48 protein-coding genes and 2 pseudogenes (2 of these 50 only partly in view) are annotated in these 57,671 nt (G+C 46.4%); 16 read left to right on the top strand and 34 right to left on the bottom strand.

Annotation, left to right across the window (positions count from 1 at the left end; genetic code table 11):
- The 5 genes from H3S83_RS02810 to H3S83_RS02790 all read left to right on the top strand — a co-directional run.
- Positions 1-1,308 carry the 3' portion of a DNA polymerase III subunit gamma/tau gene (locus H3S83_RS02810; protein ID WP_198238845.1) on the top strand. Its footprint begins 693 nt before the window's first position, so only the last 1,308 of its 2,001 coding nucleotides appear in the window; the start codon falls outside the window, past its left edge; its stop codon occupies positions 1,306-1,308.
- A gap of 5 nt (positions 1,309-1,313) precedes the next feature.
- The gene (locus H3S83_RS02805; RefSeq protein WP_077970174.1) at positions 1,314-1,637 is read left to right on the top strand and encodes a YbaB/EbfC family nucleoid-associated protein; all 324 of its coding nucleotides are present in this window, start codon (positions 1,314-1,316) and stop codon (positions 1,635-1,637) included.
- 449 nt (positions 1,638-2,086) lie between these two features.
- Positions 2,087-2,692 carry a recombination mediator RecR gene (gene recR, locus H3S83_RS02800; protein WP_077970172.1) on the top strand — a complete coding sequence of 202 codons (606 nt, stop codon included), beginning with the start codon at positions 2,087-2,089 and terminating at the stop codon, positions 2,690-2,692.
- 3 nt (positions 2,693-2,695) lie between these two features.
- A complete protein-coding gene (locus H3S83_RS02795; RefSeq protein WP_198238844.1) occupies positions 2,696-3,940 on the top strand; it encodes a lytic murein transglycosylase in 1,245 nt (414 codons plus the stop codon).
- Positions 3,941-4,918, top strand: coding sequence for a cation diffusion facilitator family transporter (locus H3S83_RS02790; protein WP_198238843.1), 978 nt, complete (start codon positions 3,941-3,943; stop codon positions 4,916-4,918).
- A 335-nt stretch (positions 4,919-5,253) separates the two neighbouring features.
- Here the strand turns inward: H3S83_RS02790 and irrA are convergent, their stop codons facing one another.
- Positions 5,254-5,679: an iron response transcriptional regulator IrrA gene (gene irrA / locus H3S83_RS02785; RefSeq protein WP_198225356.1), complete on the bottom strand. Its 426-nt coding sequence runs from the start codon at positions 5,677-5,679 to the stop codon at positions 5,254-5,256.
- A gap of 284 nt (positions 5,680-5,963) precedes the next feature.
- Between irrA and fabA the strand changes: the two genes are divergently transcribed.
- The 3 genes from fabA (at position 5,964) to fabI (ending at position 8,621) form a co-directional block, all read left to right on the top strand.
- On the top strand, positions 5,964-6,473 hold the full coding sequence (gene fabA, locus H3S83_RS02780) for a 3-hydroxyacyl-[acyl-carrier-protein] dehydratase FabA (protein WP_077970160.1): 510 nt from the start codon (positions 5,964-5,966) through the stop codon (positions 6,471-6,473).
- Positions 6,474-6,534: 61 nt separating this feature from the next.
- Positions 6,535-7,755 (top strand): beta-ketoacyl-ACP synthase I, encoded by a 1,221-nt coding sequence (gene fabB, locus H3S83_RS02775; protein ID WP_077970159.1) that lies wholly within the window; start codon positions 6,535-6,537, stop codon positions 7,753-7,755.
- A 47-nt stretch (positions 7,756-7,802) separates the two neighbouring features.
- Positions 7,803-8,621 (top strand): enoyl-ACP reductase FabI, encoded by an 819-nt coding sequence (gene fabI / locus H3S83_RS02770; protein WP_077970157.1) that lies wholly within the window; start codon positions 7,803-7,805, stop codon positions 8,619-8,621.
- Between the two features lie 288 nt (positions 8,622-8,909).
- On the opposite strand, the gene H3S83_RS02765 is transcribed toward fabI, so the two are convergent.
- The 4 genes and pseudogenes from H3S83_RS02765 to rpsO all read right to left on the bottom strand — a co-directional run bounded on the left by H3S83_RS02765 (position 8,910) and on the right by rpsO (position 13,320).
- Positions 8,910-9,065 carry a hypothetical protein gene (locus H3S83_RS02765; protein WP_198238842.1) on the bottom strand — a complete coding sequence of 52 codons (156 nt, stop codon included), beginning with the start codon at positions 9,063-9,065 and terminating at the stop codon, positions 8,910-8,912.
- 85 nt (positions 9,066-9,150) lie between these two features.
- Positions 9,151-10,152, bottom strand: a complete 1,002-nt coding sequence (locus tag H3S83_RS02760) for a class I SAM-dependent methyltransferase (RefSeq protein WP_198238841.1) — start codon at positions 10,150-10,152, stop codon at positions 9,151-9,153.
- 555 nt (positions 10,153-10,707) lie between these two features.
- Positions 10,708-12,843, bottom strand: a pseudogene (pnp, locus tag H3S83_RS02755) (polyribonucleotide nucleotidyltransferase); the annotation flags it as partial.
- Between the two features lie 207 nt (positions 12,844-13,050).
- Positions 13,051-13,320: a 30S ribosomal protein S15 gene (rpsO, locus tag H3S83_RS02750; protein ID WP_077970147.1), complete on the bottom strand. Its 270-nt coding sequence runs from the start codon at positions 13,318-13,320 to the stop codon at positions 13,051-13,053.
- A gap of 531 nt (positions 13,321-13,851) precedes the next feature.
- Here rpsO and H3S83_RS02745 point away from each other — a divergent pair.
- Complete coding sequence (locus tag H3S83_RS02745) at positions 13,852-15,483, top strand: MFS transporter (protein WP_078038953.1); 1,632 nt, start codon at positions 13,852-13,854, stop codon at positions 15,481-15,483.
- Positions 15,484-16,050: 567 nt separating this feature from the next.
- Here the strand turns inward: H3S83_RS02745 and truB are convergent.
- The 16 genes and pseudogenes from truB to tsaB form a co-directional block, all read right to left on the bottom strand.
- Positions 16,051-17,013, bottom strand: coding sequence for a tRNA pseudouridine(55) synthase TruB (gene truB / locus H3S83_RS02740; protein ID WP_198225360.1), 963 nt, complete (start codon positions 17,011-17,013; stop codon positions 16,051-16,053).
- A gap of 6 nt (positions 17,014-17,019) precedes the next feature.
- Positions 17,020-17,418 carry a 30S ribosome-binding factor RbfA gene (rbfA, locus tag H3S83_RS02735; RefSeq protein ID WP_077973407.1) on the bottom strand — a complete coding sequence of 133 codons (399 nt, stop codon included), beginning with the start codon at positions 17,416-17,418 and terminating at the stop codon, positions 17,020-17,022.
- 185 nt (positions 17,419-17,603) lie between these two features.
- On the bottom strand, positions 17,604-20,237 hold the full coding sequence (infB, locus tag H3S83_RS02730; protein ID WP_198238840.1) for a translation initiation factor IF-2: 2,634 nt from the start codon (positions 20,235-20,237) through the stop codon (positions 17,604-17,606).
- A pseudogene (locus H3S83_RS02725) lies at positions 20,234-20,867 on the bottom strand (RNA-binding protein). The gene infB and the pseudogene H3S83_RS02725 overlap by 4 nt, the downstream one beginning before the upstream one ends.
- Positions 20,868-20,884: 17 nt before the next feature.
- On the bottom strand, positions 20,885-22,528 hold the full coding sequence (nusA, locus tag H3S83_RS02720; protein WP_198225362.1) for a transcription termination factor NusA: 1,644 nt from the start codon (positions 22,526-22,528) through the stop codon (positions 20,885-20,887).
- Between the two features lie 42 nt (positions 22,529-22,570).
- Positions 22,571-23,263, bottom strand: a complete 693-nt coding sequence (rimP, locus tag H3S83_RS02715) for a ribosome maturation factor RimP (protein WP_078038948.1) — start codon at positions 23,261-23,263, stop codon at positions 22,571-22,573.
- A gap of 194 nt (positions 23,264-23,457) precedes the next feature.
- A complete protein-coding gene (locus H3S83_RS02710) occupies positions 23,458-24,177 on the bottom strand; it encodes a tRNA (guanosine(46)-N(7))-methyltransferase TrmB (protein WP_198238220.1) in 720 nt (239 codons plus the stop codon).
- Positions 24,177-25,442: a methionine adenosyltransferase gene (metK, locus tag H3S83_RS02705; protein WP_077973406.1), complete on the bottom strand. Its 1,266-nt coding sequence runs from the start codon at positions 25,440-25,442 to the stop codon at positions 24,177-24,179. Before metK ends, H3S83_RS02710 begins: the two co-directional genes overlap by 1 nt.
- Positions 25,443-25,729: 287 nt before the next feature.
- Positions 25,730-26,143: a helix-turn-helix domain-containing protein gene (locus tag H3S83_RS02700; RefSeq protein WP_077970127.1), complete on the bottom strand. Its 414-nt coding sequence runs from the start codon at positions 26,141-26,143 to the stop codon at positions 25,730-25,732.
- A gap of 116 nt (positions 26,144-26,259) precedes the next feature.
- On the bottom strand, positions 26,260-27,882 hold the full coding sequence (gene lnt / locus H3S83_RS02695; protein WP_198238839.1) for an apolipoprotein N-acyltransferase: 1,623 nt from the start codon (positions 27,880-27,882) through the stop codon (positions 26,260-26,262).
- Between the two features lie 132 nt (positions 27,883-28,014).
- Entirely contained in the window at positions 28,015-29,022 is a 1,008-nt protein-coding gene (locus tag H3S83_RS02690; protein ID WP_198232609.1) for a hemolysin family protein, read from the bottom strand.
- Positions 29,023-29,141: 119 nt separating this feature from the next.
- Positions 29,142-29,612, bottom strand: a complete 471-nt coding sequence (gene ybeY / locus H3S83_RS02685) for an rRNA maturation RNase YbeY (protein ID WP_198238838.1) — start codon at positions 29,610-29,612, stop codon at positions 29,142-29,144.
- The gene (locus H3S83_RS02680; protein ID WP_210327909.1) at positions 29,609-30,745 is read right to left on the bottom strand and encodes a PhoH family protein; all 1,137 of its coding nucleotides are present in this window, start codon (positions 30,743-30,745) and stop codon (positions 29,609-29,611) included. Before H3S83_RS02680 ends, ybeY begins: the two co-directional genes overlap by 4 nt.
- A gap of 131 nt (positions 30,746-30,876) precedes the next feature.
- Positions 30,877-32,241: a tRNA (N6-isopentenyl adenosine(37)-C2)-methylthiotransferase MiaB gene (gene miaB, locus H3S83_RS02675; protein WP_198238837.1), complete on the bottom strand. Its 1,365-nt coding sequence runs from the start codon at positions 32,239-32,241 to the stop codon at positions 30,877-30,879.
- A gap of 31 nt (positions 32,242-32,272) precedes the next feature.
- The gene (rimI, locus tag H3S83_RS02670; protein ID WP_198238836.1) at positions 32,273-32,764 is read right to left on the bottom strand and encodes a ribosomal protein S18-alanine N-acetyltransferase; all 492 of its coding nucleotides are present in this window, start codon (positions 32,762-32,764) and stop codon (positions 32,273-32,275) included.
- The gene (gene tsaB, locus H3S83_RS02665; protein ID WP_198238835.1) at positions 32,761-33,429 is read right to left on the bottom strand and encodes a tRNA (adenosine(37)-N6)-threonylcarbamoyltransferase complex dimerization subunit type 1 TsaB; all 669 of its coding nucleotides are present in this window, start codon (positions 33,427-33,429) and stop codon (positions 32,761-32,763) included. Before tsaB ends, rimI begins: the two co-directional genes overlap by 4 nt.
- A 900-nt stretch (positions 33,430-34,329) precedes the next feature.
- Here tsaB and dps point away from each other — a divergent pair.
- A complete protein-coding gene (gene dps, locus H3S83_RS02660; RefSeq protein WP_077970111.1) occupies positions 34,330-34,818 on the top strand; it encodes a DNA starvation/stationary phase protection protein Dps in 489 nt (162 codons plus the stop codon).
- A 1,323-nt stretch (positions 34,819-36,141) separates the two neighbouring features.
- Here dps and cyoD read toward each other — a convergent pair.
- The 10 genes from cyoD to acnA all read right to left on the bottom strand — a co-directional run bounded on the left by cyoD (position 36,142) and on the right by acnA (position 49,293).
- The gene (gene cyoD, locus H3S83_RS02655) at positions 36,142-36,597 is read right to left on the bottom strand and encodes a cytochrome o ubiquinol oxidase subunit IV (RefSeq protein WP_077970107.1); all 456 of its coding nucleotides are present in this window, start codon (positions 36,595-36,597) and stop codon (positions 36,142-36,144) included.
- Positions 36,597-37,271: a cytochrome (ubi)quinol oxidase subunit III gene (locus H3S83_RS02650; RefSeq protein WP_198225371.1), complete on the bottom strand. Its 675-nt coding sequence runs from the start codon at positions 37,269-37,271 to the stop codon at positions 36,597-36,599. Before H3S83_RS02650 ends, cyoD begins: the two co-directional genes overlap by 1 nt.
- Positions 37,268-39,286: a cytochrome o ubiquinol oxidase subunit I gene (gene cyoB / locus H3S83_RS02645; protein WP_078038939.1), complete on the bottom strand. Its 2,019-nt coding sequence runs from the start codon at positions 39,284-39,286 to the stop codon at positions 37,268-37,270. The genes H3S83_RS02650 and cyoB overlap by 4 nt, the downstream gene beginning before the upstream one ends.
- An 80-nt stretch (positions 39,287-39,366) precedes the next feature.
- On the bottom strand, positions 39,367-40,347 hold the full coding sequence (cyoA, locus tag H3S83_RS02640; RefSeq protein WP_198237936.1) for a ubiquinol oxidase subunit II: 981 nt from the start codon (positions 40,345-40,347) through the stop codon (positions 39,367-39,369).
- A gap of 271 nt (positions 40,348-40,618) precedes the next feature.
- A complete protein-coding gene (gene aroQ / locus H3S83_RS02635; RefSeq protein WP_198237937.1) occupies positions 40,619-41,056 on the bottom strand; it encodes a type II 3-dehydroquinate dehydratase in 438 nt (145 codons plus the stop codon).
- Positions 41,057-41,110: 54 nt separating this feature from the next.
- Positions 41,111-42,394, bottom strand: coding sequence for a DNA replication/repair protein RecF (recF, locus tag H3S83_RS02630; RefSeq protein WP_198237938.1), 1,284 nt, complete (start codon positions 42,392-42,394; stop codon positions 41,111-41,113).
- Positions 42,395-42,401: 7 nt separating this feature from the next.
- Positions 42,402-43,520: a DNA polymerase III subunit beta gene (gene dnaN / locus H3S83_RS02625; protein ID WP_077970092.1), complete on the bottom strand. Its 1,119-nt coding sequence runs from the start codon at positions 43,518-43,520 to the stop codon at positions 42,402-42,404.
- A gap of 197 nt (positions 43,521-43,717) precedes the next feature.
- The gene (dnaA, locus tag H3S83_RS02620; RefSeq protein WP_198238834.1) at positions 43,718-45,217 is read right to left on the bottom strand and encodes a chromosomal replication initiator protein DnaA; all 1,500 of its coding nucleotides are present in this window, start codon (positions 45,215-45,217) and stop codon (positions 43,718-43,720) included.
- Between the two features lie 905 nt (positions 45,218-46,122).
- Positions 46,123-46,389: a 30S ribosomal protein S20 gene (rpsT, locus tag H3S83_RS02615; protein WP_077970082.1), complete on the bottom strand. Its 267-nt coding sequence runs from the start codon at positions 46,387-46,389 to the stop codon at positions 46,123-46,125.
- Positions 46,390-46,599: 210 nt separating this feature from the next.
- Positions 46,600-49,293 (bottom strand): aconitate hydratase AcnA, encoded by a 2,694-nt coding sequence (gene acnA, locus H3S83_RS02610; RefSeq protein WP_077970081.1) that lies wholly within the window; start codon positions 49,291-49,293, stop codon positions 46,600-46,602.
- A 298-nt stretch (positions 49,294-49,591) separates the two neighbouring features.
- On the opposite strand from acnA, the gene ccmA reads away from it, so the two are divergent.
- From ccmA to H3S83_RS02585, 5 genes are all read left to right on the top strand, one after another.
- Complete coding sequence (ccmA, locus tag H3S83_RS02605) at positions 49,592-50,215, top strand: heme ABC exporter ATP-binding protein CcmA (protein ID WP_198225375.1); 624 nt, start codon at positions 49,592-49,594, stop codon at positions 50,213-50,215.
- On the top strand, positions 50,215-50,880 hold the full coding sequence (ccmB, locus tag H3S83_RS02600) for a heme exporter protein CcmB (RefSeq protein ID WP_077970074.1): 666 nt from the start codon (positions 50,215-50,217) through the stop codon (positions 50,878-50,880). Before ccmA ends, ccmB begins: the two co-directional genes overlap by 1 nt.
- 91 nt (positions 50,881-50,971) lie before the next feature.
- On the top strand, positions 50,972-51,742 hold the full coding sequence (locus tag H3S83_RS02595) for a heme ABC transporter permease (protein ID WP_078038934.1): 771 nt from the start codon (positions 50,972-50,974) through the stop codon (positions 51,740-51,742).
- Complete coding sequence (ccmD, locus tag H3S83_RS02590) at positions 51,739-51,954, top strand: heme exporter protein CcmD (RefSeq protein ID WP_077970070.1); 216 nt, start codon at positions 51,739-51,741, stop codon at positions 51,952-51,954. Before H3S83_RS02595 ends, ccmD begins: the two co-directional genes overlap by 4 nt.
- A gap of 26 nt (positions 51,955-51,980) precedes the next feature.
- Entirely contained in the window at positions 51,981-52,571 is a 591-nt protein-coding gene (locus H3S83_RS02585) for a DsbE family thiol:disulfide interchange protein (RefSeq protein ID WP_246741703.1), read from the top strand.
- 288 nt (positions 52,572-52,859) lie between these two features.
- Here H3S83_RS02585 and H3S83_RS02580 read toward each other — a convergent pair whose 3' ends face one another.
- Together H3S83_RS02580 and H3S83_RS02575 are read right to left on the bottom strand one after the other, a co-directional pair.
- Complete coding sequence (locus H3S83_RS02580) at positions 52,860-54,335, bottom strand: RimK family protein (protein WP_198238833.1); 1,476 nt, start codon at positions 54,333-54,335, stop codon at positions 52,860-52,862.
- 6 nt (positions 54,336-54,341) lie between these two features.
- Positions 54,342-55,442, bottom strand: coding sequence for a GNAT family N-acetyltransferase/peptidase C39 family protein (locus H3S83_RS02575; RefSeq protein ID WP_198238832.1), 1,101 nt, complete (start codon positions 55,440-55,442; stop codon positions 54,342-54,344).
- Between the two features lie 341 nt (positions 55,443-55,783).
- On the opposite strand from H3S83_RS02575, the gene H3S83_RS02570 reads away from it, so the two are divergent.
- Positions 55,784-56,395, top strand: a complete 612-nt coding sequence (locus tag H3S83_RS02570; protein WP_198239639.1) for a transglutaminase-like cysteine peptidase — start codon at positions 55,784-55,786, stop codon at positions 56,393-56,395.
- 505 nt (positions 56,396-56,900) lie between these two features.
- Here H3S83_RS02570 and H3S83_RS02565 read toward each other — a convergent pair.
- A protein-coding gene (locus tag H3S83_RS02565) for a PLP-dependent cysteine synthase family protein (RefSeq protein ID WP_369459004.1) crosses the window boundary here: on the bottom strand, positions 56,901-57,671 show its 3' portion. It continues 336 nt past the right edge of the window; the window shows 771 of its 1,107 coding nt (coding positions 337-1,107); its start codon lies off the right edge, out of view; it ends in the stop codon at positions 56,901-56,903.

Here is a 57,671-nt window from a genome sequence, read left to right as displayed (position 1 = left end):
CTTGATCAGGCCATTGCCCATGGTGGTGGCAAGGTTGATGCCGAATCTGTCCGCACTATGTTGGGGCTTGCCGATCGCACCCGCATTATCGACCTTTTTGAAATGATTATGAAAGGCGATGTTGCCGGCGCTTTGAAAGAATTTCGTGATCAATATGACGGTGGTGCCGACCCGCTTGTCATTTTGAACGAGCTTGCCGATTTCAACCATCTGGTGACGAGACTGCGTTTTACACCCGAAATTGCCGATGATATTTCGCTTGTCGAGGAAGAGCGGGAACGCGGACTTGATTTTTCCAAAAAACTGTCCGTGCGCGTTCTCTCGAGCACTTGGCAAATGCTTCTCAAAGGCACACAAGAGGTCGATTCGGCTGCAAGCCCGATTGACGCTGCAGAAATGCTTCTGATCCGCCTCACACATGCTGCCGATTTGCCAACGCTTGACGAGGCGCTGAAAGCCCTTGGCGAGGGAAAGCCTGCCATCAAGCTTCCGCAAAGTTCCGATGTAGGAAAAGCTGCAGATGATTCGCATGGTGTGAATGTTGATTCTGGAAAAAGTAGTGCCAATTCTGGAAAAAACATTTCTGAACAAAAATCCGCACAAGAAAATACCTTGGCGGATAATTCAACTAGCCATAGCAATGCCAACCAAACCGAAAGTCATGAAACTGCCCGTGCAGAGAGTGACAATAGCGCTCACAATAATACGCGGACGGAACAGGGGAATTTGCAAAGTTCTTCCCCGCAAAAAGCGCCAACCATGCAATTGGTGAGCACGTCTTCGGCCGCTTTGGAGCCGGACGAACAGGCTTTACAAGACACCGCAAAAAATAACGAAACAGCCGAAAAGAACAGCGAGCCGGAAGTAAACAAGGTTATTCTTCATTCCTTGCAGGATGTTGTCGATCTTGCCGACAAACATAATGACATGCAGTTCAAACTGCTGGTCAAGGAATTTGTGCGTCCAGTTTCGTTCCGCCAAGGCCGTATCGAGTTTGAACCTGCCGAAGGTATGCCACGTTTTTTTGCTCATGACATAGCAAAAATGCTCCGAGAATGGACAGGCGAACGCTGGACAGTAACGGTCGTCAACGAAGGCGGCGGATTAACTTTGCGTGAAGAGGACGAGAAAGCCCATCAGGCACTTCTATCCGATGCCGAAGCCGACCCCGATATTGCCAAGATTTTGAGATATTTCCCCGGTTCAAAAATTGTCGATGTGCGTGTCAACAAATCCGACGATGGCCTTGATTTGACCAATAATGACGATATGACTGGTGAAGACGACGAAAATGACCAAGGAGAGTAAATCCCATGCGTGACATGATGGGTATGATGAAAAAAGCCAAAGAAATGCAGGCAAAAATGCAGGCCATGCAGGATGAAATGGCAAATATTCAGGAAACGGGAACATCCGGCGGTGGTCTGGTCAGCGTGACTTTGACCGGTCAGGGAACCATTTCTGCAATCAAGATTGATCCTTCACTGGTAAAAGCTGATGAGGTTGAAATTCTCGAAGACCTGATTATGGCTGCCCATAATGAAGCCAAAGCAAAAATTGAAAATACAATGGCTGAAAAAACCAAAGAAATTACTGCCGGCCTACCAATCCCTCCCGGTTTCAAACTGCCGTTCTGATATATTTGCGTCGATTCTCGCCGAGAGATGAAGACAAATAGAAGCCATCACAAAAGCTTTGTTTTATTAAAAGAACAACGGCTTTTGTTTTCGGTGAACCAACCATAGCCGGTAAACGGCCTGTCAAATAGCTGCCAGACTTCAATTCTTCCGTTACAACCCTGTACTTCATGTCTTGCGGCTTGATATGTGAATGAGTGTATCTTGCATGAAAATGCTTTTGCGTTTTTCACAAAGGGGGGAATTGAAGTAGATAATCATGCTGTCGAAACGTAATCAAGAAATGGCGTGAAGAAAAATTGCTTGAAGCAATTACTTTAATTAAACGTTCCTTGTTTTCCGCCATTCCTTCCCGCTCTTCCTATCAAAAAAGAGCCCGATTTACCGGTTTCACTCAACAACTGGTATTTTCCGGAAGTTTGCATATATATTTTTAAAAGAGTTCATCCATGTCTAAACATCTCGCGGGTCCAGAAATAGAAAAGCTCATCCAACTTCTTGCACGTGTTCCCGGTCTCGGGCCACGTTCGGCAAGACGGGCTGCACTTTTCCTGATCAAGAAAAAAGAAGCTTTATTGAAGCCGCTAGGCCTTGCCATGCAGGATGCTGCCGAAAAGATACGTATCTGTTCTGTCTGCGGTAATGTGGATACGTCCGACCCCTGTTCAGTTTGCACCGACCCGAGGCGCGATCAATCCACAATCATTGTTGTCGAAGATGTCTCCGATCTTTGGGCGCTGGAACGGGCGGGCACCATGCAGGTCAAATATCATGTTCTGGGCGGGCACCTTTCGCCTCTTGATGGCATCGGACCGGATGATCTTAACATTGCAGGTCTTGTCAACCGTGTGGCCGAAGGCAATGTCAAGGAAGTGATACTTGCGGTCAATGCGACAATTGAAGGCCAGACAACAGCCCATTATCTCACTGACCAGCTTCATCCCTATCCGGTAAAAATTACGCGTTTGGCACATGGCGTTCCTGTTGGCGGTGAACTTGATTATCTTGATGACGGTACTTTGGCTGCGGCGTTACGAGCAAGGACGAGTCTTTGAAGAATGTTGAAAACGCTCCGTTTTTTTACAGCATTTATCCTTCTCTTTGCTGCTTTGGTGGCAAATGCCGTAGCCATTGATCGGGACGCGATCAACGGGCAATTTACCGATTGGCTTAACAAGGACTTTTATAAAGAGGCTCTCAAATCAGGAATTTCGGCAGGAACATTTTCTGAAGCCCTCTCCACAGTCGTGCCCAATCTCGCATTACCCGACCTTGTGATTCCGGGAGAAAAACCGAAAGCGCAAAGGCGCCAACATCAGGCGGAATTCAGCGCACCGGCCAATTATTTTTCGGCAAAAACACTTGCTCGCCTTGTTAGTGACGGCAAAACACAATTGTCAGAAAATCGTGGAGCTTTAAAAAAAATAGAAAAACAATATGGCGTTCCGGCCTCAATTGCACTTGCCATATGGGGACGAGAAACCAATTATGGTAGTGTCAAAATTCCCTATAATGCTTTTGAAGTTCTCGCAACCAAAGCGTTTATGAGCACACGAAAAGACATGTTCAAAACCGAGCTTATCGCTGCCTTGACGATTGTACAGGACCATTATATGGATGCGGCTTCCATGAAAAGTTCATGGGCGGGTGCGTTAGGCCAACCGCAATTCATGCCAACATCCTATTTGAAATATGCTGTCGATTTTGATGGTGATGGCCATCGTAATATCTGGACATCAACACCCGATACACTCGCATCTATTGCAAACTACTTGAAGCTTAACGGTTACAGGGCGAATGCCGGTTGGGGCTATGAAGTTAAAGTTCCCGAAACTGTCGGCTGTTTTCTGGAAGGGCCCGATCAGGGGAAAATGTTAAGCGAATGGCAAAAGCTCGGCGTGTTACCGCAGTCCGATAAAAATGTCCCCGCGCTTGATAAAAGTCGTCCGCTCTATCTCCTGATGCCGGAGGGACGTCTGGGACCAGCCTTTCTTGTAACCGACAATTTCTATGTGTTGAAATCCTATAATATGAGCGACCTTTATGCGCTTTTTATCGCTACAGTCTCTGACGGAATTGAGGGAAAACGTGGCTTTATCGAGCCATGGCAAAAAATTGACGAGCTTTATCAATCGGACGTTTTGAACTTGCAAACAAAATTGCAATCGCAAGGATATGATATCGGCAAAGCCGATGGTTTTGCAGGTTTCAAAACCCGCCGTTCAATTGGCTTATGGCAGCAAAAACACGGACAGAAGCCGACCTGTTTTCCGAGTCGTTCTTTAATTGCGGATATTCGCTAAATGGCATCACATTCCGGTTCCAAAACAGTCATCTATGCGGCGCTTGCAGGCAATCTTCTCATTGCGCTTACCAAATTTGTTGCCGCTTCTTTCACCGGTTCTTCGGCTATGTTGTCAGAAGGTGTGCATTCGATTGTCGACACCGGCAATGAATTATTATTATTGCACGGTCTCAAGCGTGCATCCATTCCACCTGATCGTGTGCATCCTTTCGGCCACGGACGGGAGCTTTATTTCTGGAGTTTTATTGTTGCCTTGCTGGTCTTTGCATTGGGTGCCGGCGTATCCTTTTTTGAAGGTGTTTTACACGTTCTCAACCCTGCGGAAATCCATAATGTAACCGTCAACTATATTGTCTTGGGTCTATCGGTGTTTTTTGAAGGAACGTCCTGGCTTTTGGCTTTGCGACATTTCCGCCGCACAAAAGGTAAACTTGGCTATCTTGCTGCTGTTCACCGTTCCAAGGATCCGACTGTTTTTTCCATTCTTTTCGAAGATAGTGCAGCACTTTTAGGTATCGCGATTGCTTTAAGCGGCATTACCGCTTCAATTCTTACCGGCAATTTTATTTTTGATGGTATCGCTTCGCTTGGAATTTCCGTCATCCTTGCTGTCACTGCAATTTTTCTTGCACGCGAATGTAAAGGATTGCTGCTTGGCGAGGCTGCCCTTCCCGAGGTGCAAAAAGCAATTTTCAACATTGTATCAGCCGACCCCGATGTGCAGAAAGTCAACGGAATTATTACCCAGCAAATGGGTCCCAATCAGGTGGTCGTCAATGTCAGTCTCGAATTCGAAGACAAACTGACCGCACCAAAGATAGAAGAATGCGTACTTCGTATTGAAAGGAATTTGGCGATTGCAAGACCGGAAGTGGTGGGTTTTTTCGTAAAGCCGCAAACAGCCGGTATCTGGGCGAGAAGACGGGAAAAAATCGAAGCAAACCACGAAGACAATAATGATAGCGATGAAGAGTAGAAAACAGCCCCACCGCCTCTACAAAGCCGATCTTTCCGGTTTTAATCCGACAAAATAAAATTTTAAAAAATTACTATGAATTCAATAATATAATAATCCTCATCTGTCCGACATACTCGGCTATTTTGTCGAACAGGATATGAGCATTCAAAAGAACAGTGAAAACCGCTGCCGTCCGCCTTTAACAAAACCGGCACTTAACAAAACCCGCACTGTTTTATGCCTGCGCGTGCTGCCAGAATATGCTTTTAGCAGTTCGAAAGTTCCGGTTCATGTTACCAGAATTTCTGCAGTAAATATAATTCGAAAAGATAGTCTTTGACCGTCTATCCGGCTTAATCTTTCTGGCGCAATCTTACGATAAGATCGACATGGGAAATCTCCATGCCTTCCGGTGGTTCGGGCAAATTGCCGACAATCGGTTTTCCTTCGGGGCCCGAAGGAATATCCACAATCTCGTTCTCGCCTTCCAGAAAGAAGTGATGGTGATCGGATGTATTGGTGTCGAACCAAGTTTTCGAACCTTCAACGGCGATAATCCGCAAAAGCCCTGCCTCGGTAAACTGATGAAGCGTATTGTAGACTGTTGCCAGAGAAACCGGAATCGAAGCCTTCACCGCTTCCTCATGCAATTCTTCAGCGGCAATATGACGGTTTCCTTTGGAGAATAATAGATCAGCCAAAGCCATGCGTTGCCGTGTTGGCCGCAATCCTTTTTCGCGTAAGCGTTTTTCCAATTCTACCGGCGAATGATAAATCACTATTTTTTCCGCGTTGTTTGATGTTTCCCACCAATTCCGACTAAATTATATATACTGAAAAGCATTTGCAATCAAGTATACTTGAATATTGTCATCACCTTTAAAACCGCGTTTTTCCCCACTTCTACCGGCTTATTAACATTAATATCGCAAATAAAATTGACCGAGATCACGATTTGTCATCAAAAACTGTCGAAAAGCGGTTTAAACATTGTTGAATATGCTCTAAGAGTATGTCGTAAAAAAGCGCTAAGAGTTATAAAGTGCTGACGGATGGAGTAACAATGGCTGAACAAAAGTCTAGCTACACGTATGAAGAGCTTTTAAGCTGCGCACGCGGTGAAATGTTCGGAAAAGGCAATGCACAATTGCCGGCTCCGCCAATGTTGATGTTCAACCGTATTACCGAAATCAGTGAAAATGGCGGTGAACACGACAAAGGTCTGATTCGTGCCGAATTCGATATCACACCGGATTTATGGTTTTTTGCCTGCCATTTTATTGGTGATCCGGTCATGCCTGGCTGTTTGGGGCTTGATGCTTTATGGCAACTCACCGGTTTTTTCCTCGGTTGGCTGGGCGAACCCGGCAAGGGACGTGCGATATCAACAGGAGAAGTGAAATTTTCCGGAATGGTTACCCCGAAGACAAAACTTGTCGAATATGGAATTGATTTCAAGCGTGTCATGCGTGGTCGGCTCGTTCTCGGTATTGCCGATGGCTTTGTCAAAGCTGATGGTGAAATAATTTATAAGGCAGCCGATTTGCGTGTAGCCTTATTCAAGGAAGAGTGAGTATTCTTTCAAATAGGAAGGGCGATAGAGGCCAGTTCTATATGAACCCAAGGAGATACTGATGCGTCGAGTAGTTGTAACCGGTATGGGAATTGTCTCATCAATCGGGAATAACCCTGAAGCTGTCCTCAATAGTTTGCGCGAAGCGAAATCCGGTATCAGTTTTTCGCAAGAATATGCAGATCTGGGCTTCCGCAGCCAGGTCTACGGCATGCCGCAGATTGACATTGAGGCACTGGTTGACCGGCGTGCCATGCGTTTTCACGGGCGGGGAACTGCTTGGAACCATATCGCTATGGATCAGGCAATTGCCGATGCAGGGCTTTCATCCGACGAAGTTTCCAATCCGAAAACCGGTATTATTATGGGCTCCGGCGGGCCTTCAACGCGGACAATCGTAGACTCGGCCGACATTGCCCGCCAAAAAGGCCCCAAACGCGTTGGTCCTTTTGCTGTGCCAAAAGCGATGAGTTCGACTGCATCGGCAACATTGGCGACTTTTTTCAAGATCAAAGGCGTGAACTATTCGATTTCATCCGCCTGCGCGACATCCAACCATTGCATTGGTAATGCCTATGAACTTATCCAGTTTGGCAAGCAGGATCGTGTTTTTGCCGGTGGTTGCGAAGATCTTGATTGGACATTGTCGGTGCTCTTTGATGCGATGGGGGCAATGTCGAGTAAACGCAATGCAACGCCTGAAAGTGCTTCACGTGCCTATGATGCCGGCCGTGACGGTTTTGTCATTGCCGGAGGCGCCGGCGTTCTGGTGCTTGAAGAGCTGGAAGTTGCCAAAGCACGTGGTGCAAAAATATATGCCGAGATTGTCGGATATGGTGCAACATCCGATGGTTACGATATGGTCGCTCCCTCCGGTGAAGGGGCCGAGCGCTGCATGCGCATGGCTTTATCGACTGTCAAAAATAAAATTGACTACATTAATCCCCATGCCACATCCACACCTGTTGGCGATCCACCGGAAATAGAAGCGATCAGAAAGATTTTCGGCTCGGGTGATTCGTGCCCGCCGATTTCGGCAACAAAATCGCTGACCGGCCATTCGCTTGGAGCTGCCGGTGTGCAGGAAGCAATTTATTCCCTTCTTATGATGAAAAATAATTTCATCTGTGAAAGTGCTCATATTGATGAGCTTGATCCGGCGTTTGCGGATATGCCGATTGTACGCAAACGTCTTGATAACCAAAAACTGAACACAGTCCTGTCAAATACTTTCGGCTTTGGCGGAACCAATGCAACGCTGGTTTTCCAGCGTTACGAATAAACCGGACACTTTCGCTACGAGAGTGCCACAGGCTTACGGAGAATATGATGGAAGGTTTGATGAAGGGCAAGCGCGGCCTCATAATGGGCGTCGCGAACGACCATTCAATCGCCTGGGGAATAGCATGTCAGCTCGCAAAAGCGGGGGCTGAACTGGCTTTTACCTATCAAGGAGATGCATTTGGAAAGCGTGTCCACCCCTTGGCAGAAAAACTCGGATCCAAGCTTTTGCTTGAATGCGATGTTGAAAATATCGATTCGGTCGATGCTGTTTTCAATCGACTGGAAAAAGAATGGGGCACACTCGACTTTGTCGTTCATGCGATCGGTTTCTCGGACAAATCGCAGCTTAAAGGACGCTATGTCGATGTGACAACACGGGAAAATTTCAGCCGCACAATGGTTATTTCTGCATTTTCCTTTACCGAAATTGCCCAGCGCGCAGGAAGGCTGATGCCTAACGGTGGCGCATTGCTGACATTGACCTATGGTGCGTCCCAGCATGTTGTTCCGAATTACAATGTTATGGGCGTTGCGAAAGCCGCACTCGAAGCCATGGTGCGCTATTTGGCGGCCGATTTCGGACCGCAGAATATCCGTGTCAATGCAATTTCTGCGGGTCCTGTTCGCACACTTGCCGGCAATGGTATTGGAGCGGCGCGTGCGATTTTCTCTTACCAGAAGCGCAATGCACCTTTGCGTCGCACAGTTGATATTAATGAAATCGGCAAATCGGCACTTTATCTGTTATCCGATTTGGCTTCCGGTGTGACCGGTGACATTCATTATGTCGATTGCGGCTATAATATTATGTCCATGCCGATACTGGAAGAGCTCAAAGACAGTGACGAATCACGCGGCGAATAATTTTCGCCGCGTTTCATTTCAGGTCGATTGGTGGGATTTGCTTTTGCCACTGCCGTTTTCTTGTCGATGCTGGTTCTTGCATTTTATTAATTGGTCTGGCTTTCTGCCCCTCCTTGACAAGATTGATTCCTTGATAGCAGAGAACCGTCACACCAGTGCGGTAAGACACCTTTATACTCGTATTTACGGGCATTGATTGCCGCATTTAACTTCGAGCCCGTTCCCCAATTTATCAAAATACAGCCTTGAAGCTAAAATCCGTTAGAACGCGATCGCCTATCCTATTGATTACCCGCGCCAGCTGACAATGCCGTTCGGCTTCATTTTCAAATCTGTCAATGACCGTATGTCTATGATGGCAAATTCGCGTTTTTTGATACGCGTTTCTATTTGCCATTTTGTCTTGTGGCGAAGTGGATTTGCTTTTTCCCGACTTATTACCAAATCGGCACTCCGGATAGTTCCGACAAATAATCAAACACGTTTACGAAGTCTTTTCACCCGCCTCTTTAAACCCTTTTCATAAACGTCATTTGCGCGCTTCAATCACTTTGAAGCCGCTCTGCTCTTCAAGGAGTAGTACTTTTCGGAAACATTTTTGCAAAGTCGTTTCATAGGGTAATTGCCGATTGGCTACCATGAGAAAGCAACCACCGGGTTTCAACCTTTGCGCTGCAACACTTATGAATTTTTGCCCCAATGAGACATCTGCCGCGCGCCCGTCATGAAATGGAGGGTTCGACAGGATTGTATCATAAATCCGATCTATCGGCTCGCGTGTAATATCCTGCCATAAATAATCGACCTTAAGGGACGTGTGAAGGCTGCCTATATGTGTTTTCGCCGCTTCCAGTGAATTATAATCGGCCTCATAAAGATCAAGCTCGGCAAGCTTTTTTGCCTGTTTTATCGCTTCATAGGAAAGAAAGCCCCAGCCGGCACCAAAATCGGCCGTTTTGCCAAACACAACTCTCTCCATATGTTTGACCAACATTTGCGAACCTTGGTCAATGCGCCCGTTTGAAAACATGCCTGCCTGTGTTGTGAAGGTATTTTCAAAACTCTGCGGAAGCTGTTGAAGCGTTTCCAGCAATTTTTCATCCAGCTCTTCCGGCACAGTCAACCAGAAAACAATGCCATGCGCTTTTGAAAGCTTTTGTGTTACCGGAACAATAGACTTTACCCATTTCAAAAAGGATTGGGCGCCGGACAATTTATCGCCACTGACAATAATTGTGCCACCGGCTTTCACCACACGCAAAAGGGCGAGAAACCGGTTCTGGTTCAGTTTTTTATGCTTGTTAAGCTCAAGGAGACCACCGGAAAACTTCTTTGCTTTATCGAGCAATTCAGGCAAGCATTGAAAGCCCGCCTGTTGAAGCGTTAAAAAATCTGCCCGCCAAGGCTGGATAATTTCGAGTAATTTGACCCAATCCTGTTCCGGTTTTTCTGTCAAACCGAATGCGCACCACAAACTTTCCGGATGTGGATGGTCGAGAGCATTCTCGTAAAAGGGCAAAAAAACCGACATTTTGAACTCGCTTTTTTAAGGAGGCTTTTTAACAAGCCCGCATTGTTGTTCCTTTATCGTTATGCTGAGGAAGGCGCAATTTTAAAATTGAAAACGAAGCCCGAACAATATTCGGACCCACGATTTGCGGCAATAGACATTTGTTTTCCGCCGCGAAGCCTTTGAAGATGTTTCGTATCAAAAAAACTATTTTATGCAAGGATCACTTTTGAATGAACCGTTTTTGAAAAAATAATCGGACTTGCGGGCCAATTTCTTTCATTTGAAACCGGTCATAAAAAGAAAAGAGGCCTCATTTTAATTCCCTTGATTTCCTTGGTTTTACCTTGATTTCATTCGTTTTCTATTGCCAAAAAAAAGCCGCTCGTCATGAGCGGCTTTTTCCATAAAACATTGTTTCAAAGACTATTCTTTGTCTTTATCAGCATTCTTCTTACGACGATGTTTCTTTTCGGGCTTATCGGATTTTTCATCCTTCTCGCCCTTTTCAGCATTGTCTTCGTGGTGCTTTTCGCCCTTTTCATGCTTTCCATGTTTTTCGGCATGGTCGGCATCTTCAGACTTCGGGGCTTCTTCACGCGGAATTTCCTGTCCGGTTTCCTGATCGACAACTTTCATCGACAGGCGGACTTTTCCACGTTCGTCAAATCCCATGAGCTTGACCCAAACTTTCTGGCCTTCCTTGACGACATCTGTCGTCTTGTTGACGCGTTCGGGAGCCAATTGGGAAATGTGAACCAGACCGTCACGAGGACCGAAGAAATTGACGAAAGCGCCAAAATCGGCTGTCTTCACAACAGTACCTTGATAGATCTGGCCAACTTCCGGCTCGTCGACGATGGAATGGATCCAACGTTTTGCAGCTTCGATTGTTTTGGCATCGGAAGATGCAATTTTGATCGTGCCGTCATCTTCGATATTGATCTTGGCACCGGTCTGCTCGGTAATCTCGCGGATAACCTTGCCGCCGGAACCGATAACATCGCGGATCTTGTCGACCGGAATATTCATCATCTCGATACGCGGAGCATATTCACCCAATTCGGCACGTGCTCCGGTCAAAGCTTTGGCCATTTCACCCAGAATGTGGATACGGCCCTCTTTGGCCTGTCCGAGAGCCACCTTCATAATGTCTTCGGTAATGCCGTTGATCTTGATATCCATCTGCAAGGCAGTGACACCATTTTCTGTACCGGCAACCTTGAAATCCATATCGCCAAGATGGTCTTCATCACCGAGAATATCGGAAAGGATCGCATAACGGTCACCTTCCTTGATAAGCCCCATAGCAATACCGGCAACAGGATGTTGCAGCGGAACACCGGCATCCATCAATGCCAAGGATGTACCGCAAACGGTTGCCATGGATGACGAGCCGTTAGACTCGGTAATTTCCGAAACGGCACGGATTGTGTAAGGGAAACTTTCCTGAGAGGGAAGCATCGGGTGAATTGCGCGCCATGCGAGCTTTCCATGGCCGATTTCACGGCGTCCCGGAGAACCGATACGGCCGGTTTCACCAACCGAAAATGGCGGGAAGTTGTAATGGAGAAGGAAGGTTTCCTTGTACATTCCGGTGAGCGAATCGATATATTGTTCGTCTTCACCGGTTCCCAACGTTGCAACAACGACGGCCTGTGTTTCGCCACGGGTAAACAATGCCGAACCGTGCGTGCGCGGCAAAATGCCGACTTCCGTATAGATCGGGCGGACTGTTTTCAAATCGCGACCATCAATACGGCTACCATTATCAAGAATATTCCAGCGAACGATTTTTGCCTGCAAATGTTTGAAGACAGTTGCGATTTCTTCCGCATTATATTCCGGTTCTTCTTCGCCTTCCGGCATGAATTTTGCGTCAACCTTGGCTTTGACTGCATCAACAGCGGCATAACGCTCCTGTTTGTCAGTAAGCTGATAGGCCTTGCGCAAATCCTTTTCGGCAAATTTGAGCATCTTCTTTTCCAAAGCACTCAAATCTTCCGGAGCAAATTCGCGCGGCTCCTTGGCGGCAACTTCAGCGAGTTTGATAATTGCATCAATGACCGGTTTGAAGCCGTTATGACCGAAAATGACAGCGCCGAGCATCACATCTTCGCTAAGTTCCTGCGCTTCCGATTCAACCATCAAAACAGCGTCGGATGTGCCAGCAACGACGAGATCAAGCTTTGATTCCGGCATTTCATCAATGTTCGGGTTCAACACATATTTGCCATTAATATAGCCAACACGTGCGCCACCAATCGGCCCCATGAACGGAACACCCGAAAGGGTCAAAGCAGCAGAAGCTGCAACCATCGACAAAATGTCGGGGTTGTTTTCAAGGTCATGCTGCAAAACGGTGATGATGACCTGCGTTTCGTTTTTGTAGCCTTCTGCAAAAAGCGGGCGGATCGGACGGTCGATCAAACGTGAAATCAATGTTTCACCTTCGCTCGGACGACCTTCGCGCTTGAAATAGCCTCCCGGTATTTTACCGGCTGCATAAGTCTTTTCCTGATAGTTGACGGTGAGCGGGAAAAAATCCTGTCCGGGCTTGGGTTCCTTTTCGGAAACCACAGTGGCGAGAACGATTGTTTCGCCATAGGTTGCCATAACTGCACCATCAGCCTGACGGGCAATTTTTCCTGTTTCAAGAGTTAACGGGCGACCTGCCCAGTCAATCTCTACTTTGTGAGTGTTAAAAAACATTTCTTGTCCTTGATTAACCGTGAGAGGACAAATTCCTTTCAACGGTCCAGTTCTTTAGTCATGTCATGGGCAAGACAACGAGGCGCATCCGATGTTTTCCCGATGCGGCTGGCAATCCTGCCCCATGACGGTTCCTCGATTTCTGCGACTTTTTCAAGTTGTAGAAATTGAAAGGCGGGAAACCTTATGATTTCCCGCCTTGATTGTTTAGCGACGCAAGCCGAGCTTGGAAATCAACGTCTGATAACGTTTTTCATCGACACCGTTCAGGTAATCGAGAAGACGACGACGTTGGGAAACAAGTTTCAAAAGACCACGGCGGGAATGGTTATCCTTTTTGTGGGTTTTGAAATGCTCGGTCAAATTGGCAATACGTTCTGACAAAATAGCAACCTGCACTTCCGGCGAACCTGTATCGCCTTCCTTGGTTGCATATTCTTTGATCAAAGCCTGTTTACGTTCAGCAGTAATCGACATCGGTTCATCCTTTCAAAAAAATGGGACATAAAAGACGCCCCGGCCGGGATGTCGTCCAGCTAGGGTCGATGAAACGGCAAATGCAAAAACACCTGCACGTCCGCTTCATATATAGGAATTATGCGTTAATTACCAGCCCTGCTATTCGCTTGATAAAGTTTTCGACTATTTTTCTTGAACTTTTCTTTATCAGCAGGTTTTTGTCAATAAACATTAAAAACACAAGAATAGGTAATGAAACTATTTATGAAACGATATTTCTTTCTAATTCTTTTAAAAAATTGCTATCCGTAATGACGGATATACAAAATATAATTCAAATATGTTGATGAAAATCAAACATTTACGTTCTCGGGTTGCTACTTTTCTTTTTAACCGTGCCCATCAACGAATATTATCAAAAACAGATATATTATCTGAAATAGATGTGTGGATTTTCACAGTGCAGTCGCGCAACCCCCCATATCAGGCTTGCGGCTTTTACTGCCGTCGCCTAGATTGAAACGAAAATTAGCTTTGTTCCGGAACCCGATGCAACAAAAAAGCTCGACACTTGCGCCATTCAAAAGCCATGCTTTTCGAAGCCTGTGGGCGGCGACACTTGTGTCCAATCTTGGCGGGCTTATCCAGACAGTCGGTGCTGGCTGGATTATGACATTAATCAGCACCTCCCATTCAATGGTGGGACTTGTTCAGGGTGCCAACACCTTACCAGTTGTGATATTTTCGCTTCTCGCCGGTGCCCTTGCCGATAATTTCAACCGTCGACAGATCATGATTACCGCGCAATTGTTGATGATGGCGGTTTCGGTTCTCCTTGCGGTTCTCACCTGTTTCGGTCTTCTGACGCCTTGGCTTTTGCTCGCCTTCACATTTCTGATCGGCTGTGGCTCCGCGCTTTATAATCCCCCTTGGCAAGCGACTGTTGGCGACATCGTGCCACGCGAAGATATTTCCGCAGCAGTGACTTTAAATAGTGTGGGCTTCAATTTGATGCGCAGCGTCGGGCCTGCAACTGGCGGTGCAATTGTTGCCGCCTTTGGCGGAGCGGCCGCTTTTGTCGTCAATGCCTTCAGCTATATTCCGCTTCTTGGCGCCCTGTTTTTCTGGAAACCCGATTACGCAAATAACGGTTTGCCGCGCGAAAGACTCGTTGCAGCAATGTCTGACGGATTACGCTATGTTTTGATGTCGCCGCATCTTCTAAACATCATGACGCGGGCGTTCATGTTCGGCCTTGGTGCCATATCGGTTCTGGCTCTTCTTCCCATTATTGCCCACGAAAAACTTGATGGCGGAGCGCTCATTTACGGGACATTGCTCGGTTCTTTCGGAGTAGGAGCAATTGCTGCCGGCATTATCAATTCCTGGGTCAGACGGCGCTTTTCCTCGGAAGCTATCGTTGCCGGTTCATTTGTCGGTTATGCCTTGTCTTGCCTTCTGCTCGCTTTGAGTGACTCGTCAATCATTGCTCATATTGTGCTTTTTCCGGCCGGTATGTGCTGGGTTCTGGCGCTTTCGCTCTTCAATGTTTCGGTGCAATTATCAACGCCACGTTGGGTTGTTTCACGCGCTTTGGCTCTCTATCAGACATCATCTTTTGGCGGTATGGCCGTCGGAAGCTGGTTATGGGGAAGCTTGGCTGACAGTTATTCACCTGTCATAGCGCTTTATATATGCGCTGCATTCCTTATTGTGGGTGCATTGATGGGACTGAAATTTACCATCTTTGAAATACCGAGCATCAATCTGGATCCACTTGACCAATTTCGCGAACCGGAATTGCATCTTGATCTTCAGGCAAGAAGCGGCCCGATTATGGTTCTGATCGATTACGAGATTAAAGACGAAGATCTAGCAGAATTTCTCAAAACAATGTCGTTGAGGAGGCGTATCCGATTGCGTGACGGTGCCAGACAATGGACACTGTTGCGCGATCTCGAGCATCCTAATCGCTGGGTTGAAACCTATCATATGCCGACATGGGTGGATTATTTGCGGCACAATCGCCGCCGCACCAAAGCCGATGCCGACGTGACAGAAAAATTACGCCAGCTTAGCCAAATTCCCGAAGGCTTGCGAGTGCACAGGATGATTGAACGTCACACAGTGCCGGAAGCTGACCAGATACAAGTCAAGCATTCCGCCCACCATCTGCACTAGGCTGATATAGGGTGAGAGAATAGGCAATTGCGCTTTCCAATAAACGGTTCAAGCGACATATAACCTATTCTACCCTCCATATCCGGCTTCATAAAAAGCCGACGCCGGAATGTCGGACTGGGAGACATATTTGCCAATCCCATCCGTCATTTAAAACAATACTCCGATAAAGACGGAGCAAACTGTCAACGGGCCGGATTTTTTCAAAATAATGTTTTGACTATCGGTGCTAAATTTTTGACTCGCTTGATAATTCCGGTTCAGGTCGTTTGCTGATCCACTTTCAGAGCAGCTTATTAATTCTTTCAAAATAGAAATTGTTTGAAGGTAAAATCGCGTTTGGCAAGCCGATATATGAGCACAATATCAATTGTGAAATAGAAAGCGGGTGCCGAACTAACTGAAGCTACAACAAACTCGAGTGTGCGACTTGCAACAAGCTGGATAATCGCTGTTCACCGCCCCCCACAAAATCAGGTATTATCGCTAAAAAATTCAGCTTCTCTATAAAACCTCATTGAATGGGAGAAAGGCAAACAGCAATCTTCAGGCCTTTTAGTGCTCAAATCAGCCGGTTGTGAAAACGCGCTTGGGCTTGAACTGGCCTTTTTCGATCATGCCGATTGCCAATAATTTACCCTTATACGTCGCACAAACCTCATCTTCGTCAACGGGGGCACCTCGTCCACGCATTAAAACCGGGTTTCCCATTCGCACACGATAAGCCTGCTCGTCGCTTAACGGATATTGCGGCAGAAATTCGAGCGCCGCACCGGTTTCGATCAGAAGTTCGTCAAGTGCGGAAAAATCGCATGGCGGATAAATGCCATTCTCGTCGGCCTCGCCTCTTTCCGGCGCGGCGTCTTCCAAATCTTCAAGGCTCACAAAATCATCTTCGACAAAAGGCGAAACTTCGATACGACGCAAATTGGCAATATAGCCATAGCATCCAAGTTCTCTTCCCATATCGCGGGCAAGAGCACGGACATAAGTCCCTTTACCACACTCCACCTCGAAAATCGCATGGCCTTCCGGTGTCATATCAATGAGTTCGAGGCTATCGATTTCAACTTCACGTGGCGGAATTTCGATTTTTTCACCTTCCCGTGCCAGATCATAAGCACGATTGCCATCAATCTTGATGGCGGAAAATTGCGGCGGGGTTTGAAGAATTGTGCCAATATAATGAGGTAAAATCGATATTATTTCGTCTTTACCCGGGCGCTTGGTGGACGTTTTTGTCACGACGCCTTCCATATCATCGGTATTGTGTTCTTCACCCCAGGCAACTGTAAAGCGATAAACTTTTGTACCATCGACAACATAGGGAACAGTTTTCGTGGCTTCTCCCAAGGCAATTGGCAACATGCCCGAAGCAAGCGGGTCAAGGGTTCCGGCGTGACCGGCTTTTTCCGCCTGAAACAGCCATTTGATCTTTGAAACAGCCTCGGTCGACCCCATGCCCTCCGGCTTATCGAGAATAACCCAGCCCGAAACCGGACGACCCTTTTTCTTTCGCTGACGCGCCATAAAATTCTATTCCTTTTCCTCGTCATCGTGATGAAGATCGCGGGCCACTTCCGGCGAGTGCAACAAGGCATCGATTTTTGCAAAATTGTCAAAACTCGTATCCACCTTGAAACGGAATTCCGGCATATATCTCAATTGCCGCAACTCGGGCCCCAACTCGCCACGAATAAATCTTGCATGATGATTGAGCGCTTTTACCACCTCTTCCGGATCTGCATCGGCAAGTGGCGCAACAAAACAGGTTGCAACGCGTAAATCCGGCGACATTCTCACCTCGGTTGCACTGAGCACCACACCATCAAGCACCGGATCCAGAATAACTCCCCGCTGGAATATGGAAGCAAGAGCATGGCGAACCTGTTCACCGACACGCAATTGCCTTTGAGATGGACCAGCATGTTTCATAACGATTACCTTCGATTTTTCAGGCACATATTTGTCAATCGATATCCCGAAATCTTTCAAAACGATCAATTTGCAACAGAATAAAGCGGTCAACCACCGCTTGAAAACCGGCGCGACTTTCGTTCATCAGACGGGATTTTCCGTTTGGCCATATCATTGAATAATATGGCCAAACATGTATTGAATTAGAGCGAGCGTTTAATGGTTTCAACGCGGAACGCTTCGATAATATCTCCAACGCGTATATCATCATAATTCTCGAAGGCCATACCGCATTCCTGACCGGCAGGAACTTCGGCAACCTCGTCTTTGAAGCGTTTCAAGGTCTTGAGCTTGCCTTCATGGACAACAACATGATCACGGATAAGGCGTACACCCTCGCCGCGCTCCATCTTGCCTTCGGTAACACGGCAACCTGCGACCTTTCCAACCTTGGAAATGTGGAAGACTTCGATAATCTCGGCATTGCCAAGGAAAGTTTCGCGGCGTTCCGGCGTCAACATACCCGACATTGCTGCCTTCACATCGTCAACAAGATCATAAATGATATTGTAGTAACGAATTTCGATGCCTTGGGCTTCGGCTGCATCACGTGCCTGACTATTGGCACGAACGTTGAAGCCGATAATGGCGGCGTTCGATGCTGCAGCCAATGATACATCGCTTTCCGTAATACCGCCGGGAGCGGCATGGACGATATGGGCGCGCACTTCGTCATTGCCGAGTTTTTCAAGTGCTGACGTAATCGCTTCGACAGAGCCCTGAACATCCCCTTTGATGACCAGCGGAAATTCTTTCATGCCGCTTGTCTGCATCCGGTTCATCATCTGTTCAAGAGAACCGCGCGAGCCTGCCTGCCGCGCGACCGCCTTCTCACGGGCAAGACGTTGACGATATTCGGCAATCTCGCGAGCCTGTGCTTCATTGGCCACGACTGCAAAACGGTCACCGGCCTGCGGTGTGCCTTGCATACCGAGAACTTCGACCGGCATTGACGGGGTTGCCGCTTTGATATGGGCGCCACGGTCATTGATAAGGGCCCGAACTCGACCCCACTCGTTACCGGCAACGATAATATCGGAAGGATGCAATGTTCCTTTCTGGATAAGTACCGTTGCAACAGCACCGCGACCGCGATCGAGCTGCGCTTCGATAACAACACCTTCAGCAGTACGATCAGGATCGGCTTTCAAGTCGAGAATTTCCGCCTGCAGCAGAATTGCTTCAAGAAGCTTGTCGATATTCTTGCCGGTTTTTGCCGAAACCTCGACTTCCAGCGTATCACCACCCATGCTTTCGACAAATACTTCATGTTGCAAGAGTTCGGTTCTAACCTTTTGGGGGTCGGCAGCCGGCTTATCAATCTTGTTGATAGCAACAATAATCGGCACACCGGCAGCTTTTGCATGGTGAATAGATTCAATCGTTTGCGGCATGACACTGTCGTCGGCTGCAACAACCAGAACCGCAATATCGGTCACCTGCGCACCACGGGCACGCATAGCCGTAAAGGCCGCATGTCCCGGTGTATCGATAAAGGTTATCTTCTGTCCCTTTTGTTCAACCTGATAGGCACCGATATGCTGGGTGATACCACCCGCTTCACCGGCGACAACATTGGCATGGCGTATGGCATCAAGAAGCGATGTCTTGCCGTGGTCAACGTGGCCCATAATTGTGACGACCGGTGGACGCGGTTTCAGTTTTGCCGGATCATCCGGAACATTGAAGAGACCTTCTTCAACATCCGATTCTGCAACGCGTTTTACCGTATGGCCGAATTCTTCGGCAATCAATTGCGCCATATCGGCATCAATGACATCACCGGGCTTCAACATCTGACCCTGTTTCATCAGATATTTGATGACGTCGACAGACCGTTCGGTCATACGTTGGGCGAGTTCCTGAATAGTAATGGTTTCAGGAATTGTTACCTCGCGAGAAATCTTTTCACGCGGTTCCTGAATTTGCGAGCGTTTGAATTTTTCCTGACGCCGACGCATAGCAGCCATCGAGCGGCCGCGCGAATTGCCTTCCTCGTCAAGCGCACTATTCAATGTCAGTTTGCTGCGGCGACGTTCATCACCACCTTTCACTGCTTTGGGAGCGCGTACTTCGGATTTATTACCACCGCCACGACGCGAACGACGATCATCCTCGTCATCATCAACAATATTGCGTTTTGCAGCAGGAGCGGCTGCGCGTTGTTTGGTAACGGGAGCAATATCAATTTCAATCGGGCGATTGGCTGCCTGTTTATCGGTCTTTGGACGGTAACCTTCTTTGACCTTATGAACTTCGTGCCTTTTAACTTCGGGCTTGTGTCCTTCGGCCTTTTCAGCCTCGTGGGCAGCGCGGGCTTTGGCGTCTTCTTCAGCCTGTTTGCGTAAAAGCTCTTCGCGCTCTTTGGCGCGTTTGGCTTCTTCCACCTGACGACGCTTTGCTTCTTCTGCAGCGCGTTTATGTTCTTCTTCTTCGCGTTTATGTTCTTCTTCAGCGTGAAGCCGTGCTTCCTCAAGAGCCCGCATACGTGCTTCCATTTCAGCCGATGAAAGGTTGCTATGGGGGTGGTGAACAGAAACTTTCGGCGGTGTTTCAGTACGCGGTTTTGTTGTCTGGGCAACGCGTGGCTTGGTCACAACGTGCTTGACTTCCACCTTTTCGTCCGGACGGGTGATTTTTCGCCGTTTCGTTTCGACAACGACCGCCTTTGTGCGACCATGGCTGAAATTTTGCTTGACTGTGCTGGTTTCAACCCCGGGGCGTTTTAAGGTCAGCGTTTTCTTGGCTGTTTTCTTGTCGTTATTGTTTTCCGTCATTCCGTTTCCTTCACGGCTTCTACCGTCTTCTTTTCCGGCCTAGTGCTTACCATCGCGGTAGGCGACAAGTTTTTGCACCGTTTTCATGAATCCCTGTGCAAGCTTCGAATTCAATAATGCAGCATGTACCACAGGATTATCACCAAAAGCCACACCCATTTCATCACTGTTGAATAAAGTTACAACCGGAATGTCTGGCTTATCCGGTCGTCTGACCGAGTAGATTGCCTGTTCGATCTTGCGTTTACCATCAAAAGCCGCTTCTTTCGAGTGTAAAACAAGACATGCTTCCCCCGAACGTATTGCCTGTTCGACCTTTGTCGCACCGGTTACAACTGCACCGGCCTTTCGAGCCAAAGCAAGACGACCGAGTGCCGCCTTGACCAGCAGTCTGTCTACAAGTTCGACAAGCCCCTGATCTACGATAATATCAGTCTTCAGGCTATGTGTAAAAGCCTTACGCCTGATTGCATCTTCAAGGACAGATCGGGAGGCGGAAATCCATGCTCCCCGCCCCGGCAAGTTGGCTTTTATATCGGGCACAAGATGACCGTCCGGTCCGGCAACAAAGCGGATAAGCTCTTGTGCATCACCACTTTTTCTTGTCAGGATACATGTACGATCATTCATCAATCAGCCCATCTTTCCTATTCAGCCGGTGTTTCTGTTTCCGCAGTTTTTTCGGCATCTACCGGTGTTTCTGCCTGTTCTTCTGTCTGTTCCTGATCTTGGTTATGAAGATCTTCTTCAGTTATCCAGCCAGCTTTCAGACGAGCAGCGACAACCATAGCCTCGGCATCGGCACGGCTTATGTCGAACGGCGTAAAAACGCCGGCAAAATTCTGTGTTTCGCCATCTTTACGTTCGCGCCAACCGGCAAGATCATCAACCGCATAACCGGCGAAGTCTTCAATTGTCTTGACACCATCCTCACCGACGGCAACCATCATCGCAGTTGTCATCCCCGGCAATTCACGCAATTCATCGGAAACACCGAGTTTTTTACGTTTCTTGTCGAGTTCGGCTTCCTGCTTGTCGATATAATCTTTTGCACGCTGCTGGATTTCGGAAGCGGTTTCTTCATCAAAGCCTTCAATCGAGCTGATTTCGTCCGGATCGACATAGGCAATTTCTTCGATTGAAGCAAAACCTTCGGAAGCAAGAACTTGTGCAACCATCTCGTCAACATCCAGAGCTTCCATGAACAATTTGCTGCGTTTTGCAAATTCCTTCTGCCGATTTTCGGATTCTTCCTGTTCAGTGAGGATATCAATATCCCAGCCAGTGAGTTGCGAAGCAAGACGGACATTTTGACCACGCCGTCCGATTGCAAGGCTAAGCTGGTCATCAGGCACAACAACTTCGATACGTTCTGCATCTTCATCAAGAACCACTTTGGCCACTTCTGCCGGCTGCAATGCATTGACAATAAATGTTGCCGCATCGGGAGACCACGGAATAATATCGATCTTTTCACCCTGAAGCTCGTTGACAACAGCCTGAACGCGGCTACCACGCATACCAACGCAGGCGCCAACCGGATCAATCGAGCCATCGCGCGAGACGACAGCAATCTTCGCACGTGAACCGGGATCGCGTGCAACCGACTTGATCTCGATAATCCCGTCATAAATTTCCGGAACTTCCATGGTGAAAAGTTTGGCCATAAATTGCGGATGGGTACGCGAAAGGAAAATTTGCGGCCCGCGTTGTTCGCGCCGGACATCATAGACATAGGCGCGAATACGATCGCCATAACGGAACGACTCGCGCGGAATGAGTTCGTCACGACGGACGATTGCCTCACCTCGTCCAAGATCGACAATGACATTGCCATATTCTACGCGCTTGACCGTGCCGGAAACGATCTCGCCAACCTTGTCTTTATATTCTTCATATTGGTGATCGCGCTCGGCCTCGCGCACTTTCTGGACGATGACCTGTTTGGCTGACTGGGCAGCAATGCGCCCGAATTCCATTGGCGGTAGCGGATCCGACAGAAAGTCACCAATCTCTGCATCGGGTTTGCGTTTTTTTGCATCTTCCAGAGAAATCTGTGTTGCATAATCGTCAACCGTGTCGACAACTTCCAGCAAACGCTGCAACTTGATTTCGCCGGTTTTGGAATTGATATCTGCGCGGATATTGGTTTCCTGACCATAGCGTGACCGGGCAGCCTTCTGGATGGCGTCAGCCATGGCAGAAATAACGATTTCACGGTCAATCGACTTTTCGCGGGCTACGGCATCTGCAATTTGCAGAAGTTCAAGCCTATTAGCGCTTATAGCCATTGATTCTCTCCTTTTTAGTGCCGCTTCACGGCATAGATTAAATTATTTCTTTTCCGGCTTGGACTTTTTTCGACTGTCCCCGCCCTTCAAATTCTTTTGTGTCTTGCCCGAATTATCCGCTTTTTCAGAATCGTTATCGGACCCAAGGTCATCATCGGGAATGAGTTGCTGGCGCAATGCCTTGTCTTTTGCCAGCGCATCACGGATCAGATCGTCGGTCAAAACCAGATGCGCATCGGCAATATCGGTAAACGGAAGTTGCACAGCCAAAGCTTCGCCATAGGCTGCCTTGTCGGTATTGAGAACAAATCCATCGTCATTAACATCGCTAATTGTCCCGCGAAATTTCTTTCGCCCATCAATCATTATCGACGTTTCGATTTTTGCGATATGACCTTGCCAACGTGAAAAATCGGATTTTCTGACCAGTGGACGGTCAATTCCGGGCGAAGAAATTTCAAGATGATATTTCCGTTCGATGATGTCTTCCACATCAAGAATAGGTGAGACAATGCTGCTCACTTCCTCACAATCCTTGATGGTCATTGTACCATCACCCCGCTCGGCCATGATTTGCAAAGTAAGGCCGTTGAGACCTGACAACCGCACCCTGACAATCCGGTAACCAAGAGGTTTTAGCACCGGTGCAACAATTGCAACCACTCGTGCCTCAACGCCTTTTTCTTCAAAAAGGCGCGGTTCATCCAAATCAACTGCCTGTCCGCTCTCGCTCATGCCTATCTATTCCAAATATCAAACAGATCATTTTGGTAACAAAAAAGAGCGGGCTCGGAAAACCCACTCTTCATCAAATGATCAAGAATTTTCTATACTATACACTCGATAATTGTTTTTTTCAAGTACAACATTACGGCATGTCAAAACAATTCCCGAAAAACTTGTCCGATAACAATCCGCTACAGTGACTGCTATTTTCTGACAAATGTGAGATAAGCGGGCGTGCGCCCCTCCCGCAATGCTTTTTCTTCATAGCGCGTTCCCGGCCAAGCTTCAAAAGGTGTTTTCCAGTCCTTCGAACCATTGGCTGTCCAATAAAAATCCGGATGGCGCATGCAATAAAACAATGTCCAATTCACATAAGTATCAATATCCGAAGCAAACCGGAATTTCGCCCCCGGTTTTAAAACCCGTGCAAAGCGGTTCAAATTTTTCATATTCACAAAGCGGCGCTTCCAATGTTTTTTCTTGGGCCACGGATCAGGATAAAAAAGATCTATTCCGGCAATTGATGATTCCGGTAGCCAGTCGAGCAATCTGGTCGCATCATCATCATAAAGCCGGATGTGTTGCAGCCTCTGCTCATGCCCTTCCAAGGCTGCAAGCATTTTGGCCATTCCATTGATGAATGGCTCCACACCGATAAAACCTGTTTGTGGAAATCTGTCCATTTCATGAACAAGATGTTCTCCGCCACCAAATCCGATTTCAATGCGTATATTTTCGCAACTGTTTTTTGTGGCACCGGAACTAGCAAATAAGTCGGCAAGTCTTTCAGGTGCAGGCTTGTTCAAATCCACTTTAAGAAGGGGAAGTAAAGTTTCTTCGCGTCTGGTCTGGCCCGCACGCAATGTCTTGCCACGACGACGCCCGAAAAAAGCTTCACTTGCCCTTTCTTTATGTTCACTCATTACGCCTTGATTGCGTCTTTCAGCGCTTTGACGAGATTTGTCCGTTCCCACGAGAAAGAACCATCGCGTCCGGGTTTGCGACCAAAATGCCCATAAGCCGATGTTTTTGCGTAAATTGCCTTGTTAAGTTCGAGATGCTTGCGAATTCCCGAAGGCGACAAATCCATAAGTTGTCGAATAGCTGCCTCGACAGCACTTTCATCAACTTTACCTGTGCCATGCAAATTGACATAGATCGAAAGAGGTTGGGCCACACCGATTGCATATGAAAGCTGGATTGTGCAGCGATCGGCAAGTCCTGCGGCAACAACATTTTTGGCAAGATAGCGGGCTGCATAAGCAGCCGAACGATCTACTTTTGTGGTATCCTTACCGGAGAATGCACCACCACCATGAGGAGCAGCGCCGCCATAAGTATCGACAATAATTTTACGGCCTGTAAGGCCGGCATCTCCGTCAGGTCCGCCAATAACGAATTTTCCTGTCGGATTGATATACCAGTTACAATTATCGGCGATTTTTATATCGCTCAATGCCTGGCGGATGTACGGCTCGACAACCGAGCGAACCTTCTTTGAATCCCATGTCGGATCAGTGTGCTGGGTTGAAAGAACAATGGAGACCACTTCCACAGGTTTATCGTTTTCATAACGAACTGTAACCTGACTTTTAGCATCCGGTCCAAGCTTGCTTGCTTCGCCTTCATCAAGATGGCGGGCAATCGAAAGAGTCTCGAGAATTTTATGGGCATAATAGATTGGTGCCGGCATCAAATCCGGTGTTTCGCGGCAGGCATAACCGAACATGATACCCTGATCTCCCGCACCTTCTTCGCCCTGACGGTCGGAAGCATTATCCACGCCTTGAGCAATATCGGCAGATTGGGAATGCAACAAAACATCAATCTTCACTGTCTTCCAGTGAAAACCTTCCTGTTCATAACCGATAGCACGGATGGCGCGACGTGCTGCCGAGCGGAAACGTGACGGATTGATAACCGGATTTCCATTTTTGTCATGAACAAGTTTGCCATTTTTATCTTTTTTCAAAAGTGTATCGGGCACACGAACCTCACCGGCGATAACAACGCGGTTGGTCGTAGCCAAAGTTTCACAAGCAACGCGGACAGACCAGGGGTCCACACCCGTTTTGGCTGCTTCTTTGTAGATCATATCAACAATTTCATCTGAAATGCGGTCACAAACTTTGTCGGGATGACCTTCCGATACCGATTCGCTGGTAAAAAGATAATTCTGATGAGACACGGGAAACCCCTCTAGAAAGACGACGTTTACTTTCTCGCCGGACTCTCCGGAAAGAAAAACGACAGTTGCTTTATTTGCCAAGCTTGTTGAATTGCGTCAATGCTGTTTTGGTCAAGAGAACGAAATAAATGTGATAAACGCATTCAACACACAATATCCCGACATCATTCAGTGTCTGATCAAGCTTTAATCCATCGCTGTGGACAACAAAGCAGCAAACAAAATCAATAATAAAAATTAAAAAACAAAAACGATTCTGCGTGTCCTAAATCAATTTTCAAAAACATTTAAAGCTGATTAAGAGTTTCGTCTTCGGATAATGCCTTTGCCAAATCGATAATCTTACGACGAACTTTCGGATCTTTTATATTGGTAAACGCACGAAGAAGTTGAATGCCTTCGTTACTTGAACAAAAGTCCATAAAATTATTGTCGTCTTCGCGAAACCCTTCTGCCGAACGGGTACCGGGAGCTTCTTCAAAAAAATAGGAAACCGGCACGTCCAGAATTTCGGAAATAGCCTGAAGACGGCTCGCACCAACGCGGTTGGTACCTTTTTCATATTTCTGTATTTGCTGGAAGGTGATACCCAATTGCTCGCCCAACTTTTCCTGACTGAGCCCAAGCATGTTGCGCCGTAATCTTATACGGCTACCCACATATACGTCTGTCGGGGCGGGTGTTTTTTTGAGTGAGGCCATAATTCAACTTTCTCGCGTCAATATTGATCCATCTTCATAAATTCAAACCGATTTATATGATTATTGTTCATGGGTTTTAATATCGGTCCCCCGCTGGACCACAATTTTTCCTCATATCATCTCATTGGTTCTAACTTGTCAATCGAACGACCGTTTTTTACATAACCGAACATTATACTAAATGTCAGTATAACAAGAAAGGCTACAAAAGCGTGCAAAAAATTTGGACCTTTGTTCCATATCGGAACAATCGCCGCAGGAATTGGCGCATCAATCACACCGACTGCATTCTGGTCCAATGATCTGACGATTCGCCCATAAGGATCAACGACTGCCGATAAGCCGTTATTAGCTGCACGAATAAGAGGAATTCCCAATTCAACAGCGCGTAAACGTGCCTGATCGAAATGTTGATAAGGACCGGGAGTAACGCCAAACCATGCATCATTGGTAACATTCAAAATTGCTTGCGGTTTATCGCCTTCATATCCCATACCGTTCGGAAATATGACCTCGTAACAGATCATCGGCAGATAAACAAATCCATCAGGCAGTGTCACAGTTTTTCGTATCGTGCTATTACTATAGCCGCCTGCCATTACCGCCAGAGCGTGAAGGCCTATCCGGTCGAACACTTGTTGGAAAGGCAAATATTCACCAAATGGGACGAGATGCACCTTGTCCGAGGACGCAAGAACATCACCATTACTATCAATGACAGATATGGTATTAAAATATTTATTATTTTCATCATTCGGCCGGCCAGTGCTGCGTACCGCCCCGACAATTGCCCATTGATCCGGCCGAAGCAGTGATGCAATACGCATCTTTGCTTCAGGAACATAATTGAGAATATAGGGCACGGCAGTTTCCGGCCATACAATATAAGCGGGTTCATGTGCACCGTCTGCAAGCGGTTGTTCGCTCAGTTGCATATGGGCATCAAACATTCTATAGCGCACTTCGTTATCAAGTTTTTCATCCTGTTTGATGGACGGTTGTACCAATCTTACCCATCGATCGGCGTTCTCATAACTTTCTATAGGAGGCGCATTATGGAGGCGGACAATACCAAATCCTGTGTGGGTACAAAAAAGAACAAGGCCTATGCCAAGTGCAAGCCATTGCCCGCTCTTGTCAAACAGACTGGCTGGCAGCGAATAAAGAAGCACGACAAGTGCGTTCATTGCATATAAACCCACCACTGCATCGGACTGCATAAAAAGTGGTGTCGGCATTATTGTGTAACCGATTGCGTTCCATGGAAAACCGGTAAACATAATGGAGCGCAAGAGCTCTGCCACTCCCAGAGCAAGTGCCAAAACGAATATACGCGACAGTCCTTCATGCCAAAAGACAATAGCAACGCCACCGGCAAATCCCCAATAAAGTGCAAGATAGAATGGTAGCCCGAATATTGCTAACGGGATAGCCCAACCGAAACTGACGGGGTCAACGAGCATGGCGCTTGAAAGCCACCAAAGACCAAAAACAAAATAACCGAAGGCAAAGCTGAAAGACGTGAAAAAGGCAAGCTTGAAACGTTGCTTCCGACAAGTCTTACAAGCGATATTATCAAGCAATAAGACAAGGACCGGAAAAGTAAAAAAAGCCAGAGGAAAGAGATAAAACGGCGCTAATGCAAAAGCGGTAATTCCACCACACACAAAGCTCAGGAGCTGTCGTTTCGGCCCTCGTAATGTCTTCATATAAGAGATGGCTGTTGCCAAAATACGCATTCCTGCTCCCCTCGTATCTTTCCATCCCTAAAATTTCGACACAAGATAAACAAACCACTTCGAAGTGCTTATTCGTAAACGTCTATTGAATCTTAGCCACTTCCAGAAAAGAAGATTGAAAACAATAGTTGCTTAATCGGATGGAACAGCCGCACCCTCCTGTTTCGGGTGATTTTGTAACGGTTGAATCCTGATCCGTTTAATGCGTCGTTTATCGGCCTCCAAAATGCGGAACTGGTAACCGGGTACGGCTTCTATAACTTCACCTTTCGCCGGTATCCGGTCTAGAGTCGAAACGATGAGCCCGCCAATTGTATCAACGTCATCTCCGTGTTCGCCAATTTTGAACCCTGGTCCCAACGCTTTTCCGACCTCATCAAGATCAGCGCTCGCATCCACAAGCCACCTATTTTCTGCTTCTTTGATAATGGACATGTCGACATCGTCGTGTTCGTCTTCGATATCACCTACAACCAGTTCGACAATATCTTCCATAGAAGCGAGACCGTCTGTTCCTCCATATTCATCGATAATCAACGCCATTTGCGTTCGCGTTGCCTGCATACGCGTCAACAATTGTCCGGCCAACATGGATCCCGGAACAAAAAGAACGCTTCGTATCAGTTCAAGATTACCGACAGCTTGTGAAAAATCAATTTTGGAAAAATTGAGAACCCCTTCTTTTTCCCCGTTTTGCGCTTTCCTTGTGATGTAATTCAAGACATCACGGATATGCAGCATCCCGCGAGGATCATCGAGGCTTTCCGAATAGACCGGCATACGCGAATGGCCCGATTTTTCAAATTCTATCAGTGCTTCAGCCAAAGTTGTCGAAATATCAAGTGCTTCGATTTCGGAACGGGGAATCATAACATCTTCGACGCGCGTTTCCCGAAGACGCAAAATATTATTGAGCATAAGGCGCTCTTCAGGCGAAAAAAGAGCGTTTGTTTCGCCTTCTCCCTCGGAAAGGGCATCTGTCAGATCTTCACGCAAAGTCGAATTGTTACGCGAGCGCAAAAAAGAAAAGAGATTGGCAAATAAAGACTTCTTTTCACCTGATTGCGACCGTGAAGAGTTTTGCCCTGTTGATGACCTACCGGACTCTTCGTCAATTGAACTATCTGTTTTTTCCGTCATGGCTTCTTAAAATTACAATATGCGAAGTAAATTGTGTCAGTTTTCTTGTTATTAAACTAGGACATATATTTCTCTAATATATGTATAGACGCATAATAGCAACACTTGGCTTTATTTAATCATAGATAAGGATCCGAAATACCAAGAGAGGCTAAAATTTTTCTCTCCAGCGTTTCCATCTGCTCTGCTTCTTCATCATTCTGGTGATCATACCCCATCAAATGAAGGAGACCGTGAACAACAAGATGGCTCAGATGATCGTCAAAGCTCTTGTGTTCTTCCGCCGCCTCACGTGCAACCGTTTCACGCGCAATGACAATATCACCCAAAATGTCTCCGGGCTCTTGTCCGGGTTGAAGAGCAAAAGCCGGAAATGACAAAACATTGGTGGGCTTGTCAATGTGGCGCCATTTCCCGTTTATTTCGCGGATATCGGCATCATTGGTAAAAACAAGGCTCAGTTCGCTATCAATCTTGTCATAGCCGAGCTCCTGCAATGTCGCTTGCAACACACTGTCAACGAGCCGTCTTAAAGTCTCCTCGTTTTGCCAGCCTTCAGCATTGATTGCCATGTCATAATGCACTGTCATTTTTCCAGGTTCTTTGCTATATTATTATCTTGAGCACGATTTTTCGAGTGCAGACGGGCGTCCTTATCATAGGCAGTAACAATAGCTGTTACCAATGGATGTCGCACAACATCTGCCTCGGTAAAATGCACCGTCACAATATCGTCAATACTGCCAAGAATGCGCATCGCTTCGGTAAGCCCCGATTTTTGTCCGAAAGGCAAATCGATCTGGCTAGGGTCGCCTGTCACGATCATACGTGACCCTTCCCCAAGACGGGTCAAAAACATTTTCATCTGCATTGATGTTGTATTTTGTGCCTCGTCGAGAATAACAGCAGAGTGGGCAAGTGTCCGACCACGCATAAAAGCAAGCGGAGCGATTTCGATAATATCTGCCGCCATGGCACGTTCGATTTTTTCGGCCGGCATCATGTCATAAAGTGCATCATAAAGAGGACGCAGGTAAGGATCGACTTTTTCCTTCATATCACCGGGCAAAAAGCCCAATCTTTCACCGGCTTCAACGGCAGGACGTGACAAGATGATACGCTCTACAAGTCCACGTTCGAGCAACATTGCCGCGTGTGCCACTGCAAGATAGGTTTTTCCGGTACCCGCCGGACCAACGCCGAAAACAAGCTCGGCACGTTGTAACGCCCGCATATAGGCATCCTGCATTGGTGTGCGTGCATAAATTGTTTTTTTACGCGTTGATATATGGGCTGGCGTCACTTTCCGCGAACTATTTTCAGACTTTTCCCGATCGGCTTTCTCGTTCACAGAAGAGGCGATTGCTATTGCACCATCCACATCCGACAAACCCGGTTGCAAACCGGTTTTTGCAAGTTCATAAAGCTGGTCGAGAGACCGGCGGGCAATTTCGATATCCTGCCTGTCCCCCCGGATTGATACTTCATTTCCCTGTGCACGGATATCCAGACCCAGTTTTTGTTCGATGCGGGCAAGGTTTTCGTCAAATTGGCCAAAAACAATATTTGCCTGCTGGTTATCCTCGAAAACCAGGACAATATGATCTGTATCGGATGCGCCTTTTTTAACAGAAGCATCGTCGACACCACTTTTATCGGGCTCTTTCGCTCGCCCGTTTTTAACTGTCTTGACCGTCTTTTTTGTTTCGGTTGAATTCTTCAACCTTGTCTCCTGAAAAAATATATTTGGGTAAGAATATATAAAATTATAGTGAAAAGGAAACCTGCTTTATTCACGTTACCTCATCCGCCACCGAACCCGCCATGAAATCCCGCCGAACTTGAAAAAAATATTCAATTGACTGCACGGCCGAGGAGACTGTTGGATGATGCGTCTGTTACATCAACCGCGATAATTTCGCCAATTTTTGCATTTGTTGAAACAGCAACAGGCAGCAACCAGGGCGAGCGACCGACCATCTGCCCTTCATGGCGACCAACTTTCTCAACGAGGACTTCAATCCGCTGACCGATTTTCGATTGCAAGAATTGATGTTGTTGATCGAGAATAAGGGCTTGTAAGCGCTGAAGGCGCTCGTCTTTTACTTTCTCCTCTATATGGCCTTTCATTGTTGCCCCGGGTGTTCCCGGACGTGGCGAATATTTGAATGAATAGGCAGAGCTATATCCTACTTCTTGAACGAGCTTCATCGTCGCTTCGAAATCTCCGTCGGTTTCTCCGGGAAAGCCGACAATGAAATCGCCTGAAAATGCAATATCGGGACGTGCTTTACGGATGCGACCAATAAGACGCAGATAATCATCCGCTTTATGTTGACGATTCATCGCTTTGAGAATCCGGTCGGAGCCTGATTGAACCGGAAGGTGAAGATAAGGCATCAGCATTCCGAGATTTTTGTGAGCAGCTATAAGACTGTCGTCCATATCCCGCGGGTGGCTTGTTGTATAGCGGAGGCGTTTAAGCCCATCAATTTTGGCAAGCTGATAAAGAAGGTCTCCCAGATGCAAAACATCTCCGTCTGCCGAAACGCCGTGCCAGGCGTTGACATTTTGTCCAAGCAAGGTGATTTCTTTTACCCCGGCGTCGACAAGTTCACGTGCCTCGCTCATGATCTGGTCTAGCGGACGAGAAACTTCCGACCCGCGCGTGTAAGGAACCACGCAGAATGTACAAAATTTGTCACAGCCTTCCTGAACCGTCAAAAATGCAGTAACCCCTCGCTTCTGGACAGCCCGCCGATTATGGTGTGGAAGATGGACAAATTTATCTTCCACTGCATATTCGGTTTCAACAACCTTTTGTCCTTCATGGACCTTGCGCAACAATTCAGGCAACCGGTGGTAAGTTTGCGGCCCTACAACCAGATCGACTGTTGGTGCACGGCGCAAAATTTCGGCCCCTTCGGCTTGAGCAACGCAACCTGTAACACCTATTGTTAATGGCCGCGAAGGATCCCTTTCTTCGCGCATAACTCTTAAACGACCGAGATCGGAATAAAGTTTTTCAGCCGCTTTTTCACGGATATGACATGTATTGAGCAATATAAGATCAGCATCGTCGGGAGTTTCTGTTGCCACATACCCCTCACTGTCAAGACTGTCGCCCATGCGTTCACTATCATAGACATTCATCTGACAGCCATAAGTCTTGATAAAGACCTTGCGGCTATTGCCGATTTTTTTGTTTGCTTCGCTCATAGGATATTTTTATCCGGTTTTCTGGTAAATCTCAATCTTTTTGCTGAATGGTTCTACGCATGATCAAGGCATCACTATGACCTTTGTCTGTTTTGTAATAACCGGGTCTACGACCGACTTCATAGAAACCGAAACCTTTATAGAGTGCAAGTGCCGCGCTATTGTTTTCATCAACCTCCAGAAAAAGCACTTTCGCCCGCTGCTGATAGAGATAGCGGAAAACTGCATCCAAAAGCTTTTTTCCCAAGCCTTTTTGACGAAATCGGGGATGAACAGCGATAGTAATAATTTCTGCCTCGTCGATAACCAACCGACAGAGGACAAAACCCAAAACCTTTCCGGGCTTGCCCTCGGGGCTCACGATAAAACCTGAAATTTGCGGATCAGCCAGAAATGAGGCAAAAACTGTTTCATCCCACGCATGATAAAATGATTGTTTGTGTATATCATGCAAGATGTCACTATCATCTGATGTAATCGAAGTGACAATATATTCCGGTTTTGAAAAAAGTCCTGACCTCATTCCTTTTTCCTTGGCACGGAAAAACTTGTTTGCGGCTTTGCATCTGCCTCGCGCAAATAAAGCGGTTTCGGTGAACCATCGGACGATTTGTTTTGCGACAATTTTGCAAAGCTTGCCACATCCGCAGCATCAAGAAAATAAACAGAACTTTCCTTAAAACCCGCCAAATGCGCTATAGTTTTGGAAAAGGGGCCTGCAAGAATTGCCTTATTATCAAGCCCAGCGACAACCTCTTCGCAATTTTGCACTGTAGCAGGAGCAAGAGGTTGCAAATTTTCATCAAAATCTTGCCGATACACCATGTCGCGGCCGGCATCTATCAAAGCAATAATATGACTTTTTGGAAAATGTCCATGTGCTTCAAAACCGATTGCTTCAAGTGAACTTACACCAATTGCGGGCTTTACAAGTGCCAGAGCGAGGCCTCTTGCAGTTGCCACACCAATGCGCACGCCTGTGAACGACCCCGGACCGATATTGACGGCAATACGGTCGATAGATGACAACTCTATTTTTGCTAAACTGCACGCCTCTATGATTTGTCCGATCAACTTTTCGGCGTGCCCTTTACCGATTTTTTCGCTTACGCGCGCAACAACCCTGCCGTCTTGCATCAATGCAACGGCGCAATTTAAAGAAGCTGTATCTATAGCAAGCGTAATCATTTTCTGTCTATTAGACCATTGTTCACCGAAACAAAAGAACCGATAACCTTAAATCAATAGGTTTTGAACTTTTCTTGGCTGATAGATCAAAACGATCAAAAATTTTTTTTCAAAACGGGAACGAAATATGGCAAAAATCAACAAAAATTGCCGGGCGATATTTCACAAATTTTATTTTCGAAGAGCTTGTATTTTTGTTTAGAACAAAAGCATCGGACTTGGAACAAAAATGTCAGCCAAAAATATATATGCAATGAACAATTCGAGGTGTGACTTTAGAAAAGGTTATCGTTTTTAGAATGTTATGCATTTTATATAAAATTTCGTATTGATTTTTAATTCTTTATAAAAATAACTTTCAAGTGATTTTAATAATTATAATTTTCAGAATTATATGAATATTATTTATTTATATAAATTGTTTTGTGTTTAAAATTTATCAAAAAATTACGTCCTATTTGGATATTTTAAATGATAAAATTCCCAATTTTTTTACGGATCATCAATGAAACCTTGTTTTTCGGTCAATCAATAATTATATATCATTCATAATAATTTTCTATATTAGATATAATATATCTTATATATAATAGCTATTTCCCATTTTATCAATCGGCAAACTTTTTTAGAATTAAAATAATTAAAAAATATAAGTTCATTATAATTTTTTATGAAACATCCATAAGTTTAGGTTATACAATTTATAATGGTAAAATATTTCCAAAATTAACTTATTTATTGTATATATTTTCTGTTGGATTATTTTTTATAAGGTGTATTCTATAAAGGCATCACCGCACTACCACTGGAACAGCTTGACACTGGTAGAAATTCCAAGCGGAACTTTCAGGCGTTTGGTGCGTTATATAGATACGCGAATTAATTCAAGCGGAGATTATTATGGTTAAAACACACAAAACTCGTAACGATATGCCTTCAAATACAAAAACAACAGCCATTGCGTTGTTGAACAAGAACCTCGCAACGCTTATCGATTTGGCACTCGTTACAAAACAGGCCCACTGGAATTTGAAGGGGTCCAACTTTATTGGTGTCCACGAAATGCTGGACGGCTTTAGAGATGCAATTGACGAACATGTTGATATTATTGCCGAACGCGTTGCCCAATTGGGTGGAACTGCTTTGGGTACCGTTCAAGCAGTTGCCGGTACGTCCAAGCTGAAAGCTTACCCGACAGATATTTATAAAGTGCATGATCATCTCTTGGCCTTGATCGAACGTTATGGCGATGCTGCCAACGATATGCGTAAAGCAATTGACGAAGCAGATGACGCAGGGGATGCAGACACTGCCGATATCTTTACCGCGGCGTCACGTGAACTTGATAAGAGCTTGTGGTTCCTTGAATCACATGTTCAGGAAGCTTAATTCAATCCATTCTGCCAAAAGAACGGAAGTTCAGGATTTAAAGGAAGCAACTGCTGTTGCTTCCTTTTTGATTTGGGGGCTTTGATTGATAACTTTTTATTCATGGCTTCGACTTGTAACTTCCCTTTTCCCACAATTTGGATCAGAACCGCATATTAGAATTGTTATGATTTTGCTAAACCAATAGTCATTCATTGCGTGGAAAACTAAACTTGTCAGGCTTGAGACCGTCTCATTCTGACAGATACTCATGAACCTTAATTGATAACGCGTCCGTTTATTTTGAGATATTTTCGGAAAACCGAAAATTGTTTATCTCAATTCAACATTAAAAATTAGCAGGTTAAGTGGGTTGGAAAATCGACGCACGACCGGTATTTTTAATTAGCTCAAGCTGCAGCAAAAAAATGCTTTAGCGAAAATTTTCAGACATCCATATTGCGTTAAAATGATATTTTTCGGCGTTGGTAACATCAAGGAGAAAACCGATGCGAAGGCAAAGGTGCTGCTCTTGCCCGTTCGTGAATAATATTGCTCTCTTATCAGCCGCTTGAAACAGCTTGAAAAAAATATAGTCGATTTGGCGATTGTAAATTCCGTCTCCCATGAAAACCAATGTCGCTTATCGCGCAAGACGATAGCCTATTTCTGTTGTTCCTCACAAGAAGAAGCCGGTTCCAGCGGTGCCGAACCTGTTTGCCACTGTTTATCTTACGTTTGCATTCATATTCGCCCTCGAAAGAAATACCTTTTTCATCAATAGCGTGCTACCTGCCAGTCAAGTCAGGCTCGTGGTGGGCTGAAGATTGTCCGGTCTTATTTTATTAACAGCCATTTCTTAAACATTTGGGTAGGGGTGGCCAGTGAGCACATTTTTGAAAAGCCCTCATGTTCGGGCCGATCATTTTCCTTCTCTGATGGGATGGGCAAGTTTATTGGCACAAAGCCCCCACATTTCCGGATAGTCGATGCATGGCGGACTTTTCCGGACACTCTGTGCTTGGTGGTCTTTTCCGGACAGTCTGTGCAATAGGCACCCTTTTCAAACATCGTTGTGCATTACGTTCCGACATCTCATTAAACGTCAATTGGTCTATTTGCAGTGGATTTTCGCATTGGTGTTAGGTGCGCGGGCGGACAGCTACACGGTCTTATGGCGACTCTTTATCCGGAATTATAATAGCGTGCGAAAATCGGGTTTATGGCGATGTGTAAATTAGCCTTTGGCTGAACTTCCAGCCATTGACCGCAATTCTTGAACAAAACGAAAAAAAGCCCCGCTTGGTAGCGGGGCTTTCAACTGCTTTATATTACAAAATCGTATTATTGTGCAGGTGCTGCCGGTGTAGCAGGAGCAGCTTCTTCTGTCGCAGGTGCAGCTTCTGTTGAAGGTGCAACCGGACTACCACCCGGAACCTGATCAATAATATCAGGCTGAACAATACGGCCCGAACCGCCCATCATATTGTAGTTCAGGTGAGAAATCGCCCACCATGTACCACCGAGAACGATGAATACGCAGAGCGCACCAAACCACATTGAGCCGACCATCCACTTCGCATCCGGACCTTCGTTGAGGTGGAGGAAGAAAACGATCTGGACGAATATCTGAATGAGAGCCATGCCAATGAGGTATATAACCTTGGTACTGACTGCCCAGTTATCAAGCATTCCTTGCATAACAGGAATGAATGAAGCGAGGGTCAATATAACAGCCAGAATGAATCCGACCATGTATTTGCCGGTTGTTACACCGTGTGCTTCTTCATGTTCGCTCATTATAGTGCTCCCAAAAGATAGACGGCTGTGAAGACACCAACCCAGATAATGTCAAGGAAGTGCCAGAAGATAGAAAGACAGGACAAGCGAGTCTTGTTATCTTTATCCAAACCGTGACGGCCAAGATGCAAGAACATCAATACCATCCAGATCAAGCCGGTCGTAACGTGAATACCGTGTGTGCCAACCAGCATGAAGAATGACGACCAATAAGCCGACAGAACTTCTTTACCGAATGTGCGAACACCGGTTTCAGGATCAACACCCGCATAAGCATTCGGATCAAAGAAGAAAACATTTTCCTTCCCGAAGAGAAGCTCATGGAATTCATTCAATTCCATTCCAATGAATGCGAGGCCAAGAATAAAAGTAATAGCAAGCCAGGTTTTTACCCCGCCGATATTACCATTACGAACCTGCACCATTGCCATGCCATAAGTGATTGACGAGAACAACAGCAAAGCTGTTTCGCAAAGCACGTAATTGAGGCTGATGAAATCCTTACCGGCAGGTCCGCCGCCGTAAGCGGAGGCGAACACTGCAAATGTAGCGAACAGAGTTGCGAAGATGATCAGGTCGGAAAGGATATAAACCCAGAACCCGAAGACCATTGTCGAACTACCGTCGTGGTGGTTTTCCGCGTGAGCGGTTGTTACTGTTGCTGTAGCGCTCATGCTTTTACTCCTTGTGCTTTAAGAACAGCGCTGAATTCGTCTTCAGTCTTCTGTACTTCTTCAGCCGAGATGTAATAGCCTGCATGGTTTCCATTAAGCGAATGAAGCAGAATGGTCAAAATGAAGCCAACGAACGTAATTACAGCCAGCCACCAGATGTGCCATACGAGAGAGAAGCCAAGTACCAACATCAACATGCCGGAAATAAAGCCTGCAATCGTGTTGGAAGGCATATGGATCTTCTCGAAGCCCGAAGTCTTACGATGCTCACCGCGTTGTTTCATATCCCAATAGGCATCGTCTGCTTGAACGACAGGGACTGTAGCAAAGTTGTAAGCAGGAGGTGGGCAAGAGATTGACCATTCCAGAGTACGTGCATCGCCCCACGGATCGTTCTGTGTGATCGGCAATTTGCCTCTATGCTTGATGCCATACCAGATGGCGATCAATACCTGTAGAACAAAGCACAGGATACCGAGAAGGATGATAAATGCACCAATAGCTGCTGTGATGAACAAAGGCTGCCAGCTTGGTTCGACATAGTGCTGCAAACGACGTGTTGCACCCATCAAACCAACTGCGTAGATCGGGAAGAATGCTACGTAGAAGCCGATGAACCAGCACCAGAACGAAGCAATACCCAATGCGCGGTTCGGTTTAACACCGAAAGCTTTCGGGAACCAGAACGCCAATGCACCGAGGTAAGCGAACACAACACCACCAAGAATTGTGTGGTGGAAGTGGGCAACCAGGAACAAGGAGTTGTGGAACTGCCAGTCCGAAGGAACGATCGAAAGCAGAACACCAGTAAGACCACCACCAACAAAGGTGAACATCATACCCATGCACCACAACATCGGAGGTTCGAAACGGATGCGTCCCTTATACATTGTGAAGAGCCAGTTGAAGACCTTAACACCGGTCGGAATAGCAATAATCATGGTTGCAGTACCGAAGAAGGTATTAACGGCTTCGCCGCCACCCATTGTGAAGAAGTGGTGTCCCCAAACGATGATCGAGAGGATCAAGATAACAAGGACGGCCCAAACCATCGAGGTGTAGCCGAAGAGGCGTTTTGACGAGAATGTCGGAACGATTTCGGAAATGATACCGAATGCAGGAACAACCAGAACATAAACTTCCGGATGACCGAAAATCCAAACGTAGTTGATCCAAACCATTGGGTTACCGCCGGCTGTATTGGTGAAGAAGTTCATATCGAGGTAACGGTCACCGGCGAGCAGTGCATAAGCAACTGTTAACGGCGGATAAATGATAAGGATAAGAACGTTCGAAACCAATGCGCACCAGCAGAATACTGGCATTTTCCACATTGTCATTCCGGGTGCGCGACATTTGACGATAGTGGCGACAAAGTTGACAGCACCCATTGTTGTCGCAATACCGGATAGCTGTAGTGACCACAGATAATAGTCAACACCTGTGTCAGGGCTATTCAGCAATTCCGAGAAAGGTGGATACATCAACCAACCACCACGGCCAAAGTTACCGATACCGAGTGAAATGTTGATCAGAATCGCACCGGCGCATGTAATCCAGAAGCCAAGGTTGTTGGCAAATGGAAAGGCCACATCGCGAGCACCAAGTTGCAGCGGCAGAACATAGTTCAAAATACCGAACAATAGCGGCGTTGCCATGAAGAAAATCATGATTGTGCCGTGTGCCGAGAAAATCTGGTCAAAGTGATCAGGCGGTAAATAACCCGCAGTCTCTGATCCAAGCGCGAACGCTTGGTGTGTACGCATCATGATAGCATCTGCAAAGCCACGGACAAGCATGACAATTGCGAGGACAATATACATAATGCCGACGCGCTTGTGATCAACAGATGTGATCCAATTGCGCCACAATATTCCCCACCAGCCGAGCAGCGTAATAGCGGCAAGAATAACGACGGCCAATGCAACTACAACAAGGCAGGTGTAAAGGACGATCGGCTCATTCGTTAGCGCGTGAAACGCTCCGGCTACAGGGTCTGTAAGTCTTCCAAACATTTTTCAACCCATATTAAATGAATTTCGGTTTGGAGGGGACGTTACCTTTCGAGAAGGTAGATGCCCCTTCCTCGATAATTTTATTTCTTCTGAACCACACCGGGATCAAATACGGAGCAGAGTTCACCCCACAGAGATTTCGCTGCAGCAAGTTTCATCTGATCTTCGTTACAAGTCGTGTCTTTATCTACGCAGCGGTTCACGATGCGATAGTATAGACCTTTTTCGACTTGCGAGAAATAGCGAACCTCAGCGTCTTTTTGCTTACCGGCAGTATCGCCCATTTTCGGCGAATAGGAAAGCTGACGATATCCAGCACGATCAAGCGTTTCTTTGCTTTCACGAGCTTTGGCAATCCAGTTATCAAAATCTGCCTGAGCAACAGAATTCCATTTGAAGTGCATCTCCGAGAAACCGTCGCCACTGTAATTGGCGGAAGAACCTTTGAATACACCTTGACGGTCAGCAATAAGATGCAACTTCGCATTCATTTGTGGCATTGCATACAACACTGTACCAAGACGCGGAACCCAGAAAGCGTTAACCGAATTTTCCGAAGTCAACTGCAACAGAACCTGACGGTTCTCAGGAGCATAGATCTCGTTGATTGAAGCTACGCCATATTGCGGATAGATAAACAACCATTTCCAATCAAGTGCGACTGCATCGATCTGGAGTGGTTCTTGTTCTCCAGCAACAGCTTTATCAATCGGCTTTGAGGGTTCCAGCTTATAAGTGAAATAAGCTGTCAAGCTACCCAAAATAATAATAACAAGAATCGGAATCCCCCACATGAAGGTTTCCACTTTGTTGGAGTGCCCCCAATCCGGCAGATATTCTGCTTGGGTGTTGGTAGCACGATATTTAATTGCGAAAGCGACAACGGCGATCATCACGGGAATGACAATACAAGCCATTACGATAACGCATGTAGTAATCAATATTAGCTCGTGGCGCGCCACATAGCCCGCCGGGTCAAGAACATCAAATTCACAACCCGACAAGAGCAAAGCGGATGTTAAGACGCCCAGCAGCCCTGTTAGTTTACCAAAGTTCTTCATTCCTACCTGCCTCTTTATATGCATTGCATATTATTGCACGAGGGTATTTCTATTCATTCGTCACGGAAAAGCGGACTTTTCCACCTCTCCAACTTTCCCCGTCAGGCAGAATATTTGTCCCAAAAAGACATAGAAGCCCGACTTGGACTGACGTTGCCACAAAGACAATTGTGGCATCATCTAGGCAACGTCTTACTCTTTGGGTAAAAATTCGCAAGTATTTTGTCCCCCCCTGCGTCAATATTGCGCGGTTTTTCCGACGATTTTTGATTCACAAATCGTGCTGAACGATATATTCAACAGCAAACCGGTAACCATCACTTCCGCAGCCTGCAATAACAGCATCGGCTCTTTCCGATACAAAAGAATGGTGACGATAGGTTTCTCTTTTGTGGATGTTCGACAAATGAACTTCTACAACCACCCCTTCAAACATTTTCAATGCGTCGAGTATGGCAATTGAAGTATGGCTATAGGCCGCCGGATTAATGATTATTGCGACGCTTTCGCCGATTGCTGCCTGAATAAAGCCAACCAATTCGCCTTCGCAATTGCTCTGTAAAAAATCGACATCAAACCCGTGGGAACGAGCGCATTCCCGCGTCATATTTTCAATGTCTTTCAATGTTTCACGACCATAGATTGCCGGTTCACGTCGTCCTAAAAAGTTCAGATTTGGCCCATTGAGTACTGTAATCTTTTTTACCATTGTCGGTATTCCCTCTATATTCGAACGAGTTTACTTAACGTCGGTGATATTTTCTTAAATTTTGGTAAACTGTCCACCGGATATCTCGAAAAATTCCGCACGCCCCTTCAATGCCGAAAAAAGCTCGCTATCGGTGCCGGTCATAAAAGTTTGGCCACCAAGCTTATCAAGGCTATCGAATAATATTGCCCGCCTTTTCTGGTCAAGATGGGCGGCCATCTCGTCAAGCAGAAGAATCGGTGTCATACCAGAAATTTCTGCTGTCAATCGGGCGTGTGAAAGAACGAGTCCGGTTAATAAGGCTTTTTGTTCTCCTGTGGAGCACAGCGCCGCCGGCATATTCTTTTTGGCGTAAAAGACCAGCAGATCGCTTCTATGCGGCCCTTCAAGCGTTCGTCCGGCCGTGCGATCGAGCTCCCGCTTATCGCGGAGGCGTTGTTTATAGTCTTCTTCGACATCTACAGCCGATTGCCTCATCAATGAATGTTCAATAGTTCCCTCAAGATCAAGCAGTGGTACCGGAAATGTATTTTCGGCATCAAAATTATCAATATTTGTAATGAGTCTCACGACATCCATACGCGCTGCCGCAATGGCAACAGCAAGTTCTGCCATTTGCGTTTCCAATGCATTGAACCAGTATTCGTCGCGATTTCCATCCACTAAAAGCCGGTTTCTTGCTCTCATTGCCTTTTCAAAATCCGACACGCGGCGAGCGTGCGCGGGATCAATTGCCAGAACCATGCGATCGAGAAAACGCCTTCGGTCACTGGCAGGACCGGTAAACAAACCGTCCATGGATGGAACAAGCCAGCTCACTCTGCAATATTCGGTGAGTCTTTCAGAAGCAACACTTTCCCCATTAATTCGCACTTTGCGACCATTCGAAGCAGTATCACTTGCCGTGCCGATATTGACATTTCCATAAAGAGCCGAATGCAATTGGGCAAAAATGACAAATCCATCCGCCCCTTTTTGGACAGGAGCCGCATCATGACCGGTTGGTGCATTTCCCAATCCGGCAGCATCTTTTTGAGGCTTCTGTTCAGTCAGCAATAAGCCGTTCGAACCCTGATCTTCCGACGCTATTTGTTCGCCTGCACCGGATGGCTGACCGGCACGAATGACACTATTGTAAGGTGCCCGACGCAAACCTCGCCCCGGCGAAAGAAACGACAGGGCTTCCAGCAAATTGGTTTTACCGGCACCGTTATGTCCGGTAAAGATCACAATCCGGTCGGAAAAATCGGCAGAAAAATTTTGATAATTACGATAATTGGTCAGCTTGAGCTGCCGGACAAAAACTTTTGCAGCGCTTCTGCCTGGTTCATCTACCATTCGTTCTCTAAACACGCATTGGCATTAAAACGTAAAGTGCGTCAGCATCGTCACTATCGCGAATGAGCGTTGGTGCGCCCGCGTCAGCGAGCATGAATACCGCGTTTTCACCGTTGAGTTGTGCCATAATATCAAGGAGATATTTGGAATTGAAACCGATTTCCAGCGGTTCACCTTCATAATCGGCAACAATCTGGTCTTCCGCACTTCCCGAATCAGGATTATTAACCGTGAGTGTCAATTGACCATTTTCGATTGTCAATTTAACGGCACGTCCGCGATCACTGGAAATGGTCGATACACGGTCAACTGCCGCAGCAAAACTTTGACGGTTGATCGTCAGCTTTTTGTCATTGCCCAAGGGGATGACACGCTGATAATCGGGAAATGTCCCGTCTATCAATTTCGACGTCAGCACAACAGAAGCAATCGTGAAACGTATTTTTGTTTCGGAAACTTCTATCTTTATTTCGCTTTCGGCTTCCTCTCCCAACAGTTTCTGCAATTCGCCTACCGCTTTACGAGGAATAATAACGCCGGGCATTCCTTCAGAGCCTGACGGTGCGTCTGTTTCCGCTTCGGCCAAACGGTGACCATCGGTTGCAACTGTACGTATTTTCAGGCCTTTATCGTCAATGACGTGAAAATAGATACCATTGAGATAATAACGCGTTTCCTCTGTGGAAATAGCAAATTGTGTGCAGTCGATTAATCGTTTTAAAGCCGCAGCCGATAAACTAAAACTATGGCTGAAATCTCCGGCATTAAGTTCCGGAAAGTCCTCTTTAGGCAAGCATTGCAAACGGAAGTTCGAGCGTCCGGAAACGACCTGCATAGCATTGCCGTCATCGGAAACCGAAAGCATAATCTCGCCACCTTCGGGAAGCTTGCGCACGATCTCGTAAAGAAGGTGGGCAGGAACAGTTGTCGAACCTGCTTGTTCGATATTTGCAGATGTTGTTTCAGTGACCTCAAGATCAAGGTCGGTTGCCTGCAATTCGACACCGGAATTAACTGTATTGATAAGCACATTGGACAGAATAGGAATCGTATTGCGCCGTTCGACAACACGATGAACACGGCCGAGAGATTTTAACAGATGGCTACGATCGACTGTAATGCGCATATTGGACACTCTCTAAATTATTCTGCCAATTAAAAAGGGTTCTAACTGAATAAAACAAGATGTAGTGATTCCTTTTAAGCCAAGGAATCACCCGACAAGAAAAACAGATAAAAACCGGATTGGCAATATTCTTGCATAAAATACAAGATACTACTCTCTGACAGAGTCTAACGAGACTTGTTCTCTCAAAGGCCTGTTCAAGCCGATTGCTCGTCAATCAGGCGCTTCAAGAGCTCCAATTCTTTGGCCAATTGCTGATCGGCACCGACCATATCTTCAATCTTGCGCACGGCATGAAGGACAGTTGTGTGATCCCGTCCGCCAAAGCGACGGCCAATTTCCGGAAGCGAGCGTGGTGTCATCATTTTTGCAAGATACATCGCAACCTGACGCGGTTTAACAATTGTCCGCGTACGGCGATTCGACAACAAATCCTGCTTGGAAACATTATAATGACGAGCCACAACACGCTGGATTTCTTCGATACGAATCCGCTTGGGTTCGCCCGAGCGCGTCAAATGGTCCAACAATTCGTCAATACGATTGAGCGATAGATCCGGCTCAAAAGATTGACGGAACAGAAGCTGGTTAAATGCCCCTTCAAGATCGCGCCCCGAACCGGAAACAGTTCTTGCAATATGGGATAGAACCTCGTCGGGGATCGAAATAGACGGATCATCATGTTGGGCTGCTTTCAAGCGCTTGCGCAACATTTCGAGCCGCATGTCATAATCAGGCGACTCAATTTCGAGCGAAACACCACCCTGCAAACGTGAGCGCACCCTGACATCCAATGATTCAAGCTCGGCTGGCGCCCTATCGGCTGCCACGACAACCTGTTTTGCACTATCAAGCAACATATTGAGCAAATGACAGAATTCATGCTGAATCGATTTACCCTGTAAAAATTGCATATCGTCAATAATAAGCAGGTCGATATCTCGCAATTGTTCTTTAAATGACAAAGCGTTGTTATCGCGGATCGCCGTTGCAAAACGCCACATAAAATATTCGGCGGTCAAATAGATGACACGAACAGGCGTTGGACGCTGCAAAGCGGCAGCAGCAATTGCTTGCAAAAGATGGGTTTTTCCCAAGCCTACGGCCGCATGAATAAAAAGCGGGTTGAAGCGCAAAGCACTTTTATGGCTTTCGGCAATCGAACGGGCTGCAGCAAGAGCCACGCGATTGGACGGACCTTCAACAAAGGTATCAAAGGTATAGCGCGAATCAAGCGGCGAGCCAAAAACACTCTGTTGGGCTTCTCCGGAAAAACGTTCTGCGCGGCCATGAGAAGACGACACAACCATGTTTTCCTGATGGTTTTGAACATGCGTCTCTTCTTCTTTTCGCGGAGTATGATGTTTAACCACACGATTCATTCCGCGCACAACAACGTCAACCCGCAACAGCGTCGGACATTCCTGACGCCATAGCTCGGTCAGAATGGTCGCATAATGGTTGGTAATCCAAGAACGTAAAAAAGCTGTCGGAACAGAAAGCCGTACTTGGCTCCGGCTGAATTCATCGAGTTGTAGACGACCGAACCAGCTCGTATAAGCCTCGTTACCGACATGAACTTTCAGCTGCGCCATAACACGCGCAAAAAGTTCGTCCCCTTCATCTTGTGCAACCAAATGATGAACATCATCATTTACTTTGGTTTCACCAGAAACAATCCCATTCAAATTTGACATCTTACGCAACATTCTCTCTGACAAAGACAAATGAAAACCGAACGGTTACAACACGCTCGCGGTCCAAACATCCTTGCCTTGAATAACCAAAAATAAAACTACTCCGCGAAAAACAGACCGACACGTTTGTTAACCCTCTTAACAAACCAAAAACACATCCATTCAACACGAAAAACTCAACTCACCCCAAGAACTTCCCCTTAACAACAAGCGCCACCTCGATGCCAAACCACATAAGGCAACCAAGATCGCTCTGTTTCGTAATTCCCTTTCCATCTACTTGTACCAAACCTGGTGGTGACAAAAACATGTTCTGTTCCATCAAGTTTCACGGCTTCAACCCCTTAGAAAAAACAAAGAGCATTTTCATTTGATAGCGTTACTACCTTTGTTATCCGCTTATCGTCAACCGATCAGAGAAGACTCAAAGGCAGCAGGCTGGAAAGTTATTAATTGCAGTTAGACCATACAAAAACGCCGTCCATAAATGCAAGGGGTAAAACTCAACTGGAAATTGCGTTCCTATTCTATTTTTCCGATATTCGTTAACAGGAACAGCGCGTAATTACTTTGAATCAATAAGCTTTTTCGAAACGGCTATGGCGCTTGCCGGTCGACAAAATCCCTTAAAAAAAAATTAAAAAAAAAAGCTTGACAAAATATGAGCGTTCCAAGGCTTTTTTGTCATTGTGGATAAGGCTGTTAGGTAATTGTTTTTAAAGGTTTTTTTACAAAAAAATAAAATGATATTTCTTTCTAAAATTAATCATTTTTACGGTTAATTATTCCACCGCCCTAACAAAAATAAAAACGAAAAAAACCGGCACCCGAAAGGCACCGGTTTTTGAAAATCTACAAACCCGCTCAACCGAGAAAAAACTCCTCGGAAGCGTTCTTTCAAACAATCAGGCAGAAAGTGATTTCAACTTTTTGGCTAAACGTGAAACTTTGCGCGAAGCCGTATTCTTATGCAGAACACCTTTTGTGACAGCACGCATCAATTCCGGTTCAACCGTCTTGAAAGCAACTTCGGCAGCCGCCTTATTGCCGGCAGCAACTGCATCATCAAATTTGCGTACAAATGAACGAACACGTGTACGACGGGATTTACTAACCTCTGTGCGTGCTGCAATCTTACGCACTGCTTTTCTGGACGAAGGTGTATTCGCCATAAGTCTATCTCTCTCTTCTTATTGACCGGCTTTTAAGCCTAGAAACACAAACTGCGGCCGAGAGCCGCTTAATCTTGGCGGGCTTATAGCGTAATTTCGCTGGGTACGTCAATGAGATTCTCTGAAATTGTCGGTTAAAAATAAACGGGCCGTAATTTTACGACCCGTTTATGTGTTTTATAACCCATCTATCGTTTTATGAGTTGCCAATCAGCCTTCTTTGGCAAGGTTGCGCAAAACATATTGCAAAATGCCGCCATTATGGAGGTAATCAAGTTCATCAACAGTATCGACCCGGCAAAGAAGCGGAACTTCCTTGACGCTACCGTCACCGAATTTGACCTTGGCAACAGTTTTTTGCCGTGGCTTCAGATCGTTGATGCCATCGATCGTGATGACTTCATCGCCTTTCAGCCCCAATGAACGCCAGCTCTGTCCATCCTCGAAGACAAACGGTACAATTCCCATACCAACAAGATTGGACCGGTGAATACGCTCGAAAGATTGAGCAATCACCGCACGCACGCCCAAAAGATTGGTTCCTTTGGCCGCCCAGTCACGTGATGAGCCGTTACCATATTCGATGCCGGCGAAGACAACGAGTGGCACATGCTCGCTCTTATACTGCATAGCAGCATCATAGATCGATTCTTCTTCCTTGGATGGATAGTGAATGGTGTAGCCACCTTCGCGTCCATTCTCGCCAAGCATAAAGTTACGGATACGGATATTGGCAAATGTGCCACGCATCATCACTTCATGGTTACCACGACGGGTACCATACTGGTTGAAATCGGCAGGTTTTACACCATGTTCGATCAGATATTTACCGGCCGGAGAATCAACCTTGATAGAACCGGCAGGCGAAATATGGTCGGTCGTAATCTTGTCCCCGAAAAGTCCGAGGATACGAGCTCCGTCAATATTCTTGAGCGGTGCAGGTACTTTCGGCATGTTTTCAAAATAGGGAGGATTGCGAACATAGGTCGAGTCTTTGTCCCAAGCATAGGTTTCACCTGCAGGAACCTTGACTTTCTGCCAGTTTTCATCGCCCTTGAAGACATCCGCATATTTTGATTCAAAAATCTTGCGGGTAACATTCTTTTCGATGAATTCCTGAACTTCCTGCGAAGTTGGCCAGATATCCTTCAGATAAACCGGTTTGCCATCCTTGCCGGTTCCAAGAGGTTCTTTTGTGAGATCCTTGGTGATGGTTCCAGCCAAAGCATGGGCAACAACAAGTGGCGGTGAAGCAAGGTAGTTTGCCTGAACATCAGGAGAAACACGTCCCTCGAAGTTACGGTTTCCTGAAAGAACCGCTGCAACAATCAATCCCTTGTCATTGATGGTTTTCGAAATTGCCGGCGGCAGAGGACCCGAGTTACCGATACAGGTTGTGCAACCGAAACCGACGAGATTGAAGCCCAAAGCATCAAGATCTTTTTGCAGTCCGGAATTGACCAGATAGGCTTCAACAACCTGCGAGCCCGGAGCCAGTGAAGTTTTAACCCACGGCTTGGATTTCAAGCCTTTGGCAACCGCGTTTCGGGCAAGTAGACCTGCCGCAATCAGAACACTCGGATTGGATGTGTTGGTGCAAGAGGTGATCGCTGCAATAGCAACATCTCCGTGACCAATGTCGAAATCCTCGCCTTCAACCGGATAACGAGTTTTTTCACCGGTTGTTTTCTTATATTCGTTGTGAAGCGCTGTCGCAAAACTTTTGCCGACTTCTTCAAGCGGCAAGCGCCCTTCCGGACGTTTCGGCCCTGCCATAGACGGCACAACCGTTCCCATATCAAGTTCGATTGTATCGGTAAATACCGGATCGGCTGTATGGGAATCATGCCACATGCCTTGAGCTTTTGTATAAGCTTCGACAAGTGCAATCCGTTCTTCTTTACGACCTGTCATATTGAGGTAACGGATGGTTTCCTGATCAATCGGGAAAAAGCCGCATGTCGCGCCATATTCAGGGCTCATATTGCCAATTGTCGCACGATCGGCCAAAGTCATATGTTCAAGACCCGGACCAAAGAATTCGACAAATTTGCCGACCACGCCTTTTTTACGCAACATCTGAGTTACGGTCAAAACAAGATCGGTGGCTGTAATGCCTTCCTTGAGTTTGCCTGTCAGGCGGAAGCCGATAACCTCCGGCAACAACATCGAAACCGGTTGGCCAAGCATGGCAGCTTCAGCTTCAATACCACCAACGCCCCAGCCGAGAACACCAAGACCGTTGACCATTGTGGTATGGGAATCGGTACCGACACAAGTATCGGGATAAGCTATTGTGTGGCCATTTTCTTCTCTCGTCCAAACACATTGGGCAAGATATTCAAGATTGACCTGATGGCAAATACCTGTCCCCGGAGGAACAACCCGGAAATTCCGAAAGGCTTGTTGCCCCCATTTCAGGAAACGATAACGTTCGCCATTACGTTTATATTCGAGTTCCTTATTATGCTGGAAAGCGAGCGGATTACCAAAATCGTCAACGATTACCGAGTGGTCAATGACGAGGTCAACCGGAACCAACGGATTGATTTTTTCCGGATTTTCACCAAGTTTCACCATTGCGTCACGCATCGCGGCAAGATCGACAACCGCTGGAACGCCGGTAAAATCCTGCATCAAAACGCGTGAAGGGCGATAGGCGATTTCAGCACCTGCTTTTCCCTTGTCGTCTAGCCATTTGGCGATATTTAAAATGTCGTCTTTCTTGACCGTGCGACCGTCTTCAAACCGCAACAGGTTCTCGAGCAGAACCTTCATTGAAAATGGCAAGCGGGAAATGTCAGGCAGACCGTTCTTTTCGGCTTCTGTCAGACTGTAATAAATATAGTCCTTGCCATTTACATGGAGTGTTTTGCGGCACTTAAAACTATCTATTTGAGACACGACTGTTCGTCCTTATATTTGTGCGAGCCTTAGCTCCTGGAACGAACGCCACAAACTGCGGGTCAAGATCGCAGCTACGGTGCGGGTGCAGTCATTTCCGCTGTCCGTTCCTCAACCGCCAGAACAAGCAGATTTGGAGACCGGCCCAAAAATTGTCCCACACCGACCGCTGGTATGGTAAATCTGATATAAGTCCTTTTCTGGAACTGTTCCAGACGTAATCCATTAAAAAAAATGTGTTTACTTGTTTAAAGGCTCCGGCCATCTTAAGAAAGGTTAAGCAAAATCCGGTGGTTACATGGAAATAACAGCAATTGATCTGAGTGCAAAACGTGGTGAAGAGGTGTTGTTTCAACACTTGCACTTTACAATCCACGATAGAGAATTGCTCACAATCACCGGTCCAAATGGTATCGGCAAGTCTACTTTACTGCGAATCATTGCCGGCTTCTTGCCTGCCAATGAAGGAGAAGTCGCAGCACAAGAAGGTGATCAACGCTTTCCCGTTGCTCTTGTCAGCCATTATCTTGGCAGTCAAAACGCCATGAAAACGCATTTGACCGTTTTGCAAAATCTCGAATTCTGGTCGAATTTCGATTCAGCGCAATTGTTGTCGCCGATGGAAGCACTCGATCAAGTCGAACTTTCAGGAATCGAGCATCTTCCATTCGGTGTGCTTTCAACTGGACAGAAAAGGCGCGTTGCCATTGCGCGATTGTTATTATCCCATCAGCCTTTATGGCTCCTGGACGAGCCGACATCAGGGCTCGACAAACATGCAAGTGCGATTTTTGCAAAGATTATGGAAGAGCATAGAAACCGCTCGGGCATGATTATTGCCGCGACCCATTTACCGCTTGGCATAGAAGAAAATCGTCATATTCTCCTCGACGATTACCTTCCCGATTTCGAGGACAGTTGATGAAAGCTCTTTTCTTGCGCGATTTACGAATTGCTTTTGGTCCGGGAAGTTCTTTATTGACGGGACTTCTGTTTTTTGCAGCAATTATTATCATAACTCCGTTTGCTGTCGGACCTGATCAGGAAATTTTGTCCCGCATTGGTCCGGGAATGCTGTGGATTGGAGCGCTTCTTTCAATTTTGCTCGGTTTAGACCGCATGTTCCAGACCGACCGCGATGACGGCAGCCTTGATCAACTGATATTATCGCGACACAGAAAAAGCTTGAGTCTGATCGTATTTACAAAATGCCTGGCGCATTGGTGTGGAACCATTCTGCCGCTTATTCTTTTTACTCCTGTGCTGGGATTGATGCTCGGTCTTGGTGGAACAGCAATAGGCGGTCTTATGCTCACACTTTTATGTGGTACACCTGCGATTACCCTGATTGGTGCAGTCGGTGCGGCGCTAGCAACCTCGCTACCGCGTGGCGGCGTATTAATATCGGTTATTGTTTTGCCGCTTGCTGTGCCGGTTATGATTTTCGGGGTATCCGCAGCCTATGCAACCACCGCTCCGGGCATTTCGTTTATAAACCCGTTACTGTTTTTGATCGCTCTGTCACTGTTCTTTTCGATTCTCGGTCCATTGGCAGCAGCTTTGACACTTGCTTCATTATCGGACTAGACATCACATCTTTGTCAGATTGGTGTCATATGTTGGTCTCTATGAAGAAAGATAATTGCGACAAAAACAAAACCCGATAATAAGGGATATCATGGAATTAATACAAAAGAAGACAAACTGGTTGCAATCATTGGCCAACCCGACCCGTTTCATGGGGCTGAGCGGTAAAATTCTGCCGTGGCTTAGCCTCGTTGCTGTTATTGTTCTCGCCTGCGGGCTTTTCATGGTCATGCGTTCGCCCGACGATTATCAACAAGGCATGACCGTGCGCATCATGTATCTTCATGTGCCTTTTGCCTGGCTTTCCATGTTCTGTTACACATTGATGAGTGTCTCGGCGCTTGGAACTTTGGTCTGGCGCCATCCGCTTGCCGACGTATCGCTTAAAAGTGCTGCTCCGATTGGTGCCACTTTTACCGCACTTGCCCTTATAACCGGCTCTCTCTGGGGACGGCCAACATGGGGCACATGGTGGGAATGGGATGCGCGGCTTACTTCCGTGCTCGTATTGTTTTTGATTTATCTTGCGATTATCGCGCTTTCACGCGCGTTCGACGACGCAACAAAAGGCGCAAAAGCTGCGGCTATCCTGACACTTGTCGGCTTCATTAACATACCGATTATCAAATTCTCCGTTGAATGGTGGAACACACTTCATCAACCCGCCTCTATTCTTCGCAAAGGCGGCTCGGCTATTGATAGCGCCATGTTATGGCCGCTCTTTACTATGGCTATCGGTTTCACATTGGCCTTTTTTGCCCTTTATCTTGCGAGCATGCGTACCGAAATTACCCGTCGGCGTGTGGAAACAATGCAAAGAATGGCTGCGCGGCGCCTGCGTCAGAAGGAAAACGTAAAATGACCACTGAAAATGCAATTGGCATTTCCGATCGTATTGACATATTTCTGGGCCATTTCGACCATAGCCAGATTGTCACCTTGAGCTATGTTGTCTCGGCCGTTGTCCTGTTATTGCTGGTTTTATACATTGTCCTTAATGGCCGTCATCAAAAAGCCCGGCTTCAAAAACTTGAACAGTCAAATGCCATCCGTGCCAACAAAGTGAAATCGTGAAGATCATGGACGCGCCCAAGAAAAAAATGAGTGTTCCAGTGATGATCGCCCTTTTTGGGCCATTCATCCTGTTTGTTGTTCTGGTTGTTATCATGTTTAGCCATATGGAAACAACCAATCCCGACACGGCCAATCTTGTTCCCAATGCACTTGCCGGCAAGCCTGCACCTGCAACAGTTTTGCCCCTACTTGGTCAAACCGGCTCCTTCAACCCTGACGATTTCAAGGGGCGCGTTACGCTTGTCAATTTCTGGGGGTCATGGTGTCCGCCATGCCGTGACGAACATCCCACCCTTATTGAAATTTCAAAAGACAAACGCTTTGACCTTGTCGGCATCAATTATAAAGACAGAGAAGAAAACGCCATACGTTTCCTTGATAATTTCAGGAGTCCGTTCAAGCTTGTCGGCTTTGACCCGAGCGGTCGCGCAGCAATTGATTGGGGGGTTTACGGTCCACCGGAAACTTTTCTTTTAAACCGTGAAGGCATAATTATATATAAACATATCGGGCCATTAACGCCGCAAATCTATAAAGATGAAACATTGCCACAAATCGAAAAGGCACTGAATAGTAACACTAACACGTCTTCAGCCGATAATTCTTCTTCGCGATAGCTTCCTTCACGATAAAAGAAGCTCCATTTTCGGCAAAATAGCAATGTCATCATATCGGCCTTTGCGTTTTTAATTTTTGTTTTTTGCCCCAAGGGGAACGGGAAGGCCGTTCATGCTTTCCACCCAAAAACGATGTTTTTGAAGAAACAGCCGAGAGCCATTTACGCTTGGCAGCGAGATAAAAATCATTCTGATGAAATATGAAAAAACCGGCAATATATTGCCGGTTTTTTCTTTAAAGCTTTATAAATCAACATCAGGCCTTTAAATCGCCGTTGGTTCTTTTAATCAACGTTCAAGGCGCTCGATAAACCAGCGTGTGAGATTGATCCAGACATCATCCTTTTCCGCCAGATCCTCGACCCCGTGTTCGATATTGGGGTTGTCGTTGACCTCAATGACGACAATGCCTTCATCGGTTTCTTTTATATCAACACCGTAAAGGCCATCGCCGATGCAACGGGCCGCCTTCAAACCGATTTCCACAACTGCCGGCGGTGCATCGGGAATAGCATAGGTTTTGAAACCACCTTCCAGCGGTTCACCACCATTCGGATCATGTTTGATAATTTGCCAATGGTGGGGCGCCATTTCATACTGGCAGACAAAAAGCGGCTTGCCACCCAACACACCGACACGCCAATCGAATTTGGTCGGTAAATATTTTTGTGCCAGCAAAAGATCACTATCTTTGAGCCATTCATGGGCAAGGCGGCGTAATTCTTCCATCGAGCCAACGCGTTTCACCCCGCGTGAAAACGAAGAATCCGGAATTTTCAACACCATCGGGAAGCCGAGCGTATCTGCCGCTCTTACGAGATCATCATTGCCACCGATCATCACTGTGGGGGGAACCGGCACACCATTCGCGCGCATCAACTCGTCAAGATAGACTTTGTTTGTACAGCGGATCATCGACATCGGGTCGTCAATAACCGGCATATTTTCCTGTTCCGCGCGACGGGCAAAACGATAGGTATGATTGGATATATTGGTTGTTTCACGAATAAACAGCGCATCGAAATTGGCAAGACGGGCAAGATCTCTTGCCCCGATCGGTTCGACTTCCACACCAAGGCGGGCGGCAATTTTTGCCCAATGCTTCAAATCGGCAACGTTTGTTGGTGGCAATTCTTCTTCCGGATTGCATAACACAGCAAATGTCCAGCGTGGCGGCACTTTGTGACGGGCTTCTTTCCAGGCCCGTGTCGTATAAGTTTCCATCGCCTGATAGAAAGCATCGCGACTTTCACCTTCAAGTTTTTGCCAATTGGCAAAACATATTTTGTGAATGCGTGCCCATTCACCCGGTATAACGTGAACTTCCAATGCCGGAGCCCGATACCAGTCAAACAAAAGGTGGCCGAATTTCTCAAATCGGTCACCTTTAATATCATTTGAACTATCGGTAATGCCAAAAAATACCCTGATAATTTCCGGTGCGCGTGTACCGTCTCCTTTCAGGGCTTTGTTGAGACAATCTTCAAGCTCGGGAATAGATTTTTTATATAACCGTCGTTCCGACAGGTCGATCATGGTTTCCACAGACGGCAACACACGATGGCCGCGGGCTTCGGCAAGAAGCGAGCAGTAATAGGCGCGGCTTTGATAACGGTAGGAACGTGACAGGTTGATAATACGGGGACGCTGACCGGCAAATAATGCCGGATTGGCCAAATAATCACGATGGGTCATGACCTTGTGGGTCGTTGCACCATTATCTACGTCAGACACTCGTCCAGCAAGAATTACACAAATAGTCATAGAAAACTAGCTTTTCTCCAATATGACGGCTGCGCGCAAACCGTCTTTTCCAAAGCGCGCAATATGATCAAACACTTGATAGTTCAAAGGCAAATTTGCAGAATCAGCAATTGTCTCGCCTGCATCTTCCTCCACCCATGGATCATGGATGTGGATATGGCTTCCATCATCTCCATGGACCAGCACCCAATGAGGAATTTTTTCACCAAACATGTGATAGAAACTGATGAGCACAAGAACCAGAGCACCTCGTGCCAAAGCAGCACGAATATCATCCAGCGTAAAAGCAGCAATCCGCACCGGAATGTGTGCTGCATCAGCCTGCTCGCGAAAATCGGTCTGGGCAATTTCCATAATTTCGCGTTTTTTGGGATCGCGCACCGAATTGATAAATAGAAATTCGTAACTTGTGACGATGATTTCAGCTTTCAAACCATAATTATGGGCAAGAACAGCAAGCCCGAAAGGCTCGCACCCCCCCGGCCCCGAAAGCATGAAAACCGTTGTTGCACCCCGCCACAGTCTAAGCTCGAACACAGGATCAAGGCGCGATTGCGGATTGAAATATTTGAGCGCCATCATCAGACAGGCAGCGCCACAGGTAAATTCCGAAGTCTGTTGATAATAGGGAACTGATGTTTCAACCGGCGTATCACCACGCAAGGTTTTTTCATAACGCAAAGCCGGCGTATGATCGGCATAATAATCAAGATAACGGCCGATCGGCCGGTAATGAAAGCGTTCATAAAGCTTGATTGCGCGTTCATTGTCTTCGCGAACTTCGAGGCGCATATAAACGCGCCCTTCATCAAAAGCCGCCTGCTCTGCCGACTCTAATAACTCGGAGCCGACACCTTTTATTTTGCCACCGGGTTTGACAGCAAGTGAATAAAGGCGCGCAAGTGCTGTGCCTTTACGAAACAAAATCATTGCATAGCCGATAATTGTTCCATCAATTTCGGCAACAATCGTTCTTGCTGTCGGACGATCAATTAATGTACGAAAAGAACGACGCGATATTCTGTCGCTGTCAAAGCAGGCTTCTTCGACAGCTACAAGTGCATCTATATCGTCTATAGTTGCTTGTCGTTTAATCAAATTGCCCATTCACACACTCTCAATTCCCGAATGCCTTTGCCTTCAAGGCTTAACACCATCCATATAAGTGATTTTTTACGCATGAATAGGCTATATTTCAGCTTTTTCAAGAAAACACTAAAAACTATCACACGCTTTTTATGAACCATCCTGTAATAACGTTTTTTCGACATAAAAAACTATATTAACCATATCAATTGGCTAACTCATTGAAAATAAACAATTCACAAATTTAACCATAATTTAAATCTTAATAAAGTGTTGCATTCCGGTCATTGACTAGCAAGCCAGTTTGGACTTTAACCTTTTGTTAACGATCTTTATCGTGAAAAGTTAAATTGAGTACAAAAATGGTGTTTGCGTTCAGATTATTCGGAGTGGCGTTTTTAACGTTTGTCGGACTGACATCCGCGGCAAAAGCGGCTGGTGAATTTATGACCGTAAGTGGCCAAACGTCGCAGCCCATAGGGCACTACGAATTTTGTGAGCGCTTGCCGCAAGAATGCAAAATTCGCAACACCATTCTCCAACCGGTAAAGTTAACTCAAAATGTCTGGGATATGATGCTGGATGTCGATCATAGTGTTAATGCCCGTATTACTCCCGCAACAGACATGGAACTTTACGGCAGGGAAGAATATTGGACCTATCCGGTAAACGCCGGCGATTGCGAAGACTATGTTCTTGAAAAGCAGAAAGAATTACATGACAAAGGTATGCCGCTTGCCAGTCTGCTTATTACCGTTGTGCGTAAACCTGACGGCGAAGGCCATGCTGTTTTAACTGTACGGACAGATCGCGGTGATTTTGTACTCGACAATTTGCGTGATGAAGTCTTCAACTGGAAAGACACCGAATATACATATCTCAAACGTCAATCGACACAATCTCCCGGAAAATGGGTCAGCATCGAACAACGTGACGATATTGTTGTGAGCTCGGTCAACAATACCGGAAATTGAAAAAACAACTTACTGCCATTTTTAATTTCGACAATTGAGCTTGCACCTCTTCGGCTATTTGTTTTCAAAACTTTTTGTGCTGAAAAGGTGCCGGAACAGGCTGCCAATCATGCACTATATGTGTTCGTGCTCATCGCCATTGTCAAACTTGTCTTGTCCCTTGCAAGATGTTTACCGGATAAATTAGAACGACCGAAAAGTTAAAAACTTGTCGCCCATCCAAGAAATTGTCATTTTTCAAGCGGAATAAAATTTCATTGTGACCAATCATCATCATTGATCGGGTGGTGGTAAAGTACTCAACACCATTATTTTGTCGGTCAAAATTTTGTCCGGGCAAAATTTTTCAAACTGATGGGGGCTTTACTCTTAGAGCATCCGTTGGGCACCCCGAAGCACGCTCAAATGGCTTCAGCCTGAAAAATGATTTCCGGCAAACCGGCTTCCTGCAAAATGGGTTCAACCGGCTTTCGTTATCAAAACCGGCTAAAGGCAAAAGCAACAATCAGAAGGGTTTCCCTTCTACAAAGAGTTGTTCCAGACGTTTCATATCACCGGAAATATCAAAACCTTTTTTAGCAAGCCACTGATCGTCAAGATAGGTTGAGCGATAACGTTCCCCACTGTCACAAATCAATGTTACGAGCGAGCCACGCTGATGATTTTTAATCATATCGGAAATGAGTTCTGCAGCTGCATAGACATTGGTACCGGTAGATCCGCCGCAACTGCGACCGATAAGGCGGCTTATCACACGCATGGCTGCAAGACTTGCCTGATCGGGAACCGAAATCATCCGGTCTATCACGTCCGGCATGAATGACGGCTCGACACGTGCACGCCCGATACCTTCAATCACCGAACGACATGACTCTATTTCCTTTATCGACCGGTCGGCATAATGGAGGTGAAAAACCGAAGCTTCCGGATCGGCTACACAAAGTCTCGTTGAAAATTTGCGATACCGGATGTATCGCCCCAATGTTGCCGATGTTCCACCAGTGCCTGCACTTGCAACAATCCATTGCGGAACGGGATGCGGTTCTTTGGACATCTGGCAGAAAATTGAATCGGCAATATTGTTGTTGCCACGCCAATCTGTTGCCCGTTCGGCAAAGGTAAACTGGTCTATATAATAGCCCCCCAATTCATCAGCGAGGTTTTGAGCTGTTACATAAACCGATTTCGGATCATCTATAAAATGAACATTGCCGCCATATGCTTCTATGGCTGCGACTTTTTGCGGTGACGTTGTCCTCGGAATAACCGTCACAAA

It is taken from the genome of Bartonella sp. W8122 (assembly GCF_016102485.1).
Classification (GTDB): domain Bacteria; phylum Pseudomonadota; class Alphaproteobacteria; order Rhizobiales; family Rhizobiaceae; genus Bartonella; species Bartonella apihabitans.
Note: the sequence above shows the minus strand (reverse complement) of the source record. Positions and strands in the feature narration are given on the sequence as shown.

Bases quoted from the DNA above. Each gene is read 5' to 3' on its own strand.
- H3S83_RS02805 (WP_077970174.1), top strand. From the start codon at position 1,314: ATGCGTGACATGATGGGTATGATGAAAAAAGCCAAAGAAATGCAGGCA.
- recR (WP_077970172.1), top strand. From the start codon at position 2,087: ATGTCTAAACATCTCGCGGGTCCAGAAATAGAAAAGCTCATCCAACTT.
- H3S83_RS02795 (WP_198238844.1), top strand. From the start codon at position 2,696: ATGTTGAAAACGCTCCGTTTTTTTACAGCATTTATCCTTCTCTTTGCT.
- H3S83_RS02790 (WP_198238843.1), top strand. From the start codon at position 3,941: ATGGCATCACATTCCGGTTCCAAAACAGTCATCTATGCGGCGCTTGCA.
- fabA (WP_077970160.1), top strand. From the start codon at position 5,964: ATGGCTGAACAAAAGTCTAGCTACACGTATGAAGAGCTTTTAAGCTGC.
- fabB (WP_077970159.1), top strand. From the start codon at position 6,535: ATGCGTCGAGTAGTTGTAACCGGTATGGGAATTGTCTCATCAATCGGG.
- fabI (WP_077970157.1), top strand. From the start codon at position 7,803: ATGGAAGGTTTGATGAAGGGCAAGCGCGGCCTCATAATGGGCGTCGCG.
- H3S83_RS02760 (WP_198238841.1), bottom strand. From the start codon at position 10,152: ATGTCGGTTTTTTTGCCCTTTTACGAGAATGCTCTCGACCATCCACAT.
- rpsO (WP_077970147.1), bottom strand. From the start codon at position 13,320: ATGTCGATTACTGCTGAACGTAAACAGGCTTTGATCAAAGAATATGCA.
- H3S83_RS02745 (WP_078038953.1), top strand. From the start codon at position 13,852: ATGCAACAAAAAAGCTCGACACTTGCGCCATTCAAAAGCCATGCTTTT.
- truB (WP_198225360.1), bottom strand. From the start codon at position 17,013: ATGGCGCGTCAGCGAAAGAAAAAGGGTCGTCCGGTTTCGGGCTGGGTT.
- rbfA (WP_077973407.1), bottom strand. From the start codon at position 17,418: ATGAAACATGCTGGTCCATCTCAAAGGCAATTGCGTGTCGGTGAACAG.
- infB (WP_198238840.1), bottom strand. From the start codon at position 20,237: ATGACGGAAAACAATAACGACAAGAAAACAGCCAAGAAAACGCTGACC.
- nusA (WP_198225362.1), bottom strand. From the start codon at position 22,528: ATGGCTATAAGCGCTAATAGGCTTGAACTTCTGCAAATTGCAGATGCC.
- rimP (WP_078038948.1), bottom strand. From the start codon at position 23,263: ATGAGCGAGAGCGGACAGGCAGTTGATTTGGATGAACCGCGCCTTTTT.
- H3S83_RS02710 (WP_198238220.1), bottom strand. From the start codon at position 24,177: ATGAGTGAACATAAAGAAAGGGCAAGTGAAGCTTTTTTCGGGCGTCGT.
- H3S83_RS02700 (WP_077970127.1), bottom strand. From the start codon at position 26,143: ATGGCCTCACTCAAAAAAACACCCGCCCCGACAGACGTATATGTGGGT.
- lnt (WP_198238839.1), bottom strand. From the start codon at position 27,882: ATGCGTATTTTGGCAACAGCCATCTCTTATATGAAGACATTACGAGGG.
- H3S83_RS02690 (WP_198232609.1), bottom strand. From the start codon at position 29,022: ATGACGGAAAAAACAGATAGTTCAATTGACGAAGAGTCCGGTAGGTCA.
- ybeY (WP_198238838.1), bottom strand. From the start codon at position 29,612: ATGACAGTGCATTATGACATGGCAATCAATGCTGAAGGCTGGCAAAAC.
- miaB (WP_198238837.1), bottom strand. From the start codon at position 32,241: ATGAGCGAAGCAAACAAAAAAATCGGCAATAGCCGCAAGGTCTTTATC.
- rimI (WP_198238836.1), bottom strand. From the start codon at position 32,764: ATGAGGTCAGGACTTTTTTCAAAACCGGAATATATTGTCACTTCGATT.
- tsaB (WP_198238835.1), bottom strand. From the start codon at position 33,429: ATGATTACGCTTGCTATAGATACAGCTTCTTTAAATTGCGCCGTTGCA.
- dps (WP_077970111.1), top strand. From the start codon at position 34,330: ATGGTTAAAACACACAAAACTCGTAACGATATGCCTTCAAATACAAAA.
- cyoD (WP_077970107.1), bottom strand. From the start codon at position 36,597: ATGAGCGAACATGAAGAAGCACACGGTGTAACAACCGGCAAATACATG.
- H3S83_RS02650 (WP_198225371.1), bottom strand. From the start codon at position 37,271: ATGAGCGCTACAGCAACAGTAACAACCGCTCACGCGGAAAACCACCAC.
- cyoB (WP_078038939.1), bottom strand. From the start codon at position 39,286: ATGTTTGGAAGACTTACAGACCCTGTAGCCGGAGCGTTTCACGCGCTA.
- cyoA (WP_198237936.1), bottom strand. From the start codon at position 40,347: ATGAAGAACTTTGGTAAACTAACAGGGCTGCTGGGCGTCTTAACATCC.
- aroQ (WP_198237937.1), bottom strand. From the start codon at position 41,056: ATGGTAAAAAAGATTACAGTACTCAATGGGCCAAATCTGAACTTTTTA.
- recF (WP_198237938.1), bottom strand. From the start codon at position 42,394: ATGGTAGATGAACCAGGCAGAAGCGCTGCAAAAGTTTTTGTCCGGCAG.
- dnaN (WP_077970092.1), bottom strand. From the start codon at position 43,520: ATGCGCATTACAGTCGATCGTAGCCATCTGTTAAAATCTCTCGGCCGT.
- dnaA (WP_198238834.1), bottom strand. From the start codon at position 45,217: ATGTCAAATTTGAATGGGATTGTTTCTGGTGAAACCAAAGTAAATGAT.
- rpsT (WP_077970082.1), bottom strand. From the start codon at position 46,389: ATGGCGAATACACCTTCGTCCAGAAAAGCAGTGCGTAAGATTGCAGCA.
- ccmA (WP_198225375.1), top strand. From the start codon at position 49,592: ATGGAAATAACAGCAATTGATCTGAGTGCAAAACGTGGTGAAGAGGTG.
- ccmB (WP_077970074.1), top strand. From the start codon at position 50,215: ATGAAAGCTCTTTTCTTGCGCGATTTACGAATTGCTTTTGGTCCGGGA.
- H3S83_RS02595 (WP_078038934.1), top strand. From the start codon at position 50,972: ATGGAATTAATACAAAAGAAGACAAACTGGTTGCAATCATTGGCCAAC.
- ccmD (WP_077970070.1), top strand. From the start codon at position 51,739: ATGACCACTGAAAATGCAATTGGCATTTCCGATCGTATTGACATATTT.
- H3S83_RS02585 (WP_246741703.1), top strand. From the start codon at position 51,981: ATGAGTGTTCCAGTGATGATCGCCCTTTTTGGGCCATTCATCCTGTTT.
- H3S83_RS02580 (WP_198238833.1), bottom strand. From the start codon at position 54,335: ATGACTATTTGTGTAATTCTTGCTGGACGAGTGTCTGACGTAGATAAT.
- H3S83_RS02575 (WP_198238832.1), bottom strand. From the start codon at position 55,442: ATGGGCAATTTGATTAAACGACAAGCAACTATAGACGATATAGATGCA.
- H3S83_RS02570 (WP_198239639.1), top strand. From the start codon at position 55,784: ATGGTGTTTGCGTTCAGATTATTCGGAGTGGCGTTTTTAACGTTTGTC.